Raw genomic sequence first — 53,267 nt, forward strand, 5'->3', positions numbered from 1 at the left:
CCCAGCTGAAACTGACCTACGGCATCACGACCACCTGGCTGCTGTACACGCTCGGCGTCGACTCCTCGCTGTACGACCAGGTGTGGGGTTCCGCGGCTCAGAACCTGCCCGGTGTCGTGTACTCCGCCAAGCCGGCGGTCTGAGTGCGGCGGCGACGGGCGGGCGGCCACGGGTTCCTCCCCGGCCGCCCGCCCGGTCACCGGATCGGCGAGGTGGCCGGCCCGTAGTTCTGCGGGCGGCCGTAGCCGCAGGCGCGGTGAGTGTGGGGAGCAGAGGGTAGACACGCCCTACTCTGTCTGCCCTCCGAAGCGGCGCCGTTGCCATCCCTCGTAGTCCCACTGCTGGGCGGCATGGAAGTGCTTGGCGACGAGCGCGGCCCTCTGATGGCGGTCGGCGTACCCACGAAGAGCGGCATGGACCACGTCCTTCTTGGACGCCCTGGCTGCGTCCGCCATCACTGCCAGAAGACCTCTTCGACGACGATCTGAGGATCCTCGGTACGCCTGACGAACGTGTACGTCATCCAGCCGTGCCCGCCGTCGAAGAGGAGAACCCGAGCCCCCTTCGGCTTGCTGGACTGGACCGGCGCGACCTTCATACCCGAGGGAAGGTCCCGATCGGCTTCGACACCCCTGAAGTAGGGATCTGTCGCCGTCACCAGCTCGGCGCGGGCGGCATCGATCATTTTCCGCACATCCTCAGGCAGGGCGTCGCGGGCGGCCTGGGCCTTGAGCGTCCAGTCCATCTGCCATGGCGGACCCATGAATCCGTCCTCGGTCACTGGCCGGGCTCCAGCCGCCGCACCTGGTGGCGGATGTTGGACGCCTCTTCGAGGAGTGCCTTGGCCTCGTTGATGTCGGCGCATTCCGACGCACGCTGTTCGAGATCGGTCACATGGGCATCCAGCCTCGGATCACGGGCGATCGCGTACTGCCCCCACCAGCGGGCCATGAACGCGGGCACCGTGCTGATGTCGTAGGAGTCGGCGACAGCCCACTTCCAGTGCTCGTCGAAGTCGGACAGCAGCTGAGGAGCGTGTTCGGCGATCGCCTCCCGCAGGGCCTTCGGGGTCCGTTCGGGCATGGGCGGGACGGCCGGTGTCGGTTCGGCGGCGTGGGCGGTCATGACCGGTGAACTCCTTCGACGCGTCGTGGTTACGACCATAGTCCGCCCCCTCCATCGTGCGGGACCTGTCCGCAGGCTCCTTCGGCGCCCTCGGCGTCCGACATGGGCACACGCATGCCGCGCGACTCCGCGACGCGCAGGGCGTCGGTCAGGCACTCGGCGAGGCGGAGGCCTGCGTAGCGGACCTCGGTGTACGGCGACGCGGTGTCGTCCAGGATCTTGCGGGCCAGGCCGAGCACGTCGGCGCCGGTGGCGAGTTGGAGGGCCTCCAACTCGTCTGCCAGTCGGGAGAGGTAGCCGCCACCGTCGCCGGTGACCAGGTAGCAGGGTTTGCCGTCCGGGGAGAGCCAGGGCAGGAGGCGAGGGGCGTGGTGCATCAGGCGGCGACCTCCTGTTCGGTGAAGGGGTGCCGGTCCAGGTAGGGGCGGACCAGGGCGGAGGCGGCGCCGTCGAGGGGGGTGGGGAGGCCGTACGGGGAGCGGTGACGCGGGAGGGGCGGGGTCGGGGGCGCGGAGGGGAGGCGTACGGGGGTGAGGTGGGGGCGCGGGCGGCCGCCACGACGCCGTTTCCCGCTGCCGGGAGCGAGGAGAAGGCGCAGCCGTCGGAGGGCGCGGGGGATAAGGTCGGGCACGTCGACGCTCCTGCGAGTAAGCGTTGGCCATGCCCCGGGAGGTCTAGCCACCTCGCCGGGGTCTCTTTGTACGCGACGCTACACCCGGGCATAGCCCTCTACATACAAGTACAGAGGGAGCCACTCGATCGTGGAGGACATAGCCGCTCTACGTTGGACGTATGAGCGATAACGACGCGTCGAAAACCCCGCTGGACCCGATGAGCGCCAGACCGCTCTACGTGCAGCTGGCCGACGTCATCGCCGGGAAGATCGCGTCCGGAGAGCTGGTGCCGGACCGGCCCATCCCGTCCGAGAACCACCTCGCCGACGAGTACGGCGTCGCACGGCTCACCGCGAGGCGGGCCGCACAGGAACTGCGTGAGCGCGGCCTGATCGTCACCGTGCGAGGCAAGGGCTCGTTCGTCACCGAACGGCCGTCCGACCCCACCCCCGGCGAAGCCCAACCGCCCGCCTGAGGGCGCCGCGCAGCCCGCCCATCCGCCCCGCTCACCCGCCGGGGACGATGCAGAACGGATGACCCGCCGGGTCCGTGAGCACCCGCCACCGGCTCGCGTTCGGCTGGTACTCCGGTCTGCCCGCGCCCAGTTCGACCAGGCGCGCTTCCGCCTCGTCCAGGTCGGCGACCCTGAAGCAGCAGTGCAGTTGCTGGGGGACCCCCTGGTCCGGCCAGCTGGACGGCCGGTGGTCGTCGACCCGCTGGAAGCCGAGGACGGGGCCGTCCTCCCCGCCGCCCAGCGCGGCGAACTCGGGGTTCGACTCCGGGTGCGGGGCCAGGCCGGTGGCCTGCTGGTGGAACGCCGCGAGCGCGAGCGGATCCGCGCAATCCAGGGTGATCGCGGTCAGCTTCATCCGGCGAGCACCTCCTGCGTGTCCGCCCAGGCACGTCGGCTCAGCAGCGGGTGGATCCGCGTGAACAGGGTGAGGAGTTCCGGGCCCCACTGGTCGCGGAAGGCGGGGTCGGTGCGGGCGAGGTCGAGTTCGTTCGCCGCGGACAGCTCCGCGAAGTCCCGCCGCGACCGCGGATCCAGGACGTGGCTCTGGCCGGTGAACCGGTCGCGGAAGGGCCCGTCCGGGTCCGCCAGCGTCGGATAGGTGGCCCGGCGATCGCAGGAGGCGTACAGGTACACCAGGGCCTCGGCCTCGACGCCGACTGCCGCCGCGAGTTCGGCCCGGCGGTCCAGCGGCAGCAGGGCGTCCGGGAAGCCGTCGGTGCCGTAGAACGCGTGGCACAGACCCGCGAGTTGGAGGGCCGGGCGGGCGCCCCAGGCGGCGAGCCGGTCCTGTACGCGCAGGAGATGGGCGAGGAGCGTGCCGCCCGGGTGGGCGATGCCGGCGGCGCCGAGCTCGCGCAGGAGCGCGACGGCCCGGTCGGCGGCAACGGGGGGAGCGGTCACGGGCGCGTGTCCTTCCGGTAGGCGGGGCCGGCGGTCGCCGAGCGTCGTGGGACGCTCATCTCCCGGGCAATCTACGGGAGTTGCGGCCTGGTCGGCTTGTACGCCAGGACCGTCCCCGCCCGCCTCCCCGACCCGCCCTGCGGCTCCTGCACCATCCGCGTCGTGACCACCAGTCCGGCCTGCTCCAGCAGTGCCGCGATCCGCTCGGGTGGGAGGAGGTACGACTCGTAGGACACGGGGTGGTCGCCGTAGGCCCGGGTCGGGCGCAGGTGCTCGTCGTCGCCGACGTGGCCCGCCAGGAGCAGGTGGCCGCCCGGGGCGAGGGTGCGGTGGAACTCGGCGAAGACCGTGGGCAGGCAGTGCGGCGGGGTGTGGTGGGTGGCGTAGTACGCCAGGATGCCGCCGAGTTCGTCCGTGCCCATGTCCAGGGCGGTCATCGAGCCGGTGCGGAAGCGGAGGTCCGGGTACGCGGCCCGGGCCAGCTCGATCATTTTCGGGGAGACGTCCACGCCGAAGACCCGCACTCCCAGGGCGGCGAGGTGCGCCGTCACCTTGCCCGGGCCGCAGCCCAGGTCCGCGACCGGGCCCGGGTGCGGGGGCCGTACCAGGTCGGCGAAGGCGGCCAGCATCGCGCGCGAGACCGGGTCCAGGCCGGCCGGTGCCGGGACGCGCCGGGCGTAGGCCGCGGCGACCGTGTCGTAGGACCGCCGGACGGCGGCGAGGTGGGCGGGTTCGGTCATGGCGTGACCGTAGGCGACGGCACTGACACCCCTCCGGCAGCCGCCCACCGTACGCCCCCCGCCGTACGCCCAGGCAGGTACGCCGGACGTGACCGTAGGCGACGGCACTGACACCCCTCCGGCGGCCGCACGCCGTACGCCCCCCGCCGTACGCCCAGGCGGGTACGCCGGGTTACTCCCGCTGTGGGACGCCCGCGGCGGCCGCGCCCGGCACCGTGGTGTCCATGCAGAGCGATCCGAAGCCGCAGCGAGCGCAAGCCGCCCCGCAGCCGGCCGTGGCGCCGGCGGCGAGAGCGGTCCCGCAGCTCCGCCGGCCCGCCCGGCGAGCCGTCCTCGTCGTCCATGTCGTCGCCTCCGCGAGCTGGCTCGGGCTCACGCTCGGGCTGCTCGCCCTCGGGATCACCGCGGCCGGGAGCGGTGATCCCGCGGCCGTGGCGGCGTCCGTCCGGTCCATGGGGCTGTTCGCCGACCTGCTGCTGCTCCCCGTCGCGTTCCTCACGCTCGGCAGCGGTCTGGTGCTGGCGCTGGGGACGCCGTGGGGGCTCGCGCGCCACCGGTGGGTCTGGACGAAGTTCTGGCTGACCCTCGCCACGACCGCCGCCACCGCCTTCGCGCTGCGTCCGGGCGTGCACGAGGCCGTCACCGCCGTCGCCGCGGGCGGGCCGCTGCCCGACGCGAGTGAGGTGCTGATGGGACCGGTCGTCTCGCTGTCCGCCTACGTGTTCATGACTGTGATCTCCGTCCTGAAGCCGTGGGGGCCGACCAAGCGGGGCCGGCGGCTGCGGGCGTCCGCGCGGGGGGTTGCGAGGAATACCTGAACCCATACCTGAAGCCATACCTGAACCCATTTGCCTAAAGGTGTTAGGCAGATGCACACTTCCTTCAGGCAGAAGGAAGGTTCCTTATGGCACGCGCAGGACTCACACCCGAACGACTGACCCTGGCCGGCGCCGAGCTCGCCGACGAGGTCGGGTTCGACCAGGTCACCGTCTCGGCACTGGCCCGCCGGTTCGACGTCAAGGTCGCGAGCCTCTACTCGCACGTGCGCAACTCGCAGGATCTGAAGACGCGGATCGCCCTGCTCGCGCTCACGGAGCTCGCCGACCGGGCCGCCGAGGCCCTGGCCGGACGGGCCGGCAAGGACGCGCTCGCCGCCCTGGCGAACGTGTACCGCGACTACGCCCGGGAACACCCCGGCCGTTACGCCGCCGCCCAGCTGCGGCTCGACCCCGAGACCGCCGCCGCCAGCGCCGGGGTCCGGCACGCGCGGATGACCAGGGCCCTGCTGCGCGGCTACGACCTCACCGAACCCGACCAGACCCACGCGGTGCGGCTGCTCGGCAGCGTCTTCCACGGGTACGTGAGCCTGGAACTGGGCGGCGGCTTCAGCCACAGCGCCCCCGACACCGACACCACCTGGGCCCGGATCCTCGACGCCCTCGACACGCTCCTGCGGAACTGGCCCGCACCCCCTACGGACCCCCGAGGCTGACACACGATGCACACCGAGCACGACTGGATCACCACCCCCCTCACCGCCGAGCTGCTGCGCGGCGCGCTCGACGTGGAACACACCGAACACGGCCTGCTCCCGCACCGGCTGCCCGCAGCGGCCCGGGCCCAGAACACCGACCAGCAGCTGGCCATGGCCGAGGCACAGCCCTCCGGCGTACGGCTGGCCTTCCGCACCGCCGCGACGGCCGTGGAGCTGGACATCCTGCGCACCAAGCGCGACTACGCCGGTTTCCCGCCCCGCCCCGACGGGCTGTACGACCTGGTCGTCGACGGGCGTCCGGCCAGGCAGGCGGCGGCCAACGGCGGGCACGTCCTCTCGATCGACCTGTCCACCTGGCAGGGCGAGGTCACGCCCGGCCCGGTCGGCACGGTCCGCTTCACGGCCCTGCCCGAGGGCGCGAAGGACGTCGAGATCTGGCTGCCGCACAACGAGACCACCGAGCTCGTCGCGCTGCGCACCGACGCGCCCGTGGAGCCCCTGCCGGACCGGGGACGCCGGGTGTGGCTGCACCACGGCAGTTCCATCAGCCACGGCACGGACGCCGCGAGCCCCACGGGCATCTGGCCCGCGGTCGCCGCGTCGCTCGGCGGCGTGGAGCTGATCAACCTCGGGCTCGGCGGCAGCGCGATGCTCGACCCGTTCACCGCGCGTGCCATGCGGGACACCCCGGCCGACCTGATCAGCGTCAAGATGGGCATCAACCTCGTGAACCAGGACGCGATGCGGCTGCGCGTCCTCGGCCCGGCCGTGCACGGCTTCCTCGACACCATCCGCGAGGGACACCCTGACACCCCGCTGGTGCTGGTCTCGCCGATCCACTGCGCCATCCACGAGGACACCCCCGGCCCCACGGCACCGGACCGCGAGGCGATCGCGAACGGCCGGATGCTGTTCGCACCGATGGGCGACCCGGCGGAGACGGCCGGGGGCAAGCTGACGCTCACCGTCGTCCGCGACGAACTCGCCCGCATCGTCAAGCAGCGCGCGGCCGACGACCCGCACCTGCACTACCTCGACGGCCTCACCCTCTACGGCGCGCAGGACGCGGCGGAACTCCCCCTGCCCGACCGGGTCCACCCGGACGCCGCGACCCACCGCCGCATCGGCGAGCGCTTCGCCGCCCACGCCTTCAACGAGTCAGGCCCGTTCTCCGCGAGTGCCTGAGACGAACCGCCGGCACCTCCGCTGCGGCCCGACACCCACTTTTTTGTGCGTACTTGGCAGCCCACCGCCCCCGGGAGAGCCTGGTGACGAGCAGGCGGTGAGGCGCCGGACGCGGAGAGGACGGAGGTGACGCGCGTCAGGAAGCCGCCCCGGCCACCCCGGCAGCCTCGGCCTCCCCGGCCAGCTTCTCCAGGCGGCGGTGCCCCCAATCGGACAACGGGGCGAGCGCCTCGGAGAGTTCGCGGCCGAAGGGGGTCAGGGAGCAGACCGTCTTCGGCGGCAGCACAGCGTGGACCTCGCGGTGCACCAGTCCGTCCGCCTCCATCTCCCGCAGCGCCTCGGTGAGCACCTTCTCGGTGAGGCCCGGCAGCCGTCTGCGCAGTTCGGCAGGGCGGTGCGGCCCCGACTCCAGCAGCCAGAGCAGGGCCGTCTTCCACTTGCCGTCGATCACGGCGATCGCCGCGGTCACTCCGCAGACGTTCGGGTCCAGGCGTCGGCTCGTCATGCTCACCCCATGTGTCACGGTTCGAAACAGGTATCGAGGAGTCTCACGTGTCCACACACAGCACTTCCCCGTCCCCCGGGCATTCCGGCCGGCCGTCCGCCGGCGGCACCGCGACGGTCACCGTCCTCGGACTCGGCCCGATGGGCCGGGCACTGGCCGGGGCGTTCCTGGACGCCGGACTGCGCACCACGGTCTGGAACCGCACGCCCGGCCGGGACCGGGAGCTCCTCGGCCGCGGCGCGGCCGGCGCGGCGTCCGCGGCCGAGGCGGTCGCCGCCAGTGCGGTGACCGTCGTCTGCGTGGTGAACTACGACGCCGCCGACGCGATCCTGCGCGCCGAGGAGGTCACCACCGCGCTCAAGGGCCGTACGGTCCTGAATCTCACCGCCGACACCCCCGCCCGGGCCCGCGCGACCGCCGGCTGGGCCGCCGCGCACGGCATCCGCTACCTCGACGGCGCGATCATGACCCCGACGCCCACCATCGGCACCGCCGACGCCGTGTTCCTGCACAGCGGCCCCGAGGAGCCCTACCGGGAGCTGGCGCACCTCCGGCAGGCGCTGGGCGGCACCCACACCCATCTCGGCGAGGACGTGGGCCGGGCCGCGGCCTTCGACGTCGCGCTGCTCGACGTCTTCTGGACGGCGATGGCGGGCTGGGCGCACGCCCTGGCGGTGGCCCGGGCCGAGGGCGTCACGCCGAGCGAGCTCGCGCCCTTCGCGCAGGGCATCGGGGCGATCCTCCCGCCGCTGTTCGCCGAGACCGCCGCGGACGCCGAAGCCGGCACCTACTCCGGGGAGGGCAACCCGCTCACCTCGGCCGTGTCGTCCATGGCCCACATCGTCGACCTCTCCGAGTCCCACGGCATCGACGCCGGCGTCATGCGCGCCGCCGAGGGCATGGCCCGCCGCGCCATCGGGCTCGGCCACGGCCGGGACGGCTTCATCCGGATCGCGGAGGTCATCGCCCGGCGGTGAGACGGGAGCGTGCCCGGGCGGGAGGCCGGTGCTCAGAACGGCAGCGGCCTCCCCCGCACCACCTCCAGCCGGGACACCGCCCGCGTCAGCACCACGTACAGCCGGTGCAGCCCCCGCTCCTCCGCCTCGGCGATCGCCGCCGGCTCGACGGCCACCACGTGGTCGTACTCCAGCCCTTTGACCACGCTCGCCGGCACCAGGGACACCCGCGCGCCCGGTTCCTCCGGTCCCGCCGCCGCGATGCCCGCCGCGTCCAGTGCCTCCCGCACCCGCGGCACGTCCGCGTCCGCCGCGACGACCCCGACCGAGCCCTCCCGTCCCAGCGCGTCCCGTACGGCGGCCACGACCGCCGAGGGCACCGCGTCCGGGGTGGTCTCCCGCGTCCGCACCTCCCCGTCCCGGCGCAGCGAACGGCCCGCCGGCACGTCCACGTCCAGCCGCTCCAGCAGCCGGTTCGCCAGGCCGACCACCGCGCGCGGCACCCGGAAGCCGGTGGTCAGCGCCACCACGGTGGCGTCGGGCTCGCCCAGGTGCGCCAGGACCGTCCGCCACGACCGGGCCGCCCACGGCGTCGTCCCCTGCGCCAGATCCCCCAGCACCGTCAGCGAACCGAAGCGGGCCCGGCGGGCGATCGCCCGGCACTCCATCGGGGACAGGTCCTGCGCCTCGTCCACGACGACGTGCCCGTACCCCTCGGGGTGCTCGATCAGCCCGGCCACCTCGTCGAGCAGCACCAGATCGGCCGCCGCCCAGCGCGCCGACCTCCACGACCGGGGCGGCTTCGGCCACCGCAGCGCCCGCTGCTCGGCGGCGTCCAGCAGCCCGTCGCCGGCCGACGCCAACGCCCCCTCGTCCGACAGCAGTTCGGCCACGACCTCCTCGGGGCGCACCCGGGGCCAGACGGCGTCGACGTATGCCGACACCGGCCGGGACCGCTCGATCCGGCGCACCCAGGCGTTCGGGGGCGGTCCGGCCCGCCGTTCGGCCTGCTCGCGCAGGCACCGCACGATCCGCGCCCGCACCCGCTCCCGTCCCACCCCGTACGGCGGTTCCTCGCGCCGTACGTCCGCGACGATCCGCGCCAGTTCCGCCTCCGGCACCCGCCAGCGGTACGACCCGTCCGGCACGGCGAGCGGTCCGGCCCCGCCGGTGCGCACCCGCGCGTACAGCGCCCGCCGCAGCACCCGGGCCATCCGGGCGTCGTGCTTGACCAGGGCGGCGGGCCCGTCGTCCACGCCGCGCACCTCGCACCGCGCGATCTCCTCGTGCAGCGTCGACTGCCGCACGCCCGTCTCGCCCAGGGCCGGCAGGACCTCCGCGATGTACGACAGGAACGCGCGGTGGGGGCCGAGGATCAGCAGACCGCCGCGCCGGATGCGCTGGGGGTGGGTGTACAGCAGATAGGCGGCCCGGTGCAGGCCGACGGCGGTCTTGCCGGTGCCGGGCGCGCCCTGCACGCACACCGACGCCGCCAGGTCCGCCCGGACGAGGTCGTCCTGCTCGGGCTGGATGGTCGCGGCGATGTCCCGCATGGGCCCGACCCGGGGCCGTTCGATCTCCCGGGCGACGATCTCGCTGCCGCGTGTCTCCCCCCGCTCCAGGTGCTCGTCCTCCAGGCCGGTGAGATCGGCGGAGTCGCCCCGGCTGCCGGGCGCCCACCCGAACCGCCTGCGCACCGCGACGCCCCGGGGGTCACGCGCCGAGGCCTGGTAGAAGGCGCGCGCGACGGGGGCGCGCCAGTCGACGACCAGGGGCGGTTCGGCGGGGTGCTCGCAGATCCGCAGCCGTCCGATGTGCAACCGCTCCTCGCCGCCCAGCAGGGCCCCGAAGAACAGCGGGCCCTCGGGCAGTTCCCGCAGCGCCTTGGCCCGGCTGCGCAGCCGGTACCCGAGGACCTCGGCGTCGGCCCCGGAGGCCGAGACGTCCTCCCCGGCGACGACCTGTTCGCCGGCGCCCTCGACCATCGCGGCGAGGGCGGTCCGGCAGCGTTCGTGGTGGGCGCGTTCCCGGTCGAGGGCGTCCTGGAGCGCGGGCTCGGTGTCGGTCATTCCACCGAGCCTACCGGGAAAATGTGACCGAGTTAAATAATTTACCGGGTTCGGTCACGGAGGCCCGGCGGCAGCCCGGCCGCCAGCCATCCGAACGCCCGCTCCGCCGCGGCCACCGCGTCCGGCCGCACGTCCGCCGCCCGCTCCCCCGCCGCGACCCGCCGCCAGTTCTCCAGCGCCAGCACCCGCAGGACGGCCGTGATCTGCCCGGCCGCCAGCCGCGCGTCCAGATCACCCCCGAGCACCTCCGCGAGCGCCGCCTCGGACCGCTCCTGGTGGCGGTGCGCCCGGGCGACCAGGGAGGGCGTCCCGTAGAGCAGGGCGTGGAAGGCCAGCACCTCGGGACGGTCGTTGAGCCCGGTCACGGGATCGGACCGCTCCAGCCCGTCCAGGAAGTGCCGCCGCAGCGCCTCCACGGGCGGCTCCTGCGCCCGGGCCACCACCCGCGCGGCCTCCCCCTCGTGGTCGGCGATCCGGTACAGCACCAGATCCTCCTTGGCGGGGAAGTACCGGAACAGCGTCGGCTTGGAGATCTCGGCCGCCGCCGCCACCTCGGCGACGGACACCGCGTCGAACCCCTTCTCCAGGAACAGCCGGACGGCGATGTCCGACACCGACTCGTACATCCGCTGCTTCTTGCGCTCCCGCAGGCCCGGCTCGCTCATGGGGCGAGCCTACGCAGTGCGGCGAAGGGCCCGGCGGTGCCTAGGCGAAGGCGCGGACGAGGTACGGGTTCGCGGTGGCACGGGCCGGCAGGCCGAGGGAGGCGGTGGCGGCGGCGAGGGTCATCGCGTACGAGTCGACGGCGCGGCGGACGTTGGGCGCGTCCAGGCCGGCGCCGGTGACCAGCCGGTCGAGGTCGACGTAGGCGGAGCGGACGATCTCCACCCAGCGGTAGACCCGCCAGTCCCGGCGCCAGTCCCGGGTGTACTCGGGCGGCAGGACGCTCTCCCACTGCCGGACCATGCGGTCGCGGATCTCGGGCCGGGTCGGGGTGAGATGGATGTGCCGGACCAGGTCGTACAGCGGGTCGCCGACCATCGCCATCTCCCAGTCGATGATGGTCAGGGCCAGATGGTCGCGCTGCGTGTGGCGGACCAGGTTCCAGGGGTTGAGGTCGCCGTGCAGCAGGGCGTGTCTGCGCGGGGTGACGCGGTGCCGGGCGAGGATCTCGCTCAGCCGGGCCGCGTCCGGCAGCCCCAGCGCCTTGGCGACCTGCCGGGACTCCCGCGGCAGTCCGCGCACCAGGTCGACGAGCTGCTGACTGAGCCAGGTGTAGAAGTCCCAGGTGCCGGGGAGCGGGTCGAGCCCGGCGTGGTCGACGCGGGTGAGCTGGCCGAGCTGGTAGACCAGCCCGTCGGCCTCGTGCGGCAGCAGGCCGTTCACCGGGTGGCCGGGGGGCCGGTCGCCGTGCGGGGGGCCGGCGTAGGTGTGGATGGCGAAGGTGTCCCCGCCGTGGCTCGTGCCCAGCGCCAGCACCCTGGGGGCGGTGACGTCGACCCGGGAGCGGGCGATGGCCTGCAGGACCGCGTGCTCGCTGAGGTGGCTGGGCTCCCGGCGGCAGAACGAGGCGACCTTGCGCCGCACCACCACGGGCACGTCCAGGTGCGGCACGCGGACCACGGAGTTGAGGTGGGCGGTGCCCTTGAAGACCCGGCCGGCCGGGGCCGAGCCCTCCGCGACCAGGGCGTCGCGCACGGCGTCGCGGGGGAAGCCGGGGTGTTCCGGGACGCGCTTGTCGGGGACCCAGTCGAGGGCGGGGACCGGCCGGAAGGCGGTGGGCCTGCGGTGCCGGGAGTCCCGCCGGCGCATCAGCACCCGCTCGATCTCCGCGGGGCACGGCACCCTGGCGAACCCGAGCGGCTCGGCGGCGGCCTCCAGCGCCCGGTGCACGGTGGCGGTGGCCTCGGCGAGGCTCTGGTCGTCGAGCCTGTCGTCCAGCGACCTGGCGGCCCGCATCACGTCCGGATACACCGACTGGGCCCGCTCGAAGGCGACGTAGTGGCGCAGGTCCCCGGCCAGGCCCTGCACCGCCGAGGGCCGGGACTCCTCCATGGCCGTCGCCCAGGCCTGGCGCACCTGCTCCCACTGCGCGGCCGGGTAGCGCATCCGGACCAGGTGCGTGGCCAGCTCGTGCAGCGGGTCGCCGTAGGTGGCGAGCTCCCAGTCGACGGCCGCCACGGACCGGCCGTCCGCGGAGACGATGAGGTTGCCGCGGTGCAGGTCGGTGTGGAGCAGGGTGTACGGCCGGCGCGCCATGGCGGGGACCCGCTCGGCCAGCCGGGTCAGGGCGTCGGCGGGCACCCCGAGCGCCTCGAACAGCCCGCCGAACTCAGCCCAGTTGGGCTGGCGGACCTGCCGGTCGGCGAGGTGCGCCAGGGTGCGCAGGAAGCCCCGGCTGTCCTTGTCGCCGCCCGGGCGTGCGCCGGGCAGGGGCGGCAGGGCCTCCTTGCGGATCTGCGCCATCCGCGCGACCGTCCGCATCAGGGACCCGACCAGCCGTGCATCGACCGGCTCGCCGTCCCGGCTGAGGCGGCGCAGCGGGGTGCCCTCCACATGGCTGTGGACCGCCGAACCGTTCCGCCTGGCCAGGCACTCCGGGGCCCCGGGCAGCGCGCCGCCGATCGCGGCGAGCACGTCGGGTTCCTGCCAGGTGCGGATCACCACGGGGAGCACGTTCGGGGCCCGCAGCCGCACTATCGCCGGGGTGCCGGCCGCACGCCCCACGTACCGCGCCATGGGCTCGGTCAGGGGCAGGACGAAGTTCCGGTTGTGACGGCCGTCGTACCTCACGCCGTCCGTCGTCGCCCGCCGCACGAACTCCCCGTAAGGATCGCGCGCGGGGAACCTCCCGGAGGGAGGCGGGGAAACCGCCAGCGGGGGCACCGGCTGCTCCTGGATCAAAGTGCAACGCTCTGGAAAGTGGCTCAGAGCCTAGCGTCGCGCCGGTGCCCGCACGACTTGAGCCGGGTGATCCGTGGTCTCAATGGGGTAACCGTGACGGCAGGGTCAGCGCTTCTCCCTGAGCACGTCCAGCACCTGTTCCAGGGAGGTCACGATGTGGGAGCGGTCGACGCCCGCCTCCAGCAGCGGGGGCAGCTTGCTCTCGGCGCGGGCGTAGCCCAGGAACGGGACGCCCAGCTTGTGCGCCGCCTGGTAGTCCGTGCCGGCGTCGCCCAGCATCAGCGCCCGGGAGGGGTCCGCGCCCAGGGCCTTGAGCGCCTGGGCGAGGCAGTGCGGGTGCGGTTTCATCCGGTCGAGGTCCTTGGTGCGGCCGTAGACGAAGGGGAAGCAGCCCTCGAGGTGCCGGGTCTCCATGTAGGCGGTGGCGGCCCGGGCCGAGTTGTTCGTGGTGATGGCGAACCGGGCGCCCAGGGCCGACCAGGTGCGGATGAGCGGGTCGGCGTACGGCGTGGGCAGCGCGCTGGGGACGGCGGTGAGTTCCTGCTGGGTGAGCCACTCCTCCAGCTGGGTGATCAGGTCGCTGTCGGGATGCCGCTCGTTGAGGCCGAGCAGCACCGCCTGCGGATCCCGGTGGAAACGTTCCTCCTCGCGCAGCAGGGCGCCGAGGCCGAGCTCCTGGATCTTCCTCACGAGCATGCGCGCCACGGCGTCCGCCGGGTGTCCCGCGAAGAGCCGGCAGATCGGCCCGTCCAGGTCCCACAGCACGTAGCGGACAGGAGCGAGCAGTTTCCGCAGTTCCTCGGTCGATGCCGTCGCCGCACCGGTCTGTGTCGTATCAGGAGTCACTAGGAGAGTGTCAGGTCCGTCGTGATGGTTTCCCAGAGGGCGTCGAACCACTTCTGCGATTCCGCGACGAACGCCGCGTCCCGCAGCCCCGCCCGCTCCACGAAGGAGAACAGGACGGACTTGGAGCCGAGGACGTCGTACATGTCCAGCGCCCGGCCGCCCCACTCCTCCTCGCGCCGGGTCAGCATGTAGTAGCCGATCAGCGCCTCCTGCCCGTTGAGGAGGTACAGCTTCACCGGCGGGGTGAAGGGCAGCGCCCGGAAGGTGACGTGGACGTCCACGCCGTGGGTGGAGCGCAGGGTCAGCAGGTTGTGTTCCAGGACCCGCAGCTGGGCGTTGCGCATCTCCAGCCAGCGCTGGTGCACCGCGTCGTCCTCCTCCTGCTCCTCGACCAGGCGGGGGAAGGCGAGGTTGATCTCCCGGGAGGGGAGCAGGACGCGCAGGTCGATCGAGGCGGGGCGGACGCGGCCCTCGTGGATGCGGCGCAGCGGCTCGCCGAGGGCCACCATCAGGGTCTCCGAGGTGTGGCAGACCACGTCGACGCGGACGGCCGGCGCCGAGAACGCCTCCGCCAGGCGCGGCGCCAGACTGACCATCGTGGGCTGCGGCTCGCCCCGGGCCGGGGCGGGCGCGGCGATCCTCGGGGGGCTGCCCTTGCTGACGTCGGTGAGGAGCCCGTCCTCCTGGAGCGCCCGCAGGGCCTGCCGGACGGCGCCGCGCTCCACGCCGAACTCCTCCGCGAGCTCGGCCTGGGTGGGCAGGCGGTCCCCCGGCTTGAGCTCGCCGGTGCGGATACGTTCCCGCAGGATGTCGGCGATCTCCTGGGGCGAGGACCTCCTGCTGCCGTTCACTGCCGCGTTCTCCGCCACGTTGTCCGCCACGTTGTCCGCCACGCTCTCCTGGGCCACGACCAAACGCTACAACTCCGATCCATCTGAAGGGAGTTGTTGGAAAGTAGTTTATGACTAGGGACCAAGTGGGGACAACTTAAGCAGAGTTGGTTGCCAACTTCATCGAGTTGGCGGAAGTTTTGCTTCCGAACTTCCGAAGGGGGAACTCCGATGCCCGCCCTCGCTCTCCTCTCCGCCGCCTTCGTCGTCGGCTTCGAACAGCTCGTGCAGTGGAAGTACGGCCCGGCCGGCATCGTCGGCCTGCTCCTGCTCACCGTGGGCGTCAAGGCCAAGAGCCCGGCCGTCAGCTCCGCGGGAGCGGTCGTGCTCGCGCTGCTGATGACGGGACCCGCGGTCAGCTCGTGAGCACCAGCTCCGAACTGATCGTCTCCCACAGCGCGTTGAACCACAGGTGCGACTGCTCCACGAACGTGGTGTCCCGCAGGCCGGGGCCCTGCCGGAAGGAGAACAGCATCGACCGGGTGCCCTGCGCGTCGTACATCTGCAGCGGCCGCTGGTCGATCCGGGCCTCCCGGCGCGTCAGCGTGTAGTACGCGAACAGCGCCTCCGCGTTGTTGAGCAGGTACAGCTTCACCGGCGGGGTGAACGGCAGCGCCCGGAAGGTGACCTGGACGTCGATGCCGTGCGTGGAGCGCAGCGTCAGCAGGTTGTGCCGGAGCACCTGCCCCTGGGCGTTGCGCATCGCGAGCCACCGCTCGTGCACCCGGTCCTCGTCGCCGCTCCCCGCCACCGGCACCGGGAAGGCGAGGTCGATGTCCCGGCCGGGCAGCAGCACCCGGACGTCGACCTTGGCCGGTTTCAGCCGCCCCGCGTGGATCTGCCTGAGCGGCTCCCCGATGGCGAGCGTGAGGGACACGGAGGTCAGGCACACGGCGTCGATCTCCACGTGCTCCGCCGCGAACGCCGCCTCGATACGGGGCGCGAGCGCCACGGTCGTCGGCAGTGGCAGGGCTTCCGGGCCGGTCAGCGCCCCGACGGGATCGGCGGCGACGGTCGCCGGGCTGCCCTTGGAGACGTGGGTGAGCAACCCCTCGGACTGCAGGATGCGCAGCGCCCGGCGCACCGCGCCGCGCTCCACACCGAACTCCTGGGCCAGTTGTGCCTGGGTGGGCATGCGTTCACCCGGGCGCAGCGCCCCCGACCTGATCCGGGCGCGCAGCTCCTCGGCCACCTCGTGATGTGTCCTCTGTGGCCGCTGCGACCTCTTCCGTCCACGGACGGAGGTGTGTTCCGGGTCCACATGTCAACGCTACAACTTCCCGCCAACTTGCGGCAGTTCAGCGGAAGGTGGTTATGAGCCGCTTCCCGGCGGAGATAAGTACAGTGAAGTTGGTCGCCAACTTCGGCAACATGGTCAGACCTTCAGGGGGTTGGCCTTGCCGCTCAGGGGCTCCCTTCCGGAGGGGAGCCGGGAGCCCCGGCGCACCACCACAACCGAACAGCTCGCTACGGATGCGGGTCCCCGTCAGCCGGCGAAGGGAGCGGCTTCAGAACAGGTCCGGGCACCACGGCCGCCTGGACGTACGCAGCAGGGCGTCGGCCTTCCGGGCGGCGCCCGCTCGTTCTTCCCCGATCCGCCCCAGCGCCGCCAGCCGCACCGCCGACTCGTCCCCGAGCCACAGCGCTCCCAGGTCCCCGATCCCGAGCGTGAGTTCCGCGCTCTCGCGCGTCGGTGCGCACGAGGCGCCCTCGGCGGAGGCCTCCAGCCGGTAGCGCCCGCCGGTCAGCCCGTCCACCCCGGCGACCTGAAGCACCAGTGACCCCTCGGCCTCGTAGCCGCGCGCCTGCAGCGCCCGGACGACGTCCAGGATCCGCACCCACAGCCAGTCCGCCTGCGAGGTGATGTGGGCCGCCCGCGGGTCCGGCAGCAGGTGCGGGAGCAGGTCGTCGGGCGCCCGCCGGCCGCTCTTCACCTTCACGACCCAGTCGATGGAGCACAGGTACTGCCACAGCGCGCGCTCCGCTGCCGGTGTCACGCCGGTCAGCCACTGCACGCTCGCCGTGTTCAGCGGCTGCTTGGCGTCGCCCCAGTGGTCGTCGATCTCGTAGGCGGCCATGCCCTCGACCTCGCCGGACGCCGAGCGGTACACGGCGAAGAAGGGCTGCTTCCAGGACGGTTCGAGCCGTACGGCGCCGGTGTTGGCCTTCCACCACAGCTCGTCGCGGTCGATGGCGCCGGGCTGGACCCGGCACAGCCGCTCGTGCAGGTCGGGGCCGAGCTTGCGGACGTCCTCGGCCTCCACCAGGTCGATCCGCCCGCCGTCCGCGGGTCCCGCCCAGCGGGCGTCGAGCCCGGCGCGCGGCACGTCGACCGTCCACTCGGACGCCCGGGTCGCCGGCCCGAACCCGTACCGGCCGTAGATCGGGTACTCGGCGGCGACCAGCGTCGCGACGACGTCCCCGCGCTCCTTGGCGGCCGTCAGGTCCCGCTCCATCATCCGCGTCAGCAGCCCGCGGCGGCGGTGCGTGGCGGTGACGGTGACGCCCGAGACCGCGTCGGCCGCGACTCTCGCCCCGCCCACGGCCGTGAGCTCCTGGTCGAAGGAGCGGAAGGTCGCCACACACCGCCCGGCGTCGAAGGCGCCGAGGTAGCGGCCCGGGACGAACCGTGCGCGGCGCCCCTCGACCTCCTCCTCGGTCAGGTCGGGGGTCTGCAGGAAGCCGGTCTTCACGGCGCGCAGCCAGTCGGGGAACTCGGCCTCGGTGATGGGACGTACGTCGGCGTCGGCACGCGGGGTCATGGGGACACGCTAGGCGCGGGGCCGGTCGGTGTCGCGCCGATTTCCGACCGGCCCGGCCCGGCCCCGCGGCCGCGGGGATCACACCAGCAGGTCGTCGACCTGTGCCTCCCCGTCGCGGTAGCGGCGGGCGATCTCCGCGCTGCACTCGTCGGCCGTGCGCTGCAGCCGCCGGCGGCGCCGGGAGACCTGCTGCTCGTAGCGCACGAGCCGCCCGATGCCCGTGGTCAGCTCCGCGTCCGTGCGCGCCCGGAGGTCCGACAGCTCGACCTCGCCGAGCATCTCCGCGGCCAGCCGCCGGTACTCCTCGCCCTGCGGGGTCCCCAGCGTCACGTGCCGGGCGGAGGAGCGCTGCCGGGCCGGGGCGTCGCGCAGGATGTCGGCGAGCCGCTCCACGACGGACCTCTCCGCGGTGACGGCGACGGACGCCGCGTCCTGCGGAGCGCGCCGGGACAGCTCGGCGCGCAGGATGTCGATCCGCCCCTGCAGCAGCCGCCGCACGTAGCTGAGGTCGGCCTCGTCGCGCCGGGTCCTCCCGCGCAGCGTGCGCAGCTCGGGCAGGCTCAGCGCGGTCAGCTCGTGCTCGGGGGTGTTCGAGGGCAGCCGCGGGCTGTCCGTGCGCTGCGTGGGCGGCCGGTGGTACTCCGGCGCCCCGATCCCCGTGTATGCCGACCGGACAGCCCCCGACTGCTGCCCGGTGCTTGATGTGCTCATGTGCTCGACCGTCCCCTCGACCGGTGTGTGCCAGCATCGTGCCACCCCAGGTGGCCGCTATGGGAACGAGTGCCCCCGATAGACCCCAGATGGGCGGTTAAGCAGCAAAATACGGTCGCTCAGGGCCTGTTGGCGTCCACAGCAAACCACCCTTTCGTGCCATGCGCGAACCGCTCGCGGCGCGGAAGTCACCGCCCTGCATGATGGACACATGCGAGCTGTGGTGCAGAGGGTGGACGGCGCGAGCGTCGTCGTGGACGGCGAGACGGTGGGCGCGATCGAGGGCGAGGGGCTGTGCGTCCTGGTCGGCGTGACCCACGAGGACACCAAGGAGCAGGCGGCCCAGCTGGCCCGCAAGCTGTGGTCGATCCGCATGCTGCACGACGAGAAGTCCTGCAGCGACATCGACGCCCCGCTCCTGGTGATCAGCCAGTTCACCCTCTACGGCGACGCCCGCAAGGGCCGCCGTCCCACCTGGAACGCCGCCGCCCCCGGCGACGTCGCCGAGCCGCTGGTGGACGAGGTGGTCGCCCGGCTGCGCTCGCTGGGCGCGACGGTGGCGACGGGCCGTTTCGGGGCGGCGATGCGTGTATCACTGACGAACGACGGCCCGTTCACCGTGCTGATCGAAATCTGACCCGAAAGGTCTACAAGCGTTACGGCTCGACGACGACTTCCTGGGCGGCGGCGGTGTCCCCGGCCACCAGCGGCGCGTCCAAGGGGACGTTCCGCTTCACCAGGGCGAGGGCCACCGGACCCAGCTCGTGGTGGCGCGCGGACGTCGTGATGAAGCCGACCTTCCGGCCGTCGGGGCCGTCCTCCGCGAGCCGCAGCTCGGTCCCGGCCGCCGGCAGGTGCACCTCGCTGCCGTCCAGGTGCAGGAAGACCAGCCGGCGCGGCGGCTTGCCCAGGTTCTGCACCCGGGCGACCGTCTCCTGCCCCCGGTAGCAGCCCTTCTGCAGGTGCACCGCCGAGCCGATCCAGCCCAGCTCGTGCGGGATGGTGCGGTGGTCGGTCTCGAAGCCGAGCCGGGGCCGGTGCTGCTCCACGCGCAGCGCCTCGTGGGCGAGGATCCCGGCGGGCGGCCCGGACCGGTCGGCGAAGGCCTCCAGATCGGCGCGCGGCAGGAACAGATCACGGCCGTACGGCGTCTCGCGGACGACGACGCCCTCCGGCACCTCGGCGATCGAACCGGCCGGCAGGTGCACGACCGCGATGTCGGCCGTCCGGTCGGCGACCTCGACCTTGTAGAAGAACTTCATCGACTCCAGGTAGGCGATCAGCGCCTCCTGGGTGCCGGGCTCGACATGCGCCCAGACCGTCCCGCCGTCGTCGACGAGGTACAGGGCGTGCTCGATGTGGCCGTTCGCGGAGAGGATCAGCGCCTCGGTGGCCTCGCCCGGGGGCAGCTCGCTGACGTGCTGGGTGAGCAGCAGATGCAGCCAGGCAAGACGGTCCTCGCCGGTGACGGTGACGACCCCGCGGTGCGAGAGGTCCACGAAACCGGCGCCGTCGGCGAGGGCGCGCTGCTCACGGAACAGGTCGCCGTAGTGGGCGGCGACGCCTTCGTCCACGCCCTCGGCGGGGACGGCGCCGGGCAGGGTCAGCAGGGGGCTCTTCATATCCGTAAGCCTACGACTCGGTAGTTGAAGCCTTGAGCGTGCAGTCCTCGCAGCGGCCGAAGATCGCGAAGTGCTTCAGGTCGGTGTCGAACCCGAACGTCTGGCGCAGCTTCGCCGTGAACTCCGCGGCCACGGACACGTCCGCCTCGATCACGTTCTGGCAGTCGCGGCAGACCAGGTGGAGGTGGTGGTGCCGGTCCGCGAGGTGGTACGTCGGCGCGCCGTGGCCCAGGTGCGCGTGGCTGACCAGGCCGAGCTCCTCCAGGAGCTCCAGCGTCCGGTACACCGTGGAGATGTTGACCCCCGACGCGGTCTTCCTCACTTCCACGAGGATGTCGTCGGGGGTCGCGTGCTCCAGGGTGTCCACGGCTTCGAGCACGAGTTGCCGCTGCGGGGTCAGCCGGTAGCCGCGCTGCCGCAGATCGCTCTTCCAGTCGGTGCTCACCACACCATGAGTCTAGGCCGACTCGCGGGCGACCGGCCGGGGAAGGCGTCCGGCTACTTGAAGAAGGCGATGCCGTCGTCCGGCAGGTCGTCGGGCAGGGCCTTGGCCCAGCGCTCGACCTCCTCCGGGGTGACGGCCTTCTTCAGGTGGGCCGACATGTAGGGGCGCAGCTCGACCTCGGGGGTCTGCTTCTCGCCGACCCACATCAGGTCGCTCTTGACGTAGCCGTACAGCCGCTTGCCGCCGCTGTAGGGCCGGGAGGCGGCGGTGCGGGCCACCGCGTCCGTCACCAGGTCGATCTGCGGCTTCTTGTCGGCCAGCTCGCCGTACCAGATCTCGATGACGCCGTCGTCGCGGGTCATCGTCACCTCGACCTTGCGGGCGCCGTCGATCCGCCAGTAGCCGTGCTCGGACTCCAGTGGGCGGACCTTGTTGCCGTCGCCGTCCAGCACCCAGCTGCGGGAGTGGTACTCCAGGAAGTCCCGGCCGTCGTGGGTGAAGGCGACCTCCTGCCCGAAGTTGCACTTCTCGGAGCCGGGGAAGTCGTGCACGCCGGCACCGGCCCAGTTGCCGAGCAGGAAGGCGAGCGGGACGAGGTCCTTGTGGAGGTCGGAGGGGATCTCGATCATGGGAATGTCCTAGACGTGGGTCAGCGCTGGCCCTGGAACAGCTTCTTCACGGTCAGTCCGGCGAAGGCGAGGACGCCGACGCAGACCAGGACCAGCAGGATTTCGAAGAAGATCTCCACGGGGTGCTCCTTGAGCGGGATGCGGACGGTTGCACAGGGCCGAGCCCAGCTTACGCGGGCCGTTTCGGCCTTACGATTCCGGCTATGGCGAAGAAGCTGGTGATCAAGGTGACGGCCGGGGCGGACGCCCCCGAGCGGTGTTCTCAGGCGTTCACGGTGGCGGCGGTGGCCGTGGCCAGCGGTGTCGACGTCTCCCTCTGGCTGACCGGCGAGTCGGCCTGGTTCGCCCTGCCCGGCCGGGCCGCCGAGTTCGAGCTGCCGCACGCGGCGCCCCTGCCCGACCTGCTCGACTCCCTGCTGGCCGGCGGCCGGGTCACCCTGTGCACGCAGTGCGCGGCCCGCCGCGAGATCACGGAGAAGGACGTCATCGAGGGCGTCCGCATCGCGGGTGCGCAGGTCTTCGTGCAGGAGGCCCTGGGGGACGGGACGCAGGCGCTCGTCTACTGAGACGGCTGCGGCGGGGTCCGGCTCACCGCCGGCGCTTCTTGCCGTCCAGTTCGTCCCACCACTCGTCGGACTGCGGATCGCCGGACGGGTCGTCCCACCAGCGGTCGTCCGGGCCCCGGCGGTTGGCGACCATCGCGGCGACGGGCGGGATGACCATGGCCACCACGCACATGCCCACGGCGACGGGGACCGACCAGAGCCGCACGACGCCCCAGGCCAGCACGAAGAGGGCGATGCAGCCGCCCATCATCGCGAAGTACGTCCGCCGCCGTCGTGCGTACATGACTCCAGCGTAGGTCCGGGCAGGCCGAAGGGCCGCACCCCAGGCGTCCAACCCGGTGGGTGCGGCCCCTCGAGGACCGGTCGCCGTCAGACGGCGATCGCGACCTCCGCCAGACCGCCCTGCTGGGCGACGACCGTGCGGTCGGCGGTGGCGCCGGGCACGAGGGCGCGGACGGTCCAGGTGCCCTCGGCCGCGTAGAAGCGGAACTGTCCGGTCGCCGAGGTCGGCACCTCGGCCGTGAACTCGCCGGTCGAGTCCAGCAGACGGACGTAGCCCACCACGGGCTCGCCGTCCTTGGTCACCTGACCCTGGATCGTGGTCTCACCGGGCTTGATCGTCGAGGCGTCGGGGCCGCCGGCCTTCGCACCACACATGTCGTACTCCTGAAGAGAGGTCTGGAAAGGTCGGTGGGGGTCGGTTACTTGCCGGCGCCGAGCTCGATCGGCACGCCGACGAGGGAGCCGTACTCGGTCCAGGAGCCGTCGTAGTTCTTGACGTTCTCGACGCCGAGCAGCTCGTGCAGCACGAACCAGGTCAGCGCGGAGCGCTCACCGATGCGGCAGTAGGCGATGGTGTCCTTCGCCAGGTCGACGCTCTCCTCCTCGTAGAGGGCCTTGAGCTCCTCGTCCGACTTGAAGGTGCCGTCGTCGTTGGCGTTCTTCGACCACGGGATGTTGCGGGCGCTGGGCACGTGGCCGGGGCGCTGGGACTGCTCCTGCGGCAGGTGGGCCGGGGCGAGCAGCTTGCCGGAGAACTCGTCGGGCGAGCGCACGTCGACGAGGTTCTGCGCGCCGATGGCGGCGACGACGTCGTCGCGGAAGGCGCGGATGGACGTGTCCTGCGGCTTGGCCTTGTAGTCCGTCTTCGGACGCTCGGGCACCTCGTCGCCGGCGACCAGCTCGCGGGCGTCGAGCTCCCACTTCTTGCGGCCGCCGTCGAGGAGCTTGACGTTCTCGTGGCCGTACAGCTTGAAGTACCAGTAGGCGTACGAGGCGAACCAGTTGTTGTTGCCGCCGTACAGGACCACGGTGTGGTCGTTGGCGATGCCCTTCTCCGACAGGAGCTTCTCGAAGCCCTCCTGGTCGACGAAGTCACGGCGGACCGGGTCCTGCAGGTCCTGGGTCCAGTCGATCCGGATGGCGTTCTTGATGTGGTTCTTCTCGTAGGCGGACGTGTCCTCGTCCACCTCGACGATGGCGATGGTCGGGTCGTCCAGGTGCTCCTGGAGCCAATCGGCGTCTACCAGGACGTCGTTGCGGCTCATGCTCTTTCTCCTCCGGGGCAGTTGCGGCGGGGCGTGCGAGATCTGCGGAGCGCGCGCCCGAAGACGGGGGCGGCGCACGGGTGCCCTGGATGCAGGGCGGCGGGAATGCGCGCGTCGGCGCGAGTGCCGACGCGGTCGCTCAGAAGGTGCGACAGAGCATGGCGGCGACGCGGCACAGGTCTACTGCCCGCCGCTTCGTGAGATCCGCCTGTCGCTTCATGCCGTCGATCGTAGGGACGGCAGGGCGCGCGTGTCACCGGTGTGTCGCATAGTGAGACAGGATGATCCGCCATATGGGATCGAGGCCCCACAGGGGCGCTTCCCGCCCGGATTCCGCCCGGCTGTATCCGCCGTCACATCTACGCTGCGGACACAGCCGTCTCGCCCACCGGACATCGCAGGTGGGGTCCGCCGTGCCCCTACCTACCCGGCGAGGCGGACGTTGGAACCCTTGACCGCGATCTCGACGCCGTCCGGGGCGGCCTGCACCTTGTCGAGCTCGATGCCGCCGGGGAGGCCGTCGACGACCTGCTGGAAGTCGGTGATGGCGCGGACGCGGTTCTCGGCGAGGTCGACACCGGCGAAGCTGGGCAGGCCGTCGGCCTTGACCCGGACGGTGTCGCCGTCGACCGTCACGGTGCTGAGCACGGAGACCGGCTCCGGCAGCTTCGTGCCGAGCACGGTGGCCTCGACGGTGACCTTGATCTTGCCGTTGCCGCCGTCGGAGAGACCGAGGACGCGGGCGGTGACACCGGGGGCGACCTGCGTGGGCTCGGACTTCGCCGTCTTCAGCAGCTCGTCGTAGGAGATGGTCGCGGTGCCGGTGGCGCTGGTGGCGGTCGCGGAGCTGTAGTCGCCGGAGAACTCGACGCCCTTCATGTCGGCGCGGAGGTCGTCGATACGGATCTTCCGGGCGCCGTCGCCCGCGGCGGCCTCGTAGGCGTCGATGCCGACCTCGATGTCGTCGAGGGAGCCGGCGGCGACCTGGGTGAGGAACGGGAAGCCCTTGATCGAGACGTCGGGCGTGGTGGAGAGGTTCTCGGTCGTCTTCAGCCGGTCGGCGGCCTCGTCCTCGGCGAAGCCCACGGCGAGGCGGTCGGCGAGGACGAAGAGTCCGCCCAGGATCACGACGAAGATCAGCAGTATTCGCAGGGCGCGCATCCGGTGTGTTCCCCCACCCAGTCGTTCGACAACGGTCCCTGACGACCGGGTGGCCGCCTTGCGTGAGCGTAACTCCGCGGGGAAGGGGGACCGGCGAATTGTCGATCAGCTGTGACAGGGTGCGCGGCACCGCCGCCGGGGCGGACCCGCACCCGCGCACGCACGGAAGGGGACGTGCCGGGGGGTGTCCGCCCGCAGCGGTCGGCGCGTCAAAGAACAGTCAGTCGGCACGCAACCCCATCGCGCCGATCCGAGGACGGACACCCCCCGGCGCGGCCCCGCCCCACAACCCGGCGCAACGCGCAACGCGCACCCCCACCCACGCCGCACAGGCCGCACAGGCCACCGCAGGCGCTACGCCAGTGCCCGCCCCAGGACGTAGACCGCCGGGGCCGCGGCCGCCAGGGGCAGGGCCACTCCCGCGGTGAAGTGGACGAAGCGGGACGGGTAGTCGTAGGCGGCGACGCGGTGGCCGATCAGGGCGCAGACCGCCGCGCCCGCGCCCAGGAACGCGCCCGAGGCGCCCAGCCCGGTCATCGCCCCGGCCGCGACACCGCCGCCCGCCGCCGCGAGCAGCGCCACCGCCACCGACGCCGCCGTAGGCAACGGCAGCGCACGCGCCACGGCCGCGACCGCCACGGCGACCGCGCCGACGGTGACCGCGTCCGCGTCCGCCGCGAGGTAGCCGCCCGCCGCGATCGCCAGCGCCGCCGCCACGACCGTCGCCATCAGGCCGTACATCCGCTCGTCGGGATCCGCGTGCGAGCGCAGCTGCAGCACCAGCGCCAGCAGCACCCACACGCCGAGCGTCCCGAGGATCGCCGCCGGCGACCGGCCGGACACCAGCAGCGCCGCGTCCGCGGCGAGCGCCCCGGCGAAGCCCAGTGCGATGCCCTGCCGCGCCGGCCACATCCCGTTCAGCCGGAACCAGCCGGCCGCGGTGACGGCCTGCAGCACGACCAGCGGCACGAGCAGCGCGTACGTCCCGACCGCCGCCGCACCGGCGAGCAGCAGCCCCAGCAGCGCCGTCAGCCCGGCCGGCTGCATCCCGGGCTCGATGATCGGCGAGCGCCCCTCCGCGCGGGCCCGCTGCGCGTCGGTGACCCGGGGGTTCCCGGCGAGGGTGGCGGGCCCGTACCCGGTGTCGTCCCCGGCGGCGGGCACGGTGGGTACGGGGGCGGGCTGCGGCGTCGCGTGGCCCTGCTGCGGCAGATACGCCGTCTCGGCGGCCGGCGCGGCCGGCGCGGACACCGCCTGCTGCGTCTGCGTCTCCCAGGTCTGTCCCTGCCACTGCTGCGTGTACTGCTGAGCGGCGTGCGGGTCCTCGTACCCCTGGTACTGCTGGTACTGCTGATGTTGCTGCTGTTGGTATTGGTGCTGCGGGTACCCCTGCTGCTCCTGCCCGGGCCACGGCTGCGCGGGCTGCTGAGGCTGCGGCTGCTGCTGAGGCTGCTGCTGACCGTAAGAGCCATAGGGCTCGTGACCGTCGTACCGGTCGTACCCGTCGTACCCCTTGCCCCCGCTGCCGCCGTCGTACGGCTGGTCGGTCATGCGCTCATCCTCCTGCGAACGGCGGAAGCACCTCGACCGTGCCGCCGTCGGCCAGCCGTACCGTCTCGTGCTCGCGGGTGCCCACGGGGTCGCCGTCCACGAGGAACGAGCATCGCCGCAGCACGCGCTCGAGCTCGCCCGGGTGCCGCTCGCGCACCTCGTCGAGCGCCTCGGCGAGCGTGGCCGCCTCGTACGCTTCCTCGGCCACCCCGGCCGCGGCCTTGGCGGCGGCCCAGTAGCGCACCGTGACCTCTGGCATCTGCTTCCTCAATCGCACAGTCGCCGCGGACGCGCGGCGGACTCACAACGGGCTCACCGGACGGTGAACCACGCCAGGCTAGCCCGCCCGGCGGACGACCCACTCCCCGATGCGGGCCAGCAGCTCGTCGCCCGCCGCGTGCTCGGCATGCCCCATGCCCGGCTCCAGCCACAGTTCGCCCTGGTCACCGGCGGCGGCCGCCAGCATCCGCGGATGGTCGACGGGGAAGTAGCCGTCGCTGTCGCCGTGCACGATCAGCAGCGGCGTCGGCGCGATCCTCGGCACCGCCTCCACCGGCGACAGCGGCACCGGGTCCCAGTGCCGGTGGTGGATGCGCGTACGGAAGCCGTAGCGCCCGACCACCCGGCCCGCCGGCCGCGTCACCATCCAGTGCAGCCGGCGCATCGGCGCGGTGCCCCGGTAGTACCACCGGGCGGGCGCGCTCACCGAGACGACCGCGTCCGTCGCCGCCCCGTGCAGCGCGGCGTGCCGCAGCACCACCGAGCCGCCCATGGAGAACCCGACCGTGGCCACGCGCGCGTGGCCGAGCCGGCGCGCCCAGTCGGCCGCCGCGGCGAGGTCGAGCACCTCCCGGTCCCCGACCGTGGACCGCCCGCCGGACGCCCCGTGGCCGCGGAACGAGAAGGTGACCACGGCCCCGTACCGGGCGAGGACCCGCGCCACGCGCCGGATGTGCGGCCGGTCGGCGGCGCCGGTGAAACCGTGCGCGACGACGAACACGGGATGTCCGGAAGGCGTCCGGGAGGCGTCGTGCGCGGCGGTCCCCGGGTCGTACACGGCCTCGATCGGCACGCCGTCGGAGGCGCGCAGAAACGTCCTCAGGGGCTTCCGTACAGGCGTTCCCTCGACCGTCTCACTGTGCGGACGATCGGTGGAACGCGCCACATGACCTGCCGGACCAGAGCTCATGTGGGCTATTCTGCTGGGCAGAGGACTCGGGCAGCGACGCCCCCGGGTCCTTTTGTGCTTTCGGAAGCGTTGTATACGACGCGGGAAACCGCAGGTGTACGGGCCTTCGGGATCGCAGAGCAGTGCTGTGCCAACAAACGTCCTCGCAGGGACCGAGGAGGAACCAGACATATGAGTTCTCTGCTGCTCCTGACCAACGCCCTCCAGCCGTCGACGGAGGTGCTCCCCGCCCTCGGCCTGCTCCTGCACAACGTGCGTGTGGCTCCGGCGGAGGGCCCCGCCCTCGTCGACACCCCGGGCGCCGACGTCATCCTCGTCGACGGCCGGCGCGACCTCCCCCAGGTCCGCAGCCTGTGCCAGCTGCTGCGCTCCACCGGCCCCGGCTGCCCGCTGGTGCTCGTCGTCACGGAGGGCGGCCTCGCGGCGGTCACCGCGGACTGGGGCATCGACGACGTGCTGCTCGACACCGCAGGGCCCGCCGAGGTCGAGGCGCGGCTGCGGCTGGCCATGGGCCGCCAGCAGATCGTCACCGACGACTCTCCGATGGAGATCCGCAACGGCGACCTGTCGGTCGACGAGGCGACCTACTCCGCCAAGCTCAAGGGCCGGGTCCTCGACCTGACCTTCAAGGAGTTCGAGCTCCTGAAGTACCTCGCGCAGCACCCCGGCCGCGTCTTCACGCGCGCCCAGCTGCTGCAGGAGGTGTGGGGCTACGACTACTTCGGCGGTACGCGCACGGTCGACGTGCACGTGCGGCGCCTGCGCGCCAAGCTCGGCCCCGAGCACGAGTCGCTGATCGGCACCGTCCGGAACGTGGGTTATCGATTCGTTACGCCGGAGAAGGTGGAGCGCGCCGCCGAGGAGGCGAAGGCCAAGGCGGCCAAGGCAAAGCCGGACAACGCGGACGAGTCGGCCGCCGTGGAGGCATCCGAGGCCCGCGCCCGGGCGTGAGAGGCGTACGGCGGCGCCCGATCGGGCATCGCATCCCCGACCGGCGCCCCCGGACGCCGGTCGGGATATCGTACGGAACCCCCTTTACGCCCTGCCCAGAGCGGGTATATCCGCGTAGACTCCGCGCGTGGCCAAGGTGACTCGGGATGATGTGGCGCGGCTGGCAGGGACTTCCACTGCCGTGGTCAGCTATGTCATCAACAACGGACCCCGGCCGGTCGCCCCGGCCACGCGCGAGCGTGTCCTCGCCGCGATCAAGGAACTGGGGTACCGGCCGGACCGCGTGGCCCAGGCGATGGCCTCCCGGCGCACGGACCTGATAGGCCTGATCATCCCGGACGCCCGCCAGCCCTTCTTCGGGGAGATGGCGCACGCGGTCGAGCAGGCCGCCTCCGAGCGCGGGAAGATGGTCCTCGTCGGCAACACGGACTACGTGGGCGAGCGCGAGGTCCACTACCTGCGGGCCTTCCTGGGCATGCGGGTCTCCGGGCTGATCCTGGTCAGCCACGCGCTGAACGACCTGGCCGCCGCCGAGATCGAGGCCTGGGACGCCCGGGTCGTGCTGCTGCACGAGCGCCCCGAGGCCATCGACGACGTCGCCGTCACCACGGACGACCTGGGCGGCGCCGAGCTCGCCGTCCGCCACCTGCTGGAGCACGGCTACGAGTACGTCGCCTGTATGGGCGGCATAGCCGAGACGCCCGCGGTCGGCGACCCGGTCTCCGACCACGTCGAGGGCTGGCGCCGGGCCATGGACGAGGCCGGCATCTCCACGGAGGGCCGCCTCTTCGAGGCGCTCTACAACCGCTACGACGCGTACCAGGCGGCCCTGAAGATCCTGTCCGGGCCCGAGCGTCCGCCGGCGATCTTCTGCTCCACCGACGACCAGGCGATCGGCCTGCTCCGCGCGGCCCGCGAGCTGCGGATCGACGTCCCCGGCGAGCTGGCGGTGGCCGGCTTCGACGACATCAAGGAAGCGGCGCTGACCGACCCGCCCCTGACCACGATCGCCTCCGACCGCCCGGCGATGGCCCGGGCGGCGGTGGACCTCGTCCTCGACGACGGGCTGCGGGTCGCGGGGTCGCGGCGCGAGCGGCTGAAGGTCTTCCCGTCGCGGCTGGTGGTACGCCGCTCCTGCGGCTGCGAGTAGCCCCTCCCGGCATCCCCGGGGCCCGCCTTTATATCGGGCATACGCGGTTCTGTCGGGCTTCTCAGCCGGGCCTCAGGAAGCTCTCATGGTCGGGAGACAAGCTCGGTGACATGACCGAGAGCTTCCACCGCAGTGGCGAGTACCAGAACCCTCACGAGGGTCAGCAGCAGGCCCCGGTGAACCCCGAGTGGCCGCCCCCGCCGGCGTACGCCCCGGCACAGGCTCCTCCGGCACCGGCTCCGGCGGCACAGGCTCCGAAGAAGCGCGGCCGCGGCCCCGTGGCCCTGATAGCCGCCGTGGCCATCGTCGCCGCGGCGATCGGCGGCGGCACCGCCTACGGCATCCAGGAGCTGACCGGCGGCGACACCGTCGCCTCCAGCTCGACCAGCACCGACGTCGTGCCGGCCGCTCAGAAGGGCACGGTCGCCGGGGTCGCCAAGGCGGTCAGCCCCAGCATCGTCGAGATCAGCGCCGACTCCGGCTCCGGGTCCTCCACCGGCTCCGGCGTGATCATCACCGGTGACGGCGAGATCGTCACCAACAACCACGTCGTCTCCGGGGCCTCGCAGATCAAGGTGACCACCAGCACCGGCAAGACCTACAGCGCCGAGGTCGTCGGCACCGACAGCAAGAAGGACCTGGCCCTGATCAAGCTGAGGGACGCCTCCGGTCTGAAGGCCGCCACGCTCGGCGACTCCTCCGGTGTCCAGGTCGGCGACCAGGTCGTGGCGATCGGCTCCCCCGAGGGCCTGTCCGGCACGGTGACCAGCGGCATCATCTCGGCCCTCGACCGGGACGTCACCGTCCCCACCGACGAGAGCCAGGGCCAGCAGCGGTTCCAGCAGGGTGACGGATGGCCCTTCGAGTACGGCGGGCGCCAGTTCAACGGCGACACCGGCAGCGACACCACGACGTACAAGGCGCTGCAGACCGACGCGTCCCTCAACCCGGGCAACTCCGGCGGCGCGCTGATCGACATGAACGGCAACATCATCGGCATCAACTCCGCGATGTACTCGCCGACGAGCCAGGCGTCCTCGTCCTCCGAGGCCGGCAGCGTGGGCCTGGGCTTCGCGATTCCGGTCAACACGGTGAAGGCCGACCTCGCGAAGCTGCGGGCCGGCTCGACGGACTGAGGGGTACGGCGATGATCCGGAAGATCGCGCACGCCCGGACCGGCACCGGCCCGGCGGAGACCGGGCTGGCCCTGGCGGTGGCGCACGCACTGCACCCGCCGGCGAGCCGGGCACCCGAGGTGGCCGCCCCGGCGGCGCGGCGGGCGGCCCGGGCCACGGCGGCCCGCCGCCGCACCGCACGCGGCTGACGCGGCCGACGCTCCTGCCGCCCGGTCCCGCCGACGTGCGAGGCTGAGAACGTCAGAGCACCCCGTCCGCCCCTTCACCCCCGAGGACCCCGACGCATGAGCCCCGCAGACGGCGACCGTGACCCCCAGCGCATCCTGATCGTCGACGACGAGCCGGCGGTGCGCGAAGCACTCCAGCGCAGCCTCGCCTTCGAGGGGTACGAGACGGAGGTCGCGGTCGACGGCGCGGACGCCCTGGAGAAGGCCGCGGCCCACCGCCCCGACCTGGTCGTCCTCGACATCCAGATGCCCCGCATGGACGGCCTGACCGCCGCGCGCCGCATCCGCGCCACGGGCGACACCACACCGATCCTGATGCTCACGGCCCGCGACACGGTCGGCGACCGGGTCACCGGCCTCGACGCGGGCGCCGACGACTACCTGGTCAAGCCCTTCGAACTCGACGAACTCTTCGCCCGGATCCGCGCGCTGCTGCGCCGCAGCTCCTACGCGGCGGCCGTGGCCGCGGCCGACGCGGCCGACGACGACGCGCTCACCTTCGCCGACCTGCGCATGGACCTCGCGACACGCGAGGTCACCCGGGCCGGCCGCCAGGTGGAGCTGACGCGTACGGAGTTCACGCTGCTGGAGATGTTCATGGCCCACCCGCGCCAGGTCCTCACCCGGGAGCAGATCCTCAAGGCGGTGTGGGGCTTCGACTTCGAGCCGTCGTCGAACTCCCTGGACGTGTACGTGATGTACCTGCGGCGCAAGACGGAGGCGGGCGGCGAGCCGCGTCTGGTGCACACGGTGCGCGGGGTCGGCTACGTGTTGCGGCAGGGCGGCGCGGAGTGAGCAGGCTCGTGCGCCGTTTCCGCTCGCTGCCACTCCGCTCCCGGCTGGCCCTGCTGGTGGCGGCGGCGGTGGCGTTCGCGGTGGCGGCGGTGTCGGTGACGTGCTGGTTCATCGTGCAGGGGAAGTTGTACGACCAGGTGGACAACGACCTGGAGCGGATGCTGCAGAAGCCGGGGCAGAACATCGCCATCCAGCAGGCGGTGGACAACTGCACGCAGACCGTGCAGGGCGGCGACAGCTTCCGCAACAGTTCCTACTTCGAGGTCGTCAAGGCGGACGGTGAGATCTGCGTCCACTCCGACTCCGTGGGCTTGGTCAAGGTGACCGGGGACGACAAGGACGTGATCAGGAACTCGCCCGTCGGCCGGGGCATCGTCCGCAACGGAACCGACGAACACGGCAACGCCCTGCGCGTGATGACCCTGCGGTTGGCGTCCGAACAGCCCGACGCGCCCAACGCCGCGCTGATCCTCGCCGTACCCCTCAAGAACACACAGGCCACGCTCAATGATCTCGCCCTGATCCTGCTGCTGGTCTCGGGCATCGGGGTCCTGGGTTCCGGAGCCGCGGGGCTGGCGGTCGCCCGGGCCGGGCTGCGCCCCGTCGACAAACTCACCGAGGCCGTCGAGCACGTGGCCCGCACGGAGGATCTCGACATCCGCATCCCCGTGGAGGACGACAGCGAGGACGAGATCGCCCGCCTCTCCCGTTCCTTCAACTCGATGACCTCGTCCCTGGCCAGCTCCCGTGACCTGCAGCAGCAGCTCATCGCGGACGCGGGCCACGAGCTGCGCACGCCGCTGACGTCTCTCCGCACGAACATCGAACTCCTCTCCCGCAGCGAGGAGACGGGCCGCCCCCTCCCCGAGGCGGACCGCAAGGCCCTGCTCGCGTCGGTGAAGGCGCAGATGACGGAACTGGCCGCGCTCATCGGCGACCTGCAGGAACTGTCCCGCCCGGACCCGGGCCAGCACGCGGGCCGTACACAGATCGTGGCCTGGCAGGACATCGTCGAGTCGGCGCTGCGGCGGGCCCGGCTGCGCGGCCCGGAGCTGACGATCACGGCGGACGTCCAGCCCTGGTTCGTCCGCGCGGAACCGTCGGCTCTGGAGCGGGCGGTGGTCAACATCCTCGACAACGCGGTGAAGTTCAGCCCGGACGGCGGCACGATCGAGGTGCGGCTGGCCGACGGCACGCTGACGGTCCGCGACCACGGCCCGGGCATCCCCGCCGAGGAACTCCCCCACGTCTTCGACCGCTTCTGGCGCTCCCCGAGCGCACGCGCCCTGCCGGGCTCGGGCCTGGGCCTGTCGATCGTGGCCCGGACGGTCCAGCAGGCGGGCGGCGAGGTGTCCCTGTCCCCGGCGGAGGGGGGCGGCACGGTGGCGACGGTCCGCCTGCCGGGAGCAGCGGTGCCGCCGCCGGAGGGGCCTGTTCCTTCTACTTCTTGAGGTGCGTGAGGAAGGAGGCCCAGGGGCCGGTTCTGGCGCGGCCGAGCTCAGTGCACACGCCATTCATCGGCCGGAACGCAGTCGTAAACGGTGTTGGCCCACTGCGCTCGATCACAGTCCTCCACCACCGGCCACGGATCAGGCCACACGTCCAGCAACTCCTCGATCTCCGCTCACTGGGCAGGCAGCGGCGGCCTTATCGTCTTCGGGCGCGCGCTCAGGGTCGAGTGCCGTCGATCTGCTCGAGCAGCGTCCGGGCTTCGACGGTGCGGCGGTGGTCCTGGCCGAAGGTGGCCAGGCAGGCCTCGTGAGCGGCGGCAGCCCGGCGGCGGGCCTCGGGGGCGCGGCCCAACCCCAACAGGGCCGTGGCAAAGGCCAGTTCGACGGCGCCCGTCTCCGGAAGGCGCTGGTCTTCGGGAAGGGCGCCGTGCAGTTCGTTTGCGCTCTGCGCCTCGGTGAGGGCGTCTTCATGGCGGGCCTGGCCGTTGAGGCTGCGGGCCAGGCCGAGTCGCAGGACGAGTGACACCCGGTCCCGTACGCGATAGGAGGCCAGGGCCTCGCGGGCGAGTGCCTCGGCCTCCTGGTGGCGCCCCTGCGCATTGAGGGTGAAGACCAGCCCATTGCGGGCAGCCGCTGCCAGGGATGCCATTTCCGGGCCGGTACCGCGGTCCGCGACCTCGGCGACGGCCGCACATTCCGCCTCGCACTCGGCGTGCCGGCCGAGCGAGATCATCTGCTGGGCGCGGTCAGAGCGCAGCTTCAGGGTCAGCCAGTGGTGGGCTCCGAATATCCTCCTGAAGGCAGGCAGCGCTTCGTCGTAGGTGGCGAGTGCTTCGGCGTGGCGGCCCTGGGCGCCCGTCGCAAGCGCGGCGATGTTGAGCGCCACGGCCGCGTACTCGTCGTCGCGTGACCGCGATCGGGCCACGGCGCGGGCTTCGGCCGCCGCCTCGGCGTAACGCCCGGCCTCGTACAGGGCTTTGGCCTCAGCGACAGGCGTTCCCGTCATGCGTTCGGCGTCGCTTCGGCCGCGCGGCCGGAAGAATCTCATGACCGGGAGCATACGGATGCCGTGCAGGCTGCTCGGCTACGAGGAGGCAAGGAGAGGGTCCACAGTCCCCGCATCCTTGAGCAGCCCTCCCTTGACCGCAACGACGAACGACGCCCAGCGGCTGACGCCGAACATGAGTATCGGGCCGTGGGGCAGCTTGCTGTCGCGGACGGGGACGGTGCGGGGGCAGTTGTCCGCGACTTCCAGGCAGTTGTTGTCGCCGCCATCGCTGTAGCTGGACTTGCGCCATTTCGCGGTGGTGGGGTGCTCAGCCAAGGTCGGACTCCTCTCACTCCGCCCGAGACGCCTTGACCCCTCTGACGAACTCAGTCCAGGTGCGCGCGCCGAACACGAGTATCGGGCTGTTCGGGAGCTTGCTGTCGCGGACGGGGACTGTGCCGGGGCAGTTGTCCGCGGCTTCGAGGCAGTTGTTCGCTCCCCCGTCACTGTAGGAGGACTTGCGCCAGACGGCGGTGCTGAGATCAAGCGTGGGCTTCATGATCCGTGCTCCTCCAGTACGTCCCTGATGAACGCCAATGAGTCCGACGGGGACAACGCCAGATCCCTCAACCGATCGTAGGACAAACGGTGGTGCAGGACGTCGTCCGGATCGTCCATCAACTGACCGAAGCTGTGGCCTTCCGCATAAGCCACAGCGCTTCCGTCCTGCTGCCACAGCAGGGTCAGTGATCCCTTGCCCACAAGGTGATGAACGCCAGCAGAGAAGGGAAGCACTTGGACGACCACGTTCGGCGCCTGCGCGGCAGTTTCGATCCGCGACAACTGCCCCTTCCAGGTCTCCGCGCTGGCCGACGGGCGGCGCAAGGCCGACTCGTCGATGATGAAGCGGACTTCAAGCGGCGATTCCTTGCGCAACACGAGTTGTCGTCCCATGCGCGCTGCCACCTGCTCTTCGATCTCCTCCGCATTGCCGATCGTTGCCTGAGGGCCAGACAACACCTCCCTGGCGAACTCTTCCGTCTGCAACAACCCCGGCACGCTGGGCGTGTACACCCGCAGGAGCCGTGCCGTCGCCTCCAACGCCATGTACCTCTTGTACTTGTCCTTGAAGGCGTCGTACCGAGCGACCTTCCAGTGGCGAACCAGCAGGTCGCCACAGCCGTAATAGCTGTCCAGGTCCTCCATGACCGCCATCTTGGACAACCGCTCGCCTGACTCCAGGCGGCTCAAGTAGCTCTTGTCATAACCGCACTCGTCGGCCAACTGCCCGAGCGTCTTACCGGCGTTCTCTCGCAGGAACTTCAGAGTCCGCCCCAGGACGGCCCGTCCCGTGTCCTCCACCTCGTCAACAACTCGGTCCACGTCACCCCTCCCCGTTGTCTGAGCCGCCAGGCAACACCTGGTCCCTTCCGCAGCGTACGGGCAACCAGTGACGATGAGGGCACGAACGGTAATCGCCGCTCGTCAATCCCCTGCCCTGCCCTGAGAAGGGACGCTTCCGTGCGCCTGCGCATCGCCGAAGTCTGCGAGTCCGTCCTGCTCCTCCTCGTGCGGCTCCTGCTCCCCGCCCGGGGGCGACACCGCGCACGACACCCGCTGGCCGTTCCCGACTCCCCACCCGCCCCCGACCCCCTCCCCGTCGAACCCCTCCTCATGGACACCCCCCTCGTCCGCCCCTACCTCCGCGCCCTGGAGGTCTCCGCATGAGGCTGCTGCCCTGGACCGGTGCCGGCGGCAAGCCGTGCTACCTCAGCACCGACGACCCCGGCAGTCCCCTCTCCCGGCTCGCCGACGACATCGAGGCCGCTCAACTCGCCTGCGCCGAGCAGGTACTCGAAGGGGCCAGGGCCGTGCTCCACGACGCCAAAGCAGGTGAGCACGCCGTGCGTTTCGCCCTGGTCAGAGCCGTGGAGTCACTGGGGGACGTGGTGCGCGTCGCGGTCAGCCGGGGTGAGCGGATCCGGGGAGGGGACGGGTGACACGTCAGTGGAAGCCGAGCATCCTCGGGAATCGATGTCCACGGAGGTGTGCAGCCCCTCGTCGAACTCCTTGTCCGTCAGCGTGCAGCCCATCCGCTCACCGAGCATCTTCCTGGTCGCGGCCACGTGCTCGGCGATCTGGGCCGCTGTGAGCTGCGCGGAAGCCAACTGCTCGACCAGCTGCCCCAGAGTGACTCCCCGCTCTTTGGCCACCTGCGCGAGATGGTCGCGGGTCTCGCGGGGCACCCGGATGGTCGTCTTGTCTGCCACAGCCGCACCGTATTCACACCACCGTGCGATGCGACCACGTCCCCGTTCCTCTTCACCCCATCGAGCCGCACCCCGGCAACCTTTCCCCGCCCCGCGGCGACCCACCCACGGATCGATCCCCCCCCCACCCAGAGAATGGATCGCCGCATGAGTGAGCTGCCCCGCACGCAGCACAGGTCCCGGCACCGCCGAGCCCGCAGGGCTCTGGTCACCGGCATTCCCCTGGCCCTGGCCGTCGCCGGTGCCCTCGCCTACGGTGTCGCCCCGGGCACCCAGGTGCAGGCCTCCGCCGCCACCCCCTCCTGGGCCTCCGACACCGCCGACGGCTTCGCCTCCGTCGACTCCCTCGGGCAGAACGGGACGTACGGCGGGCGGGACGGCAGGACCGTCACCGTGAGGACGCTCGCCGAGCTGGAGAAGTACGCCACCGCCGCCGAGCCGTACGTCATCGTCGTCGCCGGGGTCATCGACATGAACCCGGTCGGGAAAGAGATCAAGGTCCAGTCCGACAAGACCATCGTGGGGCAGGGCACCTCCGGGCACATCGTCGGCGGCGGGTTCTTCCTGGGCCAGGGCGTCCACAACGTGATCATCCGGAACCTGACCATCCGGGACGCGTACCAGGGCGTCTGGAACGACAAGGAGCACGACTTCGACGCGATCCAGATGGACGGCGCCCACCACGTCTGGATCGACCACAACGACCTGCGGCGCATGGCCGACGGGCTCATCGACGTCCGCAAGGACAGCACGAACGTCACGGTCTCCTGGAACAAGCTGAGCGACAACAACAAGACGTTCGGCATCGGCTGGACCGAGAACGTCAAGACCGACATCACGATCCACCACAACTGGATCCGCGAGACCGAGCAGCGCAACCCCTCCACCGACAACGCCGCCCACGCGCACCTCTACAACAACTGGCTGGAGGACGCCCCGGGCACCGCCATCAACTCCTCGTACGGGAACTACTCGCGCGGCGCGACCAGGATGGTGTTGGAGAACTCCTACTTCCAGGGCGTCAGGAACCCCGTCATCAAGGACAGCGGCGCCGCCGTCGTGCAGCGCGGCAGCGTCTTCTCCGGCACCAGCGGGCGCAACGAGAGCGGCGGGACCGCCTTCGACCCGAAGACGTACTACCCGTACACCCTCGACAAGGCCGCCGACCTGCCGTCGGTCCTCAAGGCCGGCGCCGGGCCCCGCGCCTCCCTCGGCACGACCGCCGCCGCCTCCGCCGAGGCCGCCGCCGCGACCACCCTCACCGTCGCCCAGGACGGCAGCGGGCAGTACCGCACCGTCCAGGCCGCCGTGGACGCCGTCCCCGCGAACAACCCCTCGCGCGTCGTCATCGCCGTGAAGCCGGGGACGTACCGGGAGGTGGTGAAGGTGCCGTCGAACAAGCCGCACGTCACCATCCAGGGCACCGGCGCGAGCCGCAAGGACACGACGATCGTCTACAACAACGCGTCCGGCACGCCCAAGCCCGGCGGCGGCACCTACGGCACCTCCGGCAGCGCCACCGTCGCCGTCGAGGCCGACGACTTCCAGGCCCGGAACCTGACCGTCTCCAACGACTTCGACGAGGCGGCCAACCAGTCCCTCTCCGGGCACCAGGCCGTGGCGCTGCGGACCGCCGCCGACAGGGTGTTCCTGGACCGGATCATCGTCAGCGGCGACCAGGACACGCTGCTCCTCGACACCGCCGCGAAGGACCGGCTGGGCCGGGTCTACGTCGGCGACTCCTACGTCATCGGCAACGTCGACTTCATCTTCGGGCGGGCCACGGCCGTCGTCGACCGGTCCGTCATCACGCTGAAGAAGCGCTGGAACGGCACCTCCGCCGGGTACGTCACGGCGCCGAGCACCGCGGCGAACCGCAAGGGCATCCTGATCGCCAACTCCACGGTCACCGGGGACGTCGCGGCCGGGAGCTTCCACCTCGGGCGGCCCTGGCACGCGGGCGGGGACGCGTCCCTCGATCCGCAGACGACCGTCCGGAACACCAGCCTGAGCGCGGCCGTGAAGTCCACGCCCTGGACAGACATGAGCGGCTTCTCCTGGAAGGACGACCGGTTCGCCGAGTACCGCAACAGCGGGGCGGGCTCCGGTCCGGCGAGTGCCGACCGGCCGCAGCTGAGCGACGCGCAGGCCGCCGACCAGGAGATCGCGGACTGGCTCGCGGGCTGGACGCCCACGGCGTCCTGAAGGCTCCCTTCCGGGTTCGGCTGACGACCGCCGCCGAACCCGGAAGGGGCACCATCGCGATCCCGGGCGCCGTCAGCCGCCCATGGAGATCCCCGATCCCGACACCCGCACCGGACCCCGGGTATGCGACCTACTTCACGACGGTGATCCGGTCCGCCTTCGGCGGGTCGATCGGGTCGGACGCCGAGGAGTTGGCCGTCAGGTACTGCTCCAGCGCGGTCAGGTCGTCGGCGCCGACGACGTCGTTCGTGCCCTGACCGAGCGTCGGGAAGCCGTCGCCGCCGCCCGCGAGGAAGCTGTTCGTCGCGACGCGGTAGGTGGCCGCCGGGTCGATGGCCGAGCCGTTCAGCCTGATGCTGTCCGTGACCACCCGGTCCGCGCCGGACTTGGTGAGGTCCAGCGTGTAGGTCAGACCCGCCGAGACCTGCAGCACCTTCGGGGAGGCGGCGTTGGCGCCGGACACCTGCTCCTTGAGCACCTGGATCAGCTGGGCGCCCGTGAAGTCCTGCAGGTTCACGGTGTTGGCGAACGGCTGGACCGTGAAGCCCTCCGCGTACGTCACCACACCGTCGCCCTCACCGGCCTTGGCCGTGTACGTCAGCGGGGCCCGGATGCCGCCCGGGTTCATCAGCGCCAGGTCCGTCTCCGGGTCGAGCTGCCTGCCGTGCGCGAGCTGGGCGTCGGCGATGAGGTCGCCGAGCGGGGACTCGGTGCCGGTGTTGCCGATGTCGCCGGAGATGTGGCCGATCGCGCGGTTGCCGATGGGCGCGGCCAGCGTGTTCCACTTGCCGATCAGCTCGGTCATGTCGGGCGCCTTGGGGACGTCCCGGGTGACCACGCGGTTCGCGGACTTCACGGCCGTACGGGCGATGTCGCCGGTCCTGCGGTCGTAGGTCAGCGTGGTGTCGGTGTAGAGGCGGCCGAAGGACGCGGCCGAGGTGACCATGCGGGGCTTGCCCGCCGGGTCCGCGATGCTGCACACGTACGCGCTGTGCGTGTGCCCGGTGACCAGCGCGTCCACCTGCGGCGTGACGTTCTTGGCGATGTCGACGATCGGCCCGGACACGCCGTCGCCCGCGCCCGGCGCGTCACAGTCGTAGTTGTACGACGTCGACGCCGGGAAACCGCCCTCGTGGATGAGCGCGACGATCGACTTCACGCCCTGGCGCTGCAGCACCTTGGCGTACTTGTTGATCGTCTCGACCTCGTCCTTGAAGGACAGGCCCTTGACGCCCTCGGCGGAGACGATGTCCGGGGTGGCCTCCAGGGTCACGCCGATGAAGCCGACCTTGACGCCGTTCTTCTTCCACACCCAGTAGGGCTTGAGGATCGGCTTGTCCGTCTTCTCGTCGAGGACGTTCGCCGCCAGGTAGGGGAAGTCGGCGCCCTCGAACCCGTCGTTCGTGTAGCAGCCGTCCTTCGGGTGGCAGCCGCCGTTCTGGAGCCGGCCCAGCTCCTTGGCGCCCTCGTCGAACTCGTGGTTGCCGACGGAGGTGACGTCGAGGTCCAGCTTGTTCAGCGCCTCGATGGTCGGCTCGTCGTGGAAGAGGCCGGAGATGAGCGGGGAGGCTCCGACCATGTCGCCGCCGGCGGCGGTGATGGAGTACTTCTCGCCCTGGCGGGCCTGGCGCAGATGGGTCGCCAGGTACTCGACACCGCCCGCGTCGACGGTCTTCGTGGTGCCGTCGTGCTGCAGCTCGGTGACGCGGCCGGAGGAACCGGCCGGCGGCTCCAGGTTGCCGTGCAGGTCGTTGAAGGACAGCAGCTGCACGTCCTGGTAGCGCCCGGGCCAGTGCCCGCCCTTGGTGCGCTCCTCGCCGGCGGTCGCCGACCCCGGCAGTGCCGCCGCGCCCAGCGCGCCGACGGTGACGACACCGGCGGCAAGAGCGACGAGTCGGTTCGTACGGCGTCTCCGGCGCTCCGGATGCGCCGCGGAAGTGGCTGGCATACGCCCCCCTGTGTTTCTGCTGGGACATGGATGTCGTCCGGCGCAGCCTAGAGTCAACGCGCGTAGCACGACAGGTGTTTCGTGGTTACATCTGGGTTGCTTCTTTGCCGCCGATTTGCCGGTCGCGCCCCGTACCCTCGTACGCATGACCAGCGACGACACCGTACGGCCCGGCCACCCCCGCTCGATCGAGACCCTCGCCGCGCTGACACCCGAGCAGACCGAGGCCGTGCTCGGGCTGCTGGACGCGGCCGCCCGGGTCGACGGTCAGCAGGCGGTGTCCGAACAGGGGCGGTTGCAGCTGCGCGGCGGGGAGCGCGAGGGCGTGTCCCACCTGCTGCTCACCGCCGGTGGGGAACTTGTCGGTTATGCCCAGTTGGAGGACACGGACGAGGTGGAGCCGCCGGCCGCCGAGCTGGTGGTGCACCCCGGTCACCGGGGGCACGGGCACGGGCGGGCGCTCGGGGCGGCGCTGCTGGCCGCGTCCGGCAAGCGGCTGCGGGTGTGGGCGCACGGCGGGCACTCCGCCGCCCGGCACCTCGCGCAGGTCCTGGGCCTGACCCTGTTCCGGGAACTGCGTCAGATGCGGCGCCCGCTGGCCGATTTCGACGCGCCCGAGCCGGTGCTGCCGGAGGGCGTCACCGTGCGCACCTTCGTGCCCGGCCAGGACGACGCGGCCTGGCTCGCCGTCAACGCCGCCGCCTTCGCCCACCATCCCGAGCAGGGCTCGCTGACCCAGCGCGACCTCGACGACCGCAAGGCCGAGCCGTGGTTCGACCCGGCGGGCTTCTTCCTCGCCTTCCGCGGCGACGAACTCGTCGGCTTCCACTGGACCAAGGTGCACGCCGAGGAGGGCCTCGGCGAGGTGTACGTCCTCGGCGTCGGCCCCGGCGCGCAGGGCGGCGGCCTCGGCAAGGCCCTCACCACCATCGGCCTGCGGCACCTGGCGGGGCGGGGCCTGCCGACCGCGATGCTCTACGTCGACGCCGACAACAAGGCGGCGGTGTCGGTGTACGAGCGGCTGGGGTTCGTCACGCACGAGGTGGACCTGATGTACCGGACGGAGACATGAGCGGTCTCGCCCAGGCAGACCCTGCAGGGCAAGCCGCAGCCCGGCGGGGCGCCCGAGTCCTTCACGCTGCCGGAGAAGCGGCTCGGCCGGGTGGGCGCTTCGCCCAGGACGGCAGCCACAGCTCGCCCTCCGGTGGTCGCGGCCGGATCGCCACCAGGTGCTCGCGGAGTGCCGTGAGGCCGGGATGGGCGTTGTCCGTGCGCCAGAGCAGGGAGTGCGGGTAGACCGGGGTGGGGTCGCGCAGCGGGACGAGCCGCAGGTCGTGGCCGGCCGGCCAGACGTGCGGGGTCCGTTCGCTGAGGAACGTCGCCAGGTCCGGTGAGCCGGCGATCGTGTCGAGGAGCGCCTCCAGGCCGAAGTTGGGCCCGATGGTGTCGACGGCCGGGCCGAACGCGGCGGCGAAGTCCTCGTAGTAGGCGTGCCACTCGGTGCCGGGCACGTTGCCCGGCATCCAGATCCGGTGCCCGGCGAGCTGCGCGGGTGTCACCGAGGCGGCCCGGGCGAACACGTGGCCCGGGCCGACGCACAGCCGCAGCGCCTCGTCGAGGACCGGGAGGGCCGCGATGCCGTCGGGGAGCCGGTGCCCCGGCAGGGTGACGGCACGGAAGGTGGCGTCGACGGCCCCGTCCCGCACGGCGGCCACCGCCGTGTCCCCGTCGAACAGCGTGACGACGTCCAGCGGGATCTCCGGGTGCGCCCGGTGGAAGTCCCGCACCAGCCCGCCGGGGGCGGCCCGGCGTCCGACCACGTCCACCCGCAGGGCGCGGTCCCCCGGGCGTACGGCGGCCACGGCCCGTTCCTCCGCCCCGAGCAGGACCCGGGCGTGCGGCAGGAGGGCCTGCCCGTCGATGGTGAGGTCCGCCCCGCGCGGCGTACGGACCAGCAGCCGCACCCCGAGGTCCTTCTCCAGCGCGGCGATCCGCTTGGACACGGCCTGCTGGGTGAGCCCCAGGTCCACGGCGGCCTTCTGGAACTGCCCCGAGTCGGCGATCGCCACGAAGGCCCGTACGGCTTTGAGGTCCACAACGGCAGCCTAGCCGCCACAATCAGTGGTTGTCGGACCGCCGCCAAGAGTCCGCTACCACCGGTTGTCTCCGTCTCTCCGCACAACCATCCGGCGTACGACTGCTACCGGAGCCCGGCCCGGCGGCGTACGGGCTCCCGTACGCAGAGCGCCCCCGCGAGCGCCGCCACCACCAGCACGACCGCCCAGCGCTGGTGCGCCGCCGCCCAGCGCTCGTCCGCCACCGCCACGAACAGCGCCCAGCGGTCCGGCCAGAACAGCATGGCCAGGATCGCCGAGACCAGCACACCGCCCGCGACCGGCAGTCCGGGCCGGGCCGCCTCGGTGAAGCGGACCGCGGCCGCCGCGCCGGCCACCGCCAGGACGCAGGCGGCGCCGGCCTCCAGCGTGACGGCGCCGGCCGGGGGCCGTGCGCCCGGCGGCACGAGCAGCAGGGCCACCGTCCACCAGGCCGCGGCGGCGGGCAGGGCCAGGGCCACGCGCAGGGCGGTGCGCACCGGGCGCGGCGTCGGCACGGTGGAGGTGGTGTGCCGGGCCGGGTCGTCCAGGAGGAAGGCCAGCCCCACCGCGAAGGCGAGGGCCGCGGCCCGCAGCAGGTGCAGGGTGAGCTCTTCCGCCGCCTCGCCGGTCCGGGTCAGCGCGGCGAGCAGCAGTCCCGCTCCCCCGGCCGCGCCGACCGCGCCCCACGGCACGGTCCGGTGCACGGGGAGCAGCAGGTCCCGCGTCACAGGCACTTGTCGTCCCCCTCCGGCGCGGGCAGGCCGAGCAGCCGCGCGGCCCGGGCCGCCGTGACCCCGGGCTCGGTCAGCGCGTCCCAGTGGTCCTTGACCCGTGCGGTGGCCTCGCCGCGGGGCAGGTCGAGCAGGGCGCGCAGCACCTCGGTGTGCGCCTCGGTCATGTACAGACCGTCGGTGGGCTGGAGCACCGAGTCGGAGCCCGTGATCGTGTCGCCGAGCCGGACCCGGCGCAGTGCGGCGAGCGGGTCGGACTCCCAGCCGACGGCGAGCCACATGACGGTGACGACACGGCCGTCGCAGACGGAGGTCGCGGCCTTCTCGTCGCCCGCGATGAGCACCCCGGCCACGGCGGCCGAGAACTCCGGGACCCGGTTGCCGCCCCACTGCGTGCCGACCGTCACCTCGTGGGGACGCTCCAGCGGCGCCAGCGCTCCGTCGCCGGAGAGGCCGTAGCGCGCCTCGACCCGCTGCCGTACGACGACGTCCTGCTCGTGGGCGGCGCCTCCGGCCAGGGACCGCACCCGGTCCACGACCCGGGCCCACTCGGCGGTCCGCGGTTCCCACTCGGGGAAGGCGCAGTACGCCGATCCGTCGCGCCGGACGCAGGACTGCGTCTGCCCGGGGTCCACCGTGGCCCGTTCGCGCGCCTTCACGAGTGTGGCGGAGTCGCCGCCGGACTGGGCCACCGCGCCGAGCACCGTCAGGGCCAGTGCCCCGGCGGTACCGGCGAGGACGGCGGGCCTGCGCAGGCCCGCGGCGACCAGGGCCAGCAGGCCCATGCTCAGCCCCAGTCCGGCCAGGTACAGGGCGTGCCAGGCGGCGGGCCGGCCGATCAGGGGGGAGGGCAGGGTGTTGCCGGTCGGCTCGCCGACGACGGGCATGAGCCACTGCGTCCAGCCCTCGCCCATGCCCGTCCCGACGACGAACAGGGACAGGCAGAACACGATCACCAGCGGAGCGGCGAGAGCCGACCTCACCACCGTGGCGATCAGCAGCCCGGTCAGCCCGAACAGCAGCACCGTCAGCGGGCCCGCGAGCAGTTCGGCCACCGAGCCCCGCCCGATCGCGCCGGGCCGCAGGGCCTCCCGGCCGAACTGCGCGGCCACGCACACCGCGGTGAGCAGGGCCGCGGCCACCGCCGACAGGGCGTGCGCGGCGGTGCGGCCCCACGGCGGGAGGACCAGCACCGCCAGGAACGGCTCGGTGCCGTGCCGCCGGGAGCGCAGCGCCGCCTGGTTGACGGACAGCAGGACGGCGAGGCCGATGAGCATCGGCGGGCCCTGGGTGGCGCGGTCGGCGTCCTGGAGGGCCGGGAAGTCGCCCCAGGCCCGGCCCGCACGCCACACGGTCCAGCCGAGGTACACGGCGAAGGCGAGGAGCACCGGGACGCGTGTCAGCAGCCGGCGGGACTCGAACAGCGCCAGCGCCCGCACGGCCTTCCAGGGCCCGCCAGCCCCGGGCCGGGTGCCGGACAGGGCCGGCTTCTCCGTGAGGGTGGTCATGCCGCCACCTCCGCCGCGGCGGCGTCGAGGGCGAGCAGGTAGCCGTCCTCCAGGGTGGGTTCGAGGAGGTCGGCCCCGGCCGGGGGGTCGCCGAGGTTGCGGAAGGCGCCGGTGCCGGTGCGCCACCCGGCCCTGGCGCCCGGGTCGCGCTCCGCGCTGCTCCACACCCGCCCGGCGGCCCGGGCCGTCAGCTCGGCCGGGGTGCCCTCGAAGCGGATCCGGCCGCCGGCCATGACCAGCACCCGGTGGCAGAGCATCGCCACGTCCTCCGTCTGGTGGGTGGACAGCAGCACCGTGCGGCCCTCGCCGGCCCCGGCGATCAACTCCCGGAAGCGCATGCGCTGTTCGGGGTCGAGTCCGACGGTCGGCTCGTCCAGCACGAGGAAGCCGGGGTCGCCGACCAGGGCCGCCGCGAGGGCGACGCGCTGGCGCATGCCGCCGGACAGCTTGCGGATCCGCGTGCCGCGCACGTCCGCCAGCCCGACCTCGCCGAGCACGCGCCGCACCTCCCGGTGCCGGGCGGCCCGGTCGGTCATCTCCTTCAGGATCGCCACGTAGTCGACGAACTCGAAGGCCGTGAAGTCCGGGTGGAATCCGGGCGTCTGCGGCAGGTAGCCCAGCCGGCGGCGCACCTCCTGGCGTCCCCGGGCGCCGCCCGGGTCGTGCCCGAGCACGGTGAAGGCGCCCCGGTCGGCGGGCAGGGCCGTGGCCAGCACCCGCAACAGGGTCGTCTTCCCGGCGCCGTTGGGCCCGAGCAGGCCGGTGACGCCGGCGGTCAGCCGCAGCGACACGTCGTCGAGGGCGCGGGTGCCGCCGTAGCGGAGGCTCAGCCCGGAGGCGGACACGGTGGGAGTCATACGGCACGTCCCTGGAAGAGGTCGAAGCGGTCACGGAGCAGGAAGAGCAGCCCGGCGGCGAGGACGGCGACCAGCGCCGCCACCGACTGCCCGGCCGCGGTGAAGGGCGCGAGGGGCACATCGCCCCGGGCCCGTACGGCGTCGGCCAGCACCAGCAGCCCGGCCCACGCCCCGCCGACCAGGGACGGCGCGAGCACGGGGCCAAGACGCGGGGTCAGGGCGAGCCCGGTCGCGGTCAGCGCCAGCGCGGGCAGCAGCCAGGCCAGCGCCCGCAGCCCGTAGGAGGGCAGTGCGAGCGTGGCGAGGCCGTTGAGCGCGAGCACGACGGTCAGCACGGCCACGGTCCGGATCATCAGCAGCCGGAACCCGTGCATCGGCGCCACGACGGCCATCTCGTACGTCGGGTCCAGCGCGGGCCCGTACGACAGCGCCACCCCGGCCAGCGGGAGCAGCGGTGCGAGCGCGAGGAACAGGGTGGGCGACTCGCCGGTCCCGACGACGTGCCCCGCCGCCACGCCGAGCAGCAGCACGGCCACCACGGCCCCGAGCCAGGACCGCCGCAGCACCGGTGCCGCCGCGAGCAGCCGGGCGGTGTGCCCGGCCACCCCGGCCCGCACCAGCAGTCCCTCCAGCAGTCCGGTCCGGGGCGCGTCCAGCTCGGCGTCGAGCCGTTCCCAGCCGGCGTCCAGGGCGACCGGGTCGCTGACGCCGGCCAGCGCCGCGCGGCAGCGGGCGCAGGAGGCGAGGTGGGTGTCGGCGGACCAGAGCGCGGGCGCCGCCAACTCGCCCCGCGCGTAGGCGCGCAAGTCCTCTTCAGGTACGTGCCAGCTCATGCCAGGGCCTCCCGCAGCTGCTTCCGGGCACGCATCGCCCGTGTCTTGACCGTCCCCGGCGGGATCCCGAGCAGGACGGCCGCCTCACGGGTCGTCAGCCCGTCGACGACGGTCGCCTGCAGCACCGCCCGCAGCTCCGGCGACAGCCGGACCAGCGCCCCGGCGAGGTCCCCGTGCTCCACCCCCGCGAGCACGCGCTCCTCCGCCGACGCCTCGTCCCGGTGCCGCAGCCGCGCCAGGGCCTGCCGCAGCCGGCCCCGGGCCCCGTCGCCGCGCAGCGCGTCCACCAGCCGCCGCGACCCGATGCGCCAGAGCCAGCCGGCCGCGTCCGCGCCGGAACCGTCCTCCCGGTAGCGGGCCTTGCCCCGCCACACCGCGAGGAACGTCTCCTGCACGACGTCGTCGACCACGCCCGGATCGGCGCAGCGCCCGCGCAGCCGGGCCCGGAGCCACGGCGCGTACCGCCGGTACAGCTCCTCGAAGGCGCGCCGGTCGGCGTCCGCGGTGATGGCCCGCAGCAGCTCCCCGTCGCTTCTCGTTTCGCTCACGTCTCCTCATCGGACGAGCCGGCTCGAACGGTTCACCGCACCGCACTTGACTTTCCCTCACCCGTTCCACCACCCTTTCACTACTCAATTAGTGAAAGGGTGGTTCCAGCAGTGGTCGAGTACCGCATCGACCGGCGCAGCGGCGTGGCCACCTACGTCCAGATCGTCCAGCAGACCAAGCAGGCCCTGCGCCTGGGCCTGCTGGAGCCGGGCGACCGCCTGCCCACGGCCCGCGAGGTCGTCGAGGCCACCGCCATCAACCCGAACACCGTCCTGAAGGCCTACCGGGAGCTGGAGCGCGAGGGCCTGGTCGAGGCGCGCCGCGGGCTCGGCACGTTCGTGCGCAGATCCCTGGGCACGACGCCCGCCGACTCGCCGCTGCGCGCGGAGCTGGACGCCTGGGCGGCCCGGGCCCGCGCGGCCGGCCTGGAACGCGAGGACGTGGCCGCCCTGTTCACTTCCGTACTCGACGCGCACTTCGACGCGCACGCCAAGGGGGACGCATGACCGACACCGCCATCGAGGCGGCGGAGCTGGGCAGGAGGTTCGGGCGCCGCCGCAGACCGGCCCTGGACGGCTGCTCCTTCCGGCTTCCCGCGGGCAGCGTGTGCGCCCTCACCGGCCCGAACGGCGCGGGCAAGTCCACGCTGCTCGCCCTGGCCGCCGGGCTGCTCAGGCCCGGCGAGGGCTCGATCACCGTGCTCGGCCGGCCCCCGGCGGCGGCCCGCGAACGACTGGCGTACGTCGCCCAGAAAAAGCCCCTGCACCCCCAGCTCACCGTCGCCGGCACCCTGCGGCTGGGCCGTGACCTCAACCCCCGCCGCTGGGACGCCCGGACCGCCGAGCGGATCGTCGCGGAGGGCGATCTCGACCCGGACGCGAAGATCCGCTCGCTCTCGGGCGGACAGCGCACCCGCGTCGCGCTCGCCCTGGCCCTCGGCAAGAGCCCGGAGCTGCTGCTGCTCGACGAGCCCATGGCCGACCTCGACCCGCTCGCCCGGCACCAGCTGACGGCGGCCCTCATGGCGGACGCCGCCGAGCGCGGCACCACGGTCGTCATGTCCTCGCACGTCGTCGCCGAGCTGGAGGGCGCCTGCGACCACCTGCTGCTGCTCGGCGCCGGCCGGGTCCGGCTCGCCGGCCCGCTGGACGACCTGCTGTCCGCGCACACCCTGGTCACGGGCCGGGCGGACACCCCCCTCGACGCGCACACCGTGGTCGAGTCCCGCACCACCGGCCGCCAGCTCACCGCCCTGGTCCGGCCCGCGGGCCCGCTGGGCGACGGCCTGCGGGCGGACCGCCCCTCCCTGGAGGAACTGGTCCTCGCCCACCTGCGCGCGCCCGAGGCGCCGCCGCTGCTGCTCGACACCCGAAAGGCCGCCGCATGACCGCCGTGACCGCCGTGACCTCCGAGGCACCCGCCGCCGCCCGCGCGGCGTCCTCGCGCGGCCTGCTGCGCGCCCTGCTCCGCCTGCACCTGTCGGCGCTGTGGTTCTGGCTGGGGCTGGTGGCGGTGGCCGCGGGCGCGCTGCTGTGGGCGCTCGGCCCGGGAGGGGACAGCACCTGGGCCGAGTACCGGGCGATGAACTGCGACGGGGGCGCCCCGACCCCGGGCTGCGACCTCCCGGGCCCCGCGGGCCTGCGCTACGACACGGTCGTGACGCTCGGCTCCGGGCTCCTCTCGCTCCTGCCCCTGCTCACGGCGGCCTGGGCGGGCGGCGCGCTGATCGGCCGCGAGCTGGAGAACGGCACCGCCCAGCTGGCCTGGACCCAGTCGCTCTCCCCCACCCGCTGGCTGGCCGCCAAGCTCGCCGTCCCGGCGCTGCTGCTCGTGCCGGGCACCCTCGCGCTCACCCTGGTGCACCGCGCGCTCTGGTCGTCGGACCAGCACCTGGCGCACCTCCTGGGCTGGCGCGCGTGGCACGACGACGGCATCTTCGAAGCCAACGGCATCCTCGCCACCGCCCACGCCCTGACCGCCCTGACCCTCGGCGTCCTGGCGGGCCTGCTGCTGCGCCGCTCGCTGCCCGCCCTCGCCGCCGCGGTCCTGGCCGAGTCGAGCCTGATCTACGTCCTCGACGAGATTCGCCCGCGCCTGTGGCCCCTGGGCACCCCGAGGCTCATGCACGAACACCCGTCCTCCCACTTCTGGCCCCTGCAGCTCATGGAGACCGGCCTGCTGCTGGCCGTGGCCGCCGCGGCGACGTCCGCCGCGTTCCTGCTCCTGACCCGCCGCCTCCCCTGAACCCGGTCCGCGCGTCCTTCCACGGGGGGATGGACGCGCGGGCCGCACGGCACATGTCACGGGGATTTTCCACAGCCTGTGGGCGGCCCGGCCGCCCGGGACAGGGGCCCCGAGACCCCCGCGGGCCGCCCCGCGCTATCCCACACGTCATGTCTCCGTAACCATCGATTCAGACGGGCTTGCGACGCTCGGCCAATGAATCCCGCCGTGCCAGAGCCTCCCCCGCCCCGCGAGGGTCAGGAGGGAAACGGGAGCACTCATGTGACACCCCCGCTCCCGCCCGCGCTTTCCGACGCGCCCGTGATGCTCGCGGCGCGGAAGAATGGATCCATGAGCCAGCCGAACACCCAGGCAAAGGTCCAGCACGCGCAGCCCTCCGTGGGCTCCATCGCGGCCCACCGGCCCCACACGGTCGCAGCGGCCGTCTCCGACCTGGAACCCGACATCGACGCCGACCTCGACGCGTACGAGGAGTCCCGGACCGACGGCGTCCAGCTGCCGCAGGGTCGTTTCCTCGACCGGGAGCGCAGCTGGCTCGCGTTCAACGAGCGCGTGCTCGAACTCGCCGAGGACCCGAACACGCCCCTGCTGGAGCGGGCCAACTTCCTCGCGATCTTCGCCAGCAACCTGGACGAGTTCTTCATGGTCCGGGTGGCCGGCCTGAAGCGCCGTATCGCCACCGGCGTGGCCACCCGCTCCGCCTCCGGCCTGCAGCCCCGCGAGGTGCTGGAGATGATCTGGGCCCGCTCGCGCGAGCTGATGGCCCGGCACGCCGCCTGCTACCACGAGGACGTCGCCCCCGCACTCGCGGAGGAGGGCATCCACCTGGTCCGCTGGAGCGAGCTGCAGGAGAAGGAGCAGGCCCGCCTGTTCACCCTGTTCCGGCACCAGATCTTCCCCGTGCTGACCCCGCTGGCCGTCGACCCGGCGCACCCCTTCCCGTACATCTCCGGCCTGTCCCTGAACCTGGCCGTCGTCGTACGGAACCCGGTGACGGGCCACAAGCACTTCGCCCGGGTGAAGGTGCCGCCGCTGCTGTCCCGCTTCCTGGAGAGCTCCCCGGGCCGCTACGTCCCCATCGAGGACGTCATCGCCGCCCACCTGGAGGAGCTGTTCCCGGGCATGGAGGTGCTGCAGCACCACGCCTTCCGGCTCACCCGCAACGAGGACCTGGAGGTCGAGGAGGACGACGCGGAGAACCTGCTCCAGGCGCTGGAGAAGGAGCTCATGCGCCGCCGCTTCGGGCCGCCGGTGCGCCTGGAGGTCGAGGAGTCCATCGACCGCGAGGTCCTGGACCTGCTGGTGCGCGAGCTGAAGGTCAGCGAGGCCGAGGTGTACCCGCTGCCCGGCCCCCTGGACCTCACGGGCCTCTTCCGCATCGCCTCCCTGGACCGCCCGGAGCTGAAGTACCGCAAGTTCGTCGCCGGCACCCACCGCGACCTCGCCGAGGTCGAGTCGGCGTCCGCGCCGGACATCTTCGCCGCGCTGCGCGAGCGGGACGTGCTGCTGCACCACCCGTACGACTCGTTCTCCACGTCCGTGCAGGCCTTCCTGGAGCAGGCGGCCGGCGACCCGGACGTCCTGGCGATCAAGCAGACCCTGTACCGCACCTCGGGCGACTCCCCCATAGTCGACGCCCTCATCGAGGCGGCCGAGTCCGGCAAGCAGGTCCTGGTGCTGGTCGAGATCAAGGCCCGCTTCGACGAGCACGCCAACATCAAGTGGGCGCGCAAGCTGGAGGAGGCCGGCTGCCACGTGGTCTACGGCCTGGTCGGGCTGAAGACCCACTGCAAGCTGTCGCTGGTGGTCCGCCAGGAGGGCGAGACGCTGCGCCGCTACAGCCACGTCGGCACCGGCAACTACCACCCGAAGACGGCCCGCCTCTACGAGGACCTCGGCCTGCTCACCGCCGACCCGCAGGTCGGCGCGGACCTCTCGGACCTCTTCAACCGCCTCTCCGGCTACTCCCGCCGCGAGACCTACCGCCGGCTGCTCGTCGCCCCCAAGTCCCTGCGCGACGGTTTGGTCTCGCGGATCACCAAGGAGATCCAGCACCACCGCGCCGGACGTCCCGCGCACGTCCGCATCAAGGTCAACTCGATGGTCGACGAGGCCGTCATCGACGCCTGCTACCGCGCGTCCCAGGCGGGCGTGCCGGTCGACGTGTGGGTGCGCGGCATCTGCGCGCTGCGCCCGGGCGTGACGGGCCTGTCGGAGAACATCCGGGTCCGCTCCATCCTCGGCCGCTTCCTGGAGCACTCCCGGGTGTTCGGCTTCGGCAACGGCGGCGAGCCCGAGGTGTGGATCGGCAGCGCCGACATGATGCACCGCAACCTCGACCGCCGGATAGAGGCCCTCGTCCGGGTCACCGACCCGGCCCACCGGGCGGCTCTGAACCGGCTGCTGGAGACCGGCATGTCCGACACCACCGCCTCCTGGCACCTCGGCCCGGACGGCGACTGGACCCGGCACGCCACCGACGCGGACGGCCAGCCCCTGCGCAATATCCAGGAGATGCTCATAGACGCCCGGAGGCGCCGGCGTGGCACAGCGACACCTTGACCCGACGAACCCCCTGACCGGGCCCGCCCCCACGGGGGACACCCTCGCGGGCTACCTGCGGGCCCAGGCCACGGAGTTCCTCCGGGCGCTGCGCCTGCACCGGGAGACCGGCCCGGGCGCCAACGGCTCGGACGGGTCCGCCGACGCGGCCCGCGCCCTGCGCCGCTCGGCCCGCCGCATCAGCGCCAGCCTGCACACCTTCCAGTCCCTGCTGGACGCGGAGTGGTCCGAGGCGATGCGGCCCGAACTGGCCTGGGTGTCGGGCACCCTGGCCATGGAGCACGCCTACACCGCACGCCTGGAGCGGCTGCTGACGGCCCTGCACCGCCTGTCGGGCTCGACGGTCCCCGCCCCGTCCCCGGCCCTCGACCCGGCCGCGGGCGGTCGTGCCACCGTGCCGCGCAACCCCCCGGCCCCGGCGGCGGAGCGCGGCAACCTGACCGTGGGCGCGGCCAAAGCCGGCGCCCTCCTGGACCGCCAGCTCACCCTGGCCCGCACCCGGGCCCACTCCACCGCCCTGCAGGCCCTGGGCTCCAGCCGCTTCCACGCCGTCGCGGACAGGGTCGCGGTCCTGGCCAGCGAGGTCCCCCTCACCGCCGGCGCGGCCGCCACGGACCTGCGCCCCCTCGCCGGCGCGGCCGAGGACCGCCTCAGGGACGCCGTGACCGCCCTGCCCCTCGTCACCGCGGGCAACCCGTACAACGCGGCGGCCCTCGTCCACGGCCTCTCCCCGGACACCGTCCCGCACCCCCAGGACGCCCCCTGGCACCAGGTCCGCCTGCTGCTGCGCCTGCACCGCTACGCGCGCGAGGCGGTCCGCGGGGAGCTTGCCGGCGACCCCGTCGCCGCACCGCGCCTGCTCGCCGCCGGCCAGGCCCTGAACCGGCACCGCGACGCCTCGGAGGCGGCAGCGGCGGCGGCGCAGGCGGCCCGCACCCCCCGGATCGCCCCGGCCACCGCGTACGCCCTCGGCGTGCTCCACGCCGACCAGCGGCACGAGGTGGAGGCCGCCCGGTTCGCCTTCCAGCAGGCGTGGCAGAAGGAGACCGTCAGCGCGTCATGACCAGGCACGGCACTCAAGGAGGCGGTGACCCACCGGTGAGCACCCCCGAGGACACCACCGTTCAGGCGGCGGGCTGCATCCTGTGGCGCCGCGCCCCCGGCACCGGCGAACTGGAGCTCTGCCTCGTCCACCGGCCGAAATACGACGACTGGTCGTGGCCGAAGGGCAAACTCAAGCGCGGCGAGGAGGCACGCGCCGGGGCGCTGCGCGAGGTGGCGGAGGAGACCGGCTGCCGTGCCGTGCCGGGCGCCGAGCTGCCGGCCGTGCGCTACACGGCGAACGGCCGCCCCAAGCAGGTGCGCTACTGGGCTGCCGAGGCCGTGACCTGCGATTTTACCCCGACGGACGAGGTGGACCGGGTGCTGTGGCTGTCACCGGAGAAGGCCCGCGCCCAGCTCACCCAGCCCCACGACCGCCCCTACGTCGACGCCCTGCTCGACGCGCTGCACGGACCCCGCCCGGCCGGCGGACCGGAGTAGCACGGTCCGCCGTCGCACGGCACGACACACCAGCCGACCGGAATCCCCACGTGTTCTCCCCGTGAGCATTCCGTGACCTAACCACACCGTCGGCAGGGGTTCACCCCTCGTTCATGTGCGGCCATCGGCGGCTTCACCTGATCTGCCTAATTTCGGCCTTACGACGCGAGCCGCGCCTGCGCGGGTCCGTGTCAGCGACACCCAGACTTCGCACGCCGCCGATCAGGACGGCGGCTCCTGGAAGGAACTCAAGTGAAGCTTCAGCGCATGAACCGGCGGGCCCTCGCTCTCGGTGCTC

65 protein-coding genes (2 of these 65 only partly in view) are annotated in these 53,267 nt (G+C 72.7%); 26 read left to right on the forward strand and 39 right to left on the reverse strand.

Annotation, left to right across the window (positions count from 1 at the left end):
- Positions 1-143, forward strand: partial view of an alpha/beta hydrolase gene (locus ABZY20_RS14740; protein WP_356441551.1) — the final stretch only. Its footprint begins 802 nt before the window's first position; only the last 143 of its 945 coding nucleotides appear in the window; the start codon falls outside the window, past its left edge; it ends in the stop codon at positions 141-143.
- Between the two features lie 311 nt (positions 144-454).
- Here the strand turns inward: ABZY20_RS14740 and ABZY20_RS14745 are convergent, their stop codons facing one another.
- Genes ABZY20_RS14745 through ABZY20_RS14760 form a run of 4 tightly spaced genes read right to left on the reverse strand, consistent with a single transcriptional unit; the run spans position 455 to position 1,756 of the window.
- A complete protein-coding gene (locus ABZY20_RS14745) occupies positions 455-781 on the reverse strand; it encodes a hypothetical protein (RefSeq protein ID WP_356441552.1) in 327 nt (108 codons plus the stop codon).
- Positions 778-1,125, reverse strand: a complete 348-nt coding sequence (locus tag ABZY20_RS14750) for a hypothetical protein (RefSeq protein WP_356441554.1) — start codon at positions 1,123-1,125, stop codon at positions 778-780. Before ABZY20_RS14750 ends, ABZY20_RS14745 begins: the two co-directional genes overlap by 4 nt.
- A gap of 29 nt (positions 1,126-1,154) precedes the next feature.
- Positions 1,155-1,502 carry a hypothetical protein gene (locus tag ABZY20_RS14755; RefSeq protein ID WP_356441556.1) on the reverse strand — a complete coding sequence of 116 codons (348 nt, stop codon included), beginning with the start codon at positions 1,500-1,502 and terminating at the stop codon, positions 1,155-1,157.
- Entirely contained in the window at positions 1,502-1,756 is a 255-nt protein-coding gene (locus ABZY20_RS14760; RefSeq protein ID WP_356441557.1) for a hypothetical protein, read from the reverse strand. The genes ABZY20_RS14755 and ABZY20_RS14760 overlap by 1 nt, the downstream gene beginning before the upstream one ends.
- A 161-nt stretch (positions 1,757-1,917) precedes the next feature.
- Between ABZY20_RS14760 and ABZY20_RS14765 the strand changes: the two genes are divergently transcribed.
- Positions 1,918-2,214: a GntR family transcriptional regulator gene (locus tag ABZY20_RS14765; RefSeq protein ID WP_356441559.1), complete on the forward strand. Its 297-nt coding sequence runs from the start codon at positions 1,918-1,920 to the stop codon at positions 2,212-2,214.
- Between the two features lie 31 nt (positions 2,215-2,245).
- On the opposite strand, the gene ABZY20_RS14770 is transcribed toward ABZY20_RS14765, so the two are convergent.
- From ABZY20_RS14770 to ABZY20_RS14780, 3 genes are all read right to left on the reverse strand, one after another.
- A complete protein-coding gene (locus tag ABZY20_RS14770; protein WP_356441561.1) occupies positions 2,246-2,608 on the reverse strand; it encodes a VOC family protein in 363 nt (120 codons plus the stop codon).
- Positions 2,605-3,153, reverse strand: coding sequence for a DUF6817 domain-containing protein (locus ABZY20_RS14775; RefSeq protein WP_356441562.1), 549 nt, complete (start codon positions 3,151-3,153; stop codon positions 2,605-2,607). The genes ABZY20_RS14770 and ABZY20_RS14775 overlap by 4 nt, the downstream gene beginning before the upstream one ends.
- Before the next feature lie 71 nt (positions 3,154-3,224).
- Positions 3,225-3,893: a class I SAM-dependent methyltransferase gene (locus tag ABZY20_RS14780; protein ID WP_356441564.1), complete on the reverse strand. Its 669-nt coding sequence runs from the start codon at positions 3,891-3,893 to the stop codon at positions 3,225-3,227.
- A gap of 224 nt (positions 3,894-4,117) precedes the next feature.
- Between ABZY20_RS14780 and ABZY20_RS14785 the strand changes: the two genes are divergently transcribed.
- From ABZY20_RS14785 to ABZY20_RS14795, 3 genes are all read left to right on the forward strand, one after another.
- Complete coding sequence (locus ABZY20_RS14785) at positions 4,118-4,711, forward strand: DUF2269 domain-containing protein (protein WP_356441566.1); 594 nt, start codon at positions 4,118-4,120, stop codon at positions 4,709-4,711.
- A gap of 86 nt (positions 4,712-4,797) precedes the next feature.
- Positions 4,798-5,385: a WHG domain-containing protein gene (locus tag ABZY20_RS14790; protein WP_356441568.1), complete on the forward strand. Its 588-nt coding sequence runs from the start codon at positions 4,798-4,800 to the stop codon at positions 5,383-5,385.
- Positions 5,386-5,391: 6 nt separating this feature from the next.
- Positions 5,392-6,573: a GDSL-type esterase/lipase family protein gene (locus ABZY20_RS14795; protein WP_356441570.1), complete on the forward strand. Its 1,182-nt coding sequence runs from the start codon at positions 5,392-5,394 to the stop codon at positions 6,571-6,573.
- A gap of 136 nt (positions 6,574-6,709) precedes the next feature.
- Here the strand turns inward: ABZY20_RS14795 and ABZY20_RS14800 are convergent, their stop codons facing one another.
- Positions 6,710-7,078 carry a helix-turn-helix domain-containing protein gene (locus ABZY20_RS14800; protein WP_356441572.1) on the reverse strand — a complete coding sequence of 123 codons (369 nt, stop codon included), beginning with the start codon at positions 7,076-7,078 and terminating at the stop codon, positions 6,710-6,712.
- Positions 7,079-7,125: 47 nt separating this feature from the next.
- On the opposite strand from ABZY20_RS14800, the gene ABZY20_RS14805 reads away from it, so the two are divergent.
- Entirely contained in the window at positions 7,126-8,055 is a 930-nt protein-coding gene (locus tag ABZY20_RS14805) for an NAD(P)-binding domain-containing protein (RefSeq protein WP_356441574.1), read from the forward strand.
- A gap of 32 nt (positions 8,056-8,087) precedes the next feature.
- On the opposite strand, the gene ABZY20_RS14810 is transcribed toward ABZY20_RS14805, so the two are convergent.
- From ABZY20_RS14810 to ABZY20_RS14830, 5 genes are all read right to left on the reverse strand, one after another.
- Positions 8,088-10,103: an AAA family ATPase gene (locus ABZY20_RS14810; protein WP_356441576.1), complete on the reverse strand. Its 2,016-nt coding sequence runs from the start codon at positions 10,101-10,103 to the stop codon at positions 8,088-8,090.
- A 41-nt stretch (positions 10,104-10,144) separates the two neighbouring features.
- Entirely contained in the window at positions 10,145-10,768 is a 624-nt protein-coding gene (locus ABZY20_RS14815) for a TetR family transcriptional regulator (protein ID WP_356441578.1), read from the reverse strand.
- 40 nt (positions 10,769-10,808) lie between these two features.
- Positions 10,809-12,896, reverse strand: a complete 2,088-nt coding sequence (locus ABZY20_RS14820) for an aminoglycoside phosphotransferase family protein (RefSeq protein ID WP_356441580.1) — start codon at positions 12,894-12,896, stop codon at positions 10,809-10,811.
- A 216-nt stretch (positions 12,897-13,112) separates the two neighbouring features.
- Positions 13,113-13,853 carry an HAD family hydrolase gene (locus ABZY20_RS14825; RefSeq protein WP_356441582.1) on the reverse strand — a complete coding sequence of 247 codons (741 nt, stop codon included), beginning with the start codon at positions 13,851-13,853 and terminating at the stop codon, positions 13,113-13,115.
- Positions 13,853-14,704, reverse strand: coding sequence for a winged helix-turn-helix domain-containing protein (locus tag ABZY20_RS14830; protein ID WP_356441733.1), 852 nt, complete (start codon positions 14,702-14,704; stop codon positions 13,853-13,855). Before ABZY20_RS14830 ends, ABZY20_RS14825 begins: the two co-directional genes overlap by 1 nt.
- Before the next feature lie 210 nt (positions 14,705-14,914).
- Between ABZY20_RS14830 and ABZY20_RS14835 the strand changes: the two genes are divergently transcribed.
- Entirely contained in the window at positions 14,915-15,109 is a 195-nt protein-coding gene (locus ABZY20_RS14835; protein ID WP_356441584.1) for a hypothetical protein, read from the forward strand.
- On the opposite strand, the gene ABZY20_RS14840 is transcribed toward ABZY20_RS14835, so the two are convergent.
- From ABZY20_RS14840 to ABZY20_RS14850, 3 genes are all read right to left on the reverse strand, one after another.
- Positions 15,099-16,004 (reverse strand): GntR family transcriptional regulator, encoded by a 906-nt coding sequence (locus ABZY20_RS14840; protein WP_356441586.1) that lies wholly within the window; start codon positions 16,002-16,004, stop codon positions 15,099-15,101. The genes ABZY20_RS14835 and ABZY20_RS14840 overlap by 11 nt on opposite strands.
- 247 nt (positions 16,005-16,251) lie before the next feature.
- Positions 16,252-17,505: a GNAT family N-acetyltransferase gene (locus tag ABZY20_RS14845; RefSeq protein ID WP_356441588.1), complete on the reverse strand. Its 1,254-nt coding sequence runs from the start codon at positions 17,503-17,505 to the stop codon at positions 16,252-16,254.
- Positions 17,506-17,583: 78 nt separating this feature from the next.
- Positions 17,584-18,216: an aerial mycelium formation protein gene (locus tag ABZY20_RS14850; RefSeq protein WP_356441590.1), complete on the reverse strand. Its 633-nt coding sequence runs from the start codon at positions 18,214-18,216 to the stop codon at positions 17,584-17,586.
- A 211-nt stretch (positions 18,217-18,427) separates the two neighbouring features.
- Here ABZY20_RS14850 and dtd point away from each other — a divergent pair, with 211 nt between their 5' ends.
- The gene (gene dtd, locus ABZY20_RS14855) at positions 18,428-18,853 is read left to right on the forward strand and encodes a D-aminoacyl-tRNA deacylase (RefSeq protein ID WP_356441592.1); all 426 of its coding nucleotides are present in this window, start codon (positions 18,428-18,430) and stop codon (positions 18,851-18,853) included.
- A gap of 19 nt (positions 18,854-18,872) precedes the next feature.
- On the opposite strand, the gene ABZY20_RS14860 is transcribed toward dtd, so the two are convergent.
- From ABZY20_RS14860 to ABZY20_RS14870, 3 genes are read right to left on the reverse strand one after another with little or no spacing between them, the layout of a single operon-like run.
- Positions 18,873-19,838: a folate-binding protein gene (locus tag ABZY20_RS14860; protein ID WP_356441594.1), complete on the reverse strand. Its 966-nt coding sequence runs from the start codon at positions 19,836-19,838 to the stop codon at positions 18,873-18,875.
- A gap of 10 nt (positions 19,839-19,848) precedes the next feature.
- Positions 19,849-20,286, reverse strand: a complete 438-nt coding sequence (locus tag ABZY20_RS14865) for a transcriptional repressor (protein WP_356441596.1) — start codon at positions 20,284-20,286, stop codon at positions 19,849-19,851.
- Between the two features lie 50 nt (positions 20,287-20,336).
- Positions 20,337-20,912, reverse strand: coding sequence for an FABP family protein (locus ABZY20_RS14870; RefSeq protein WP_356441598.1), 576 nt, complete (start codon positions 20,910-20,912; stop codon positions 20,337-20,339).
- 203 nt (positions 20,913-21,115) lie between these two features.
- Here ABZY20_RS14870 and ABZY20_RS14875 point away from each other — a divergent pair, with 203 nt between their 5' ends.
- Positions 21,116-21,478, forward strand: coding sequence for a DsrE family protein (locus ABZY20_RS14875; RefSeq protein ID WP_356441600.1), 363 nt, complete (start codon positions 21,116-21,118; stop codon positions 21,476-21,478).
- Positions 21,479-21,500: 22 nt separating this feature from the next.
- Here the strand turns inward: ABZY20_RS14875 and ABZY20_RS14880 are convergent, their stop codons facing one another.
- From ABZY20_RS14880 to ABZY20_RS14915, 8 genes are all read right to left on the reverse strand, one after another.
- A complete protein-coding gene (locus ABZY20_RS14880) occupies positions 21,501-21,761 on the reverse strand; it encodes a DUF3099 domain-containing protein (protein WP_356441602.1) in 261 nt (86 codons plus the stop codon).
- 86 nt (positions 21,762-21,847) lie between these two features.
- On the reverse strand, positions 21,848-22,135 hold the full coding sequence (locus ABZY20_RS14885; RefSeq protein ID WP_003991226.1) for a DUF1416 domain-containing protein: 288 nt from the start codon (positions 22,133-22,135) through the stop codon (positions 21,848-21,850).
- 44 nt (positions 22,136-22,179) lie between these two features.
- A complete protein-coding gene (locus tag ABZY20_RS14890) occupies positions 22,180-23,025 on the reverse strand; it encodes a sulfurtransferase (protein WP_356441604.1) in 846 nt (281 codons plus the stop codon).
- A gap of 139 nt (positions 23,026-23,164) precedes the next feature.
- The gene (locus ABZY20_RS14895) at positions 23,165-23,245 is read right to left on the reverse strand and encodes a putative leader peptide (RefSeq protein ID WP_350310325.1); all 81 of its coding nucleotides are present in this window, start codon (positions 23,243-23,245) and stop codon (positions 23,165-23,167) included.
- 203 nt (positions 23,246-23,448) lie between these two features.
- A complete protein-coding gene (locus ABZY20_RS14900; protein ID WP_356441606.1) occupies positions 23,449-24,186 on the reverse strand; it encodes a DUF2993 domain-containing protein in 738 nt (245 codons plus the stop codon).
- Between the two features lie 354 nt (positions 24,187-24,540).
- Positions 24,541-25,737, reverse strand: coding sequence for a hypothetical protein (locus ABZY20_RS14905; RefSeq protein WP_356441607.1), 1,197 nt, complete (start codon positions 25,735-25,737; stop codon positions 24,541-24,543).
- Positions 25,738-25,741: 4 nt separating this feature from the next.
- Complete coding sequence (locus tag ABZY20_RS14910; protein WP_356441608.1) at positions 25,742-25,996, reverse strand: MoaD/ThiS family protein; 255 nt, start codon at positions 25,994-25,996, stop codon at positions 25,742-25,744.
- A 78-nt stretch (positions 25,997-26,074) separates the two neighbouring features.
- Positions 26,075-26,926 (reverse strand): alpha/beta fold hydrolase, encoded by an 852-nt coding sequence (locus tag ABZY20_RS14915; protein WP_356441609.1) that lies wholly within the window; start codon positions 26,924-26,926, stop codon positions 26,075-26,077.
- Between the two features lie 171 nt (positions 26,927-27,097).
- Here ABZY20_RS14915 and ABZY20_RS14920 point away from each other — a divergent pair, with 171 nt between their 5' ends.
- The 6 genes from ABZY20_RS14920 (at position 27,098) to ABZY20_RS14945 (ending at position 32,636) form a co-directional block, all read left to right on the forward strand.
- Positions 27,098-27,877, forward strand: a complete 780-nt coding sequence (locus ABZY20_RS14920; RefSeq protein ID WP_356441611.1) for a response regulator transcription factor — start codon at positions 27,098-27,100, stop codon at positions 27,875-27,877.
- A 127-nt stretch (positions 27,878-28,004) separates the two neighbouring features.
- Complete coding sequence (locus ABZY20_RS14925; protein WP_356441613.1) at positions 28,005-29,027, forward strand: LacI family DNA-binding transcriptional regulator; 1,023 nt, start codon at positions 28,005-28,007, stop codon at positions 29,025-29,027.
- A 110-nt stretch (positions 29,028-29,137) separates the two neighbouring features.
- On the forward strand, positions 29,138-30,163 hold the full coding sequence (locus ABZY20_RS14930; protein ID WP_356441615.1) for a trypsin-like peptidase domain-containing protein: 1,026 nt from the start codon (positions 29,138-29,140) through the stop codon (positions 30,161-30,163).
- 11 nt (positions 30,164-30,174) lie between these two features.
- Positions 30,175-30,351: a hypothetical protein gene (locus ABZY20_RS14935; RefSeq protein ID WP_356441617.1), complete on the forward strand. Its 177-nt coding sequence runs from the start codon at positions 30,175-30,177 to the stop codon at positions 30,349-30,351.
- A gap of 96 nt (positions 30,352-30,447) precedes the next feature.
- Entirely contained in the window at positions 30,448-31,185 is a 738-nt protein-coding gene (locus ABZY20_RS14940) for a response regulator transcription factor (protein WP_356441619.1), read from the forward strand.
- A complete protein-coding gene (locus ABZY20_RS14945) occupies positions 31,182-32,636 on the forward strand; it encodes a HAMP domain-containing sensor histidine kinase (RefSeq protein WP_356441621.1) in 1,455 nt (484 codons plus the stop codon). The genes ABZY20_RS14940 and ABZY20_RS14945 overlap by 4 nt, the downstream gene beginning before the upstream one ends.
- Before the next feature lie 217 nt (positions 32,637-32,853).
- Here the strand turns inward: ABZY20_RS14945 and ABZY20_RS14950 are convergent, their stop codons facing one another.
- From ABZY20_RS14950 to ABZY20_RS14965, 4 genes are read right to left on the reverse strand one after another with little or no spacing between them, the layout of a single operon-like run.
- Complete coding sequence (locus tag ABZY20_RS14950) at positions 32,854-33,684, reverse strand: tetratricopeptide repeat protein (RefSeq protein WP_356441623.1); 831 nt, start codon at positions 33,682-33,684, stop codon at positions 32,854-32,856.
- Between the two features lie 36 nt (positions 33,685-33,720).
- Positions 33,721-33,960 (reverse strand): DUF397 domain-containing protein, encoded by a 240-nt coding sequence (locus ABZY20_RS14955; protein WP_356441625.1) that lies wholly within the window; start codon positions 33,958-33,960, stop codon positions 33,721-33,723.
- 13 nt (positions 33,961-33,973) lie between these two features.
- Complete coding sequence (locus tag ABZY20_RS14960; RefSeq protein ID WP_356441626.1) at positions 33,974-34,183, reverse strand: DUF397 domain-containing protein; 210 nt, start codon at positions 34,181-34,183, stop codon at positions 33,974-33,976.
- On the reverse strand, positions 34,180-35,007 hold the full coding sequence (locus ABZY20_RS14965; RefSeq protein WP_356441628.1) for a helix-turn-helix transcriptional regulator: 828 nt from the start codon (positions 35,005-35,007) through the stop codon (positions 34,180-34,182). Before ABZY20_RS14965 ends, ABZY20_RS14960 begins: the two co-directional genes overlap by 4 nt.
- Before the next feature lie 138 nt (positions 35,008-35,145).
- Here ABZY20_RS14965 and ABZY20_RS14970 point away from each other — a divergent pair, with 138 nt between their 5' ends.
- Together ABZY20_RS14970 and ABZY20_RS14975 are read left to right on the forward strand one after the other, a co-directional pair.
- On the forward strand, positions 35,146-35,352 hold the full coding sequence (locus ABZY20_RS14970; RefSeq protein WP_356441629.1) for a hypothetical protein: 207 nt from the start codon (positions 35,146-35,148) through the stop codon (positions 35,350-35,352).
- Positions 35,349-35,624 carry a hypothetical protein gene (locus ABZY20_RS14975; protein ID WP_356441631.1) on the forward strand — a complete coding sequence of 92 codons (276 nt, stop codon included), beginning with the start codon at positions 35,349-35,351 and terminating at the stop codon, positions 35,622-35,624. The genes ABZY20_RS14970 and ABZY20_RS14975 overlap by 4 nt, the downstream gene beginning before the upstream one ends.
- On the opposite strand, the gene ABZY20_RS14980 is transcribed toward ABZY20_RS14975, so the two are convergent.
- Positions 35,559-35,894 (reverse strand): hypothetical protein, encoded by a 336-nt coding sequence (locus ABZY20_RS14980; protein ID WP_356441633.1) that lies wholly within the window; start codon positions 35,892-35,894, stop codon positions 35,559-35,561. The genes ABZY20_RS14975 and ABZY20_RS14980 overlap by 66 nt on opposite strands.
- Positions 35,895-36,041: 147 nt before the next feature.
- Here ABZY20_RS14980 and ABZY20_RS14985 point away from each other — a divergent pair, with 147 nt between their 5' ends.
- Complete coding sequence (locus ABZY20_RS14985; RefSeq protein WP_356441635.1) at positions 36,042-38,099, forward strand: pectinesterase family protein; 2,058 nt, start codon at positions 36,042-36,044, stop codon at positions 38,097-38,099.
- A gap of 130 nt (positions 38,100-38,229) precedes the next feature.
- Here the strand turns inward: ABZY20_RS14985 and ABZY20_RS14990 are convergent, their stop codons facing one another.
- On the reverse strand, positions 38,230-40,047 hold the full coding sequence (locus ABZY20_RS14990) for a bifunctional metallophosphatase/5'-nucleotidase (RefSeq protein WP_356441637.1): 1,818 nt from the start codon (positions 40,045-40,047) through the stop codon (positions 38,230-38,232).
- 145 nt (positions 40,048-40,192) lie between these two features.
- On the opposite strand from ABZY20_RS14990, the gene mshD reads away from it, so the two are divergent.
- Positions 40,193-41,119, forward strand: a complete 927-nt coding sequence (gene mshD, locus ABZY20_RS14995) for a mycothiol synthase (RefSeq protein ID WP_356441638.1) — start codon at positions 40,193-40,195, stop codon at positions 41,117-41,119.
- A gap of 61 nt (positions 41,120-41,180) precedes the next feature.
- On the opposite strand, the gene ABZY20_RS15000 is transcribed toward mshD, so the two are convergent.
- From ABZY20_RS15000 to ABZY20_RS15025, 6 genes are all read right to left on the reverse strand, one after another.
- Positions 41,181-42,143, reverse strand: a complete 963-nt coding sequence (locus tag ABZY20_RS15000) for a LysR family transcriptional regulator (protein WP_356441640.1) — start codon at positions 42,141-42,143, stop codon at positions 41,181-41,183.
- 104 nt (positions 42,144-42,247) lie between these two features.
- Positions 42,248-42,877, reverse strand: coding sequence for an ABC transporter (locus ABZY20_RS15005; RefSeq protein WP_356441642.1), 630 nt, complete (start codon positions 42,875-42,877; stop codon positions 42,248-42,250).
- Positions 42,868-44,382 (reverse strand): ABC transporter permease, encoded by a 1,515-nt coding sequence (locus ABZY20_RS15010; RefSeq protein WP_356441644.1) that lies wholly within the window; start codon positions 44,380-44,382, stop codon positions 42,868-42,870. The genes ABZY20_RS15005 and ABZY20_RS15010 overlap by 10 nt, the downstream gene beginning before the upstream one ends.
- Entirely contained in the window at positions 44,379-45,239 is an 861-nt protein-coding gene (locus ABZY20_RS15015; RefSeq protein ID WP_356441646.1) for an ABC transporter ATP-binding protein, read from the reverse strand. The genes ABZY20_RS15010 and ABZY20_RS15015 overlap by 4 nt, the downstream gene beginning before the upstream one ends.
- Complete coding sequence (locus tag ABZY20_RS15020) at positions 45,236-46,072, reverse strand: zf-HC2 domain-containing protein (RefSeq protein ID WP_356441648.1); 837 nt, start codon at positions 46,070-46,072, stop codon at positions 45,236-45,238. The genes ABZY20_RS15015 and ABZY20_RS15020 overlap by 4 nt, the downstream gene beginning before the upstream one ends.
- On the reverse strand, positions 46,069-46,620 hold the full coding sequence (locus ABZY20_RS15025; RefSeq protein WP_356441650.1) for an RNA polymerase sigma factor: 552 nt from the start codon (positions 46,618-46,620) through the stop codon (positions 46,069-46,071). Before ABZY20_RS15025 ends, ABZY20_RS15020 begins: the two co-directional genes overlap by 4 nt.
- Before the next feature lie 111 nt (positions 46,621-46,731).
- Between ABZY20_RS15025 and ABZY20_RS15030 the strand changes: the two genes are divergently transcribed.
- The 7 genes from ABZY20_RS15030 to pstS all read left to right on the forward strand — a co-directional run.
- The gene (locus tag ABZY20_RS15030) at positions 46,732-47,127 is read left to right on the forward strand and encodes a GntR family transcriptional regulator (protein WP_356441735.1); all 396 of its coding nucleotides are present in this window, start codon (positions 46,732-46,734) and stop codon (positions 47,125-47,127) included.
- Positions 47,124-48,008: an ABC transporter ATP-binding protein gene (locus ABZY20_RS15035; RefSeq protein WP_356441652.1), complete on the forward strand. Its 885-nt coding sequence runs from the start codon at positions 47,124-47,126 to the stop codon at positions 48,006-48,008. The genes ABZY20_RS15030 and ABZY20_RS15035 overlap by 4 nt, the downstream gene beginning before the upstream one ends.
- On the forward strand, positions 48,005-48,865 hold the full coding sequence (locus ABZY20_RS15040) for an ABC transporter permease (protein WP_356441653.1): 861 nt from the start codon (positions 48,005-48,007) through the stop codon (positions 48,863-48,865). The genes ABZY20_RS15035 and ABZY20_RS15040 overlap by 4 nt, the downstream gene beginning before the upstream one ends.
- Positions 48,866-49,195: 330 nt before the next feature.
- Positions 49,196-51,427 carry an RNA degradosome polyphosphate kinase gene (locus ABZY20_RS15045; RefSeq protein WP_356441654.1) on the forward strand — a complete coding sequence of 744 codons (2,232 nt, stop codon included), beginning with the start codon at positions 49,196-49,198 and terminating at the stop codon, positions 51,425-51,427.
- Positions 51,408-52,490 (forward strand): CHAD domain-containing protein, encoded by a 1,083-nt coding sequence (locus ABZY20_RS15050; protein ID WP_356441655.1) that lies wholly within the window; start codon positions 51,408-51,410, stop codon positions 52,488-52,490. The genes ABZY20_RS15045 and ABZY20_RS15050 overlap by 20 nt, the downstream gene beginning before the upstream one ends.
- Before the next feature lie 35 nt (positions 52,491-52,525).
- Positions 52,526-52,969 carry an NUDIX hydrolase gene (locus tag ABZY20_RS15055; protein WP_356441657.1) on the forward strand — a complete coding sequence of 148 codons (444 nt, stop codon included), beginning with the start codon at positions 52,526-52,528 and terminating at the stop codon, positions 52,967-52,969.
- Positions 52,970-53,221: 252 nt separating this feature from the next.
- On the forward strand, positions 53,222-53,267 hold the 5' portion of the coding sequence (gene pstS / locus ABZY20_RS15060; RefSeq protein WP_356441659.1) for a phosphate ABC transporter substrate-binding protein PstS. 1,082 nt of this gene lie beyond the right edge of the window; only the first 46 of its 1,128 coding nucleotides appear in the window; the start codon lies at positions 53,222-53,224; the stop codon falls past the right edge of the window.

The organism is Streptomyces sp. NPDC006624 (assembly GCF_040611555.1).
Lineage (GTDB): Bacteria > Actinomycetota > Actinomycetes > Streptomycetales > Streptomycetaceae > Streptomyces.

Excerpts from the sequence above, each read along its gene's own strand:
- ABZY20_RS14750 (WP_356441554.1), bottom strand. The coding sequence starts at position 1,125 with ATGACCGCCCACGCCGCCGAACCGACACCGGCCGTCCCGCCCATGCCC.
- ABZY20_RS14755 (WP_356441556.1), bottom strand. The coding sequence starts at position 1,502 with ATGCACCACGCCCCTCGCCTCCTGCCCTGGCTCTCCCCGGACGGCAAA.
- ABZY20_RS14765 (WP_356441559.1), top strand. The coding sequence starts at position 1,918 with ATGAGCGATAACGACGCGTCGAAAACCCCGCTGGACCCGATGAGCGCC.
- ABZY20_RS14770 (WP_356441561.1), bottom strand. The coding sequence starts at position 2,608 with ATGAAGCTGACCGCGATCACCCTGGATTGCGCGGATCCGCTCGCGCTC.
- ABZY20_RS14780 (WP_356441564.1), bottom strand. The coding sequence starts at position 3,893 with ATGACCGAACCCGCCCACCTCGCCGCCGTCCGGCGGTCCTACGACACG.
- ABZY20_RS14785 (WP_356441566.1), top strand. The coding sequence starts at position 4,118 with ATGCAGAGCGATCCGAAGCCGCAGCGAGCGCAAGCCGCCCCGCAGCCG.
- ABZY20_RS14790 (WP_356441568.1), top strand. The coding sequence starts at position 4,798 with ATGGCACGCGCAGGACTCACACCCGAACGACTGACCCTGGCCGGCGCC.
- ABZY20_RS14795 (WP_356441570.1), top strand. The coding sequence starts at position 5,392 with ATGCACACCGAGCACGACTGGATCACCACCCCCCTCACCGCCGAGCTG.
- ABZY20_RS14800 (WP_356441572.1), bottom strand. The coding sequence starts at position 7,078 with ATGACGAGCCGACGCCTGGACCCGAACGTCTGCGGAGTGACCGCGGCG.
- ABZY20_RS14810 (WP_356441576.1), bottom strand. The coding sequence starts at position 10,103 with ATGACCGACACCGAGCCCGCGCTCCAGGACGCCCTCGACCGGGAACGC.
- ABZY20_RS14815 (WP_356441578.1), bottom strand. The coding sequence starts at position 10,768 with ATGAGCGAGCCGGGCCTGCGGGAGCGCAAGAAGCAGCGGATGTACGAG.
- ABZY20_RS14835 (WP_356441584.1), top strand. The coding sequence starts at position 14,915 with ATGCCCGCCCTCGCTCTCCTCTCCGCCGCCTTCGTCGTCGGCTTCGAA.
- ABZY20_RS14845 (WP_356441588.1), bottom strand. The coding sequence starts at position 17,505 with ATGACCCCGCGTGCCGACGCCGACGTACGTCCCATCACCGAGGCCGAG.
- ABZY20_RS14850 (WP_356441590.1), bottom strand. The coding sequence starts at position 18,216 with ATGAGCACATCAAGCACCGGGCAGCAGTCGGGGGCTGTCCGGTCGGCA.
- dtd (WP_356441592.1), top strand. The coding sequence starts at position 18,428 with ATGCGAGCTGTGGTGCAGAGGGTGGACGGCGCGAGCGTCGTCGTGGAC.
- ABZY20_RS14860 (WP_356441594.1), bottom strand. The coding sequence starts at position 19,838 with ATGAAGAGCCCCCTGCTGACCCTGCCCGGCGCCGTCCCCGCCGAGGGC.
- ABZY20_RS14870 (WP_356441598.1), bottom strand. The coding sequence starts at position 20,912 with ATGATCGAGATCCCCTCCGACCTCCACAAGGACCTCGTCCCGCTCGCC.
- ABZY20_RS14875 (WP_356441600.1), top strand. The coding sequence starts at position 21,116 with ATGGCGAAGAAGCTGGTGATCAAGGTGACGGCCGGGGCGGACGCCCCC.
- ABZY20_RS14880 (WP_356441602.1), bottom strand. The coding sequence starts at position 21,761 with ATGTACGCACGACGGCGGCGGACGTACTTCGCGATGATGGGCGGCTGC.
- ABZY20_RS14885 (WP_003991226.1), bottom strand. The coding sequence starts at position 22,135 with ATGTGTGGTGCGAAGGCCGGCGGCCCCGACGCCTCGACGATCAAGCCC.
- ABZY20_RS14890 (WP_356441604.1), bottom strand. The coding sequence starts at position 23,025 with ATGAGCCGCAACGACGTCCTGGTAGACGCCGATTGGCTCCAGGAGCAC.
- ABZY20_RS14895 (WP_350310325.1), bottom strand. The coding sequence starts at position 23,245 with ATGAAGCGACAGGCGGATCTCACGAAGCGGCGGGCAGTAGACCTGTGC.
- ABZY20_RS14900 (WP_356441606.1), bottom strand. The coding sequence starts at position 24,186 with ATGCGCGCCCTGCGAATACTGCTGATCTTCGTCGTGATCCTGGGCGGA.
- ABZY20_RS14905 (WP_356441607.1), bottom strand. The coding sequence starts at position 25,737 with ATGACCGACCAGCCGTACGACGGCGGCAGCGGGGGCAAGGGGTACGAC.
- ABZY20_RS14910 (WP_356441608.1), bottom strand. The coding sequence starts at position 25,996 with ATGCCAGAGGTCACGGTGCGCTACTGGGCCGCCGCCAAGGCCGCGGCC.
- ABZY20_RS14915 (WP_356441609.1), bottom strand. The coding sequence starts at position 26,926 with ATGAGCTCTGGTCCGGCAGGTCATGTGGCGCGTTCCACCGATCGTCCG.
- ABZY20_RS14920 (WP_356441611.1), top strand. The coding sequence starts at position 27,098 with ATGAGTTCTCTGCTGCTCCTGACCAACGCCCTCCAGCCGTCGACGGAG.
- ABZY20_RS14930 (WP_356441615.1), top strand. The coding sequence starts at position 29,138 with ATGACCGAGAGCTTCCACCGCAGTGGCGAGTACCAGAACCCTCACGAG.
- ABZY20_RS14935 (WP_356441617.1), top strand. The coding sequence starts at position 30,175 with ATGATCCGGAAGATCGCGCACGCCCGGACCGGCACCGGCCCGGCGGAG.
- ABZY20_RS14940 (WP_356441619.1), top strand. The coding sequence starts at position 30,448 with ATGAGCCCCGCAGACGGCGACCGTGACCCCCAGCGCATCCTGATCGTC.
- ABZY20_RS14950 (WP_356441623.1), bottom strand. The coding sequence starts at position 33,684 with ATGAGATTCTTCCGGCCGCGCGGCCGAAGCGACGCCGAACGCATGACG.
- ABZY20_RS14960 (WP_356441626.1), bottom strand. The coding sequence starts at position 34,183 with ATGAAGCCCACGCTTGATCTCAGCACCGCCGTCTGGCGCAAGTCCTCC.
- ABZY20_RS14975 (WP_356441631.1), top strand. The coding sequence starts at position 35,349 with ATGAGGCTGCTGCCCTGGACCGGTGCCGGCGGCAAGCCGTGCTACCTC.
- ABZY20_RS14985 (WP_356441635.1), top strand. The coding sequence starts at position 36,042 with ATGAGTGAGCTGCCCCGCACGCAGCACAGGTCCCGGCACCGCCGAGCC.
- ABZY20_RS14990 (WP_356441637.1), bottom strand. The coding sequence starts at position 40,047 with ATGCCAGCCACTTCCGCGGCGCATCCGGAGCGCCGGAGACGCCGTACG.
- mshD (WP_356441638.1), top strand. The coding sequence starts at position 40,193 with ATGACCAGCGACGACACCGTACGGCCCGGCCACCCCCGCTCGATCGAG.
- ABZY20_RS15010 (WP_356441644.1), bottom strand. The coding sequence starts at position 44,382 with ATGACCACCCTCACGGAGAAGCCGGCCCTGTCCGGCACCCGGCCCGGG.
- ABZY20_RS15015 (WP_356441646.1), bottom strand. The coding sequence starts at position 45,239 with ATGACTCCCACCGTGTCCGCCTCCGGGCTGAGCCTCCGCTACGGCGGC.
- ABZY20_RS15020 (WP_356441648.1), bottom strand. The coding sequence starts at position 46,072 with ATGAGCTGGCACGTACCTGAAGAGGACTTGCGCGCCTACGCGCGGGGC.
- ABZY20_RS15035 (WP_356441652.1), top strand. The coding sequence starts at position 47,124 with ATGACCGACACCGCCATCGAGGCGGCGGAGCTGGGCAGGAGGTTCGGG.
- ABZY20_RS15040 (WP_356441653.1), top strand. The coding sequence starts at position 48,005 with ATGACCGCCGTGACCGCCGTGACCTCCGAGGCACCCGCCGCCGCCCGC.
- ABZY20_RS15045 (WP_356441654.1), top strand. The coding sequence starts at position 49,196 with ATGAGCCAGCCGAACACCCAGGCAAAGGTCCAGCACGCGCAGCCCTCC.